Below are 57,671 nucleotides of genomic sequence, written 5' to 3'. Positions count from 1 at the left end.
GCTTATAACCCGGACGTAGTGCGCACGCTGCAACAGGCGGTGCAGAGCGGCGAGTACAGCGATTATCAGCAGTATGCTGAGCTGGTGAACAACCGTCCCGCGGCGACGCTGCGCGATCTCATTGCCCTCAATCCGGGTGAGGAAGCGGTCAGCATTGACGAGGTTGAACCCGCGTCTGAGCTGTTCAAACGCTTCGATACCGCGGCAATGTCCATCGGCGCGCTGAGCCCGGAAGCCCACGAAGCGCTGGCGGAAGCCATGAACAGCATCGGCGGCAACTCCAACTCCGGCGAAGGCGGTGAAGATCCGGCCCGCTACGGCACCAACAAAGTGTCCCGTATCAAGCAGGTGGCGTCCGGTCGCTTTGGCGTAACGCCTGCGTACCTGGTTAACGCCGACGTGATCCAGATTAAGGTCGCTCAGGGGGCAAAACCGGGTGAAGGCGGTCAACTGCCGGGTGATAAAGTCACCCCGTACATCGCTAAGCTTCGCTACTCGGTGCCAGGCGTGACGCTGATCTCCCCGCCGCCGCACCACGATATTTACTCTATCGAGGATCTGGCGCAGCTGATTTTCGACCTGAAACAGGTCAACCCGAAAGCGATGATCTCCGTGAAGCTGGTTTCCGAACCGGGCGTTGGCACCATTGCCACCGGCGTGGCGAAAGCCTATGCGGATCTGATCACCATCGCCGGTTACGACGGCGGCACCGGCGCAAGCCCGCTCTCCTCCGTGAAATATGCGGGCTGTCCGTGGGAGCTCGGCCTGGTGGAAACCCAGCAGGCGCTGGTCGCTAACGGCCTGCGTCACAAGATCCGTTTGCAGGTGGACGGTGGGCTGAAAACCGGACTCGACATCATCAAAGCGGCGATTCTGGGAGCGGAAAGCTTCGGCTTTGGTACCGGCCCAATGGTTGCGCTCGGCTGTAAATACCTGCGTATTTGCCACCTGAACAACTGTGCAACGGGCGTTGCTACCCAGGACGAAAAGCTGCGTAAGAACCACTATCACGGCCTGCCGTTCAAAGTGACTAACTACTTTGACTTCATCGCCCGTGAAACCCGCGAGCTGATGGCGCAGCTGGGCGTGAAGCGTCTGGTGGATCTGATTGGCCGTACCGACCTGCTGAAAGAGCTTGAGGGCTTCACGGCCAAGCAGCAGAAGCTGGAGCTGTCCAAGCTGCTGGAAACCGCTCAGCCGCATCCTGGCAAAGCGGTTTACTGTACCGAGAACAACCCGCCGTTCGACAACGGCGTGCTGAACGCGCAGCTGCTGCAACAGGCGAAGCCGTACGTGGACGAGAAGCAGAGCAAAACGTTCTGGTTTGATATCCGCAACACCGACCGTTCCGTGGGTGCGTCTCTCTCCGGTTACATCGCGCAAACGCACGGTGATCAGGGTCTGGCGTCGGATCCCATTACCGCGCACTTCAGCGGTACTGCGGGTCAGAGCTTCGGCGTGTGGAACGCGGGTGGCGTTGAGTTATACCTGACCGGTGATGCCAACGACTACGTCGGAAAGGGCATGGCGGGCGGTCTGCTGGCGGTGCGTCCTCCGGTTGGTTCAGCCTTCCGCAGCCATGAAGCAAGCATCATCGGCAATACCTGTCTGTACGGTGCAACCGGCGGTCGTCTGTTTGCCGCGGGCCGTGCGGGCGAGCGTTTTGCGGTGCGTAACTCCGGCGCCATCACCGTGGTGGAAGGCATCGGCGATAACGGCTGTGAATACATGACGGGCGGAATTGTGTGCGTCCTGGGTAAAACCGGCGTGAACTTTGGCGCGGGCATGACGGGCGGTTTTGCCTACGTCCTGGATGAAGACGGTGAGTTCCGCAAACGCGTGAACCCTGAGCTGGTGGAAGTGCTGGACGTTGATACTCTGGCCATCCACGAAGAACACCTGCGCGGCTTAATTACCGAACACGTGCAGCATACCGGTTCTTCGCGCGGCGAAGAGATCCTGGCCAACTGGCCGGCGTTCTCTGCGAAATTCGCGCTGGTTAAGCCGAAGTCCAGCGATGTTAAAGCCCTGTTGGGTCACCGTAGTCGTAGCGCAGCAGAGCTGCGCGTGCAGGCGCAGTAAGGAATTCAGATGAGCCAGAACGTTTACCAGTTTATCGACCTTCAGCGTGTTGATCCGCCAAAGAAACCGCTGAAGATCCGTAAAATTGAATTTGTTGAAATCTACGAGCCGTTTTCAGAAGGCCAGGCCAAAGCACAGGCAGACCGCTGCCTGTCCTGCGGTAACCCTTACTGCGAATGGAAGTGTCCGGTCCATAACTACATCCCGAACTGGCTGAAGCTGGCCAACGAAGGGCGTATTTTTGAAGCCGCCGAGCTGTCTCATCAGACCAACACCCTGCCGGAAGTGTGCGGCCGCGTGTGCCCTCAGGATCGTCTGTGTGAAGGCTCCTGTACGCTGAACGACGAGTTTGGCGCGGTGACCATCGGCAACATCGAACGCTATATCAACGATAAAGCGTTCGAGATGGGCTGGCGTCCGGATATGACCGGTGTGCGTCAAACCGACAAGCGCGTGGCGATTATCGGCGCGGGCCCGGCAGGCCTGGCCTGTGCGGACGTGCTGACCCGTAACGGCGTGAAGGCGGTGGTCTTCGATCGCCACCCAGAGATTGGCGGCCTGCTGACCTTCGGTATCCCGGCCTTCAAGCTGGAGAAAGAGGTCATGACCCGCCGCCGCGAAATCTTCACCGGCATGGGCATTGAATTCAAACTCAACACCGAAGTGGGCCGCGACGTACAGCTCGACGACCTGCTGAAGGATTACGACGCCGTGTTCCTGGGCGTGGGAACCTATCAGTCCATGCGCGGTGGTCTGGAAAACGAAGACGCGCCGGGCGTTTATGACGCGCTGCCGTTCCTGATTGCCAACACCAAGCAGATTATGGGTTACGGCGAAACCGCCGATGAGCCGTTCGTCAGCATGGAAGGCAAACGCGTGGTGGTGCTGGGCGGCGGTGATACCGCGATGGACTGCGTGCGTACCTCCATTCGTCAGAATGCGGCGCATGTCATCTGTGCCTACCGTCGTGACGAAGAGAACATGCCGGGTTCTAAACGCGAAGTGAAAAACGCGCGTGAAGAGGGCGTCGAGTTCCAGTTCAACATTCAGCCTCTGGGTATTGAAGTGAATGCCAACGGTAAAGTGAGCGGCGTGAAGATGGCGCGCACGGAGATGGGTACGCCAGATGCGAAAGGCCGTCGTCGCGCGGAGATCGTGGCCGGTTCTGAACACGTGATCCCGGCTGATGCCGTGGTGATGGCGTTTGGTTTCCGTCCTCACAGCATGGAGTGGCTGGCGAAGCACAGCGTAGAGCTGGACTCTCAGGGCCGCATCATTGCGCCAGAAGGCAGCGACAACGCGTTCCAGACCAGCAACCCGAAAATCTTCGCCGGTGGCGACATCGTTCGTGGCTCTGACCTGGTGGTCACGGCGATTGCCGAAGGCCGTAAAGCGGCTGAGGGGATCATGAACTTCCTCGAAGTGTAAATAATAATGCCCGGCAATGCCGGGCATTATTTTTATATTCTGCCAGTTTCTGAATATTACAGATACTTGATGGTAAACGTTGCCTGACCATCCATGTTGGTATCATCAGTAATAGCCAGCGTATTGGTATCCTGAATCGCAGCAGAAACCGCCATCGGAATGACCAGGTTTTTAAACGCAACTGGCGCGGTGCTGCCAACTGTAGCAACGGATACAATCTGGCTACCGTCATTAACCATCAGTGTGCCGTTATCAGACCAGCTGGTGCCGTTGTCTGCGCTGTAGATCGCCCCAACAGTGGCACCATCAGCAGTAATCGTGTCGTTTTTCACGAAAATGGTGTAGTTACCGATGTTAACGTTTCCTGCGGTCTTATTCAGACCAAACATATTGAGCGGCTGAATAATATCGTTACCGTTACCCGCACCATCTTTAACCATAATGTTTGGCGCAGTACCAGTACGGTCGTCAGAAACGCTAAAGCCCGCTTTGGTCAGCGCAGGGCAGGTAATAGAAAGAGAGAAATCTTTCTGGCCCAGCTGGTTAATAGCAGTGGTGTTCAGGGCTGACAGGTGGATCGTACCGTAATCTACCACGCCACCGCCGCTGATTTCAGGGATGCAACTGCTATTTGTCAGAACGCCTGTGACTTTCAGTACGGCGGTGTCTGCGGCAAAGGCAGAAGATACAAACATGACAAGCATAGAAGCCAATACAACTTTTTTCATTTGTTAATTCTTAACGTTAATGTAAATGTTCTTTCTGCTTTTAATAAAGTGGGCTACTCTCGCTATTAAAAACAGAATTTTCTAAACAAAGAGGGAAGTTACTCCCTCTACATATTCAAACCTAAATAATCCGATGTAAGCGTAAATGCTAATATAGCCTTACACAACGACAGAGCGGGATATTAATACCCAAATAACTTAAAGGTATTTCAGGGTAATTGTTGCCTGACCATCTAAAGATGTATCGTCAGTAATCGCCAGCGTATCGGTCCCCTGAATAGCCAGAGAGGTAACCAGTGGGAAAACCGCAGTGGTAAATGCAACAGGGGTCGTTGTGCCTGTGGTTGCGGCACTGATAATGGAGATACCGTCGCTGCGAACCGCACCGCCTGATTCCCATTTAGAGCCATTCCAGTCGACGTTTGAAAAAATTTCGTCGCCCTCTTGCCCATCAATGGTGACTTTCTTATTTTTGATGAAAAGCATATAGTTACCAATATTCACACCACCTGTGGTTTTACCTACGCCATACTGATAGTAAGAAATGTTTTGCATTGTGCCGTTGAAATCGACATTAATACCAGCCTTACTTGACTCGCGATCGTCATTCACAACCCAACCAACCTGAGTAGGCGCACCGCATGTAATCGTCAGGTTAATATCTTTGTCACCTAACTGGTTAACAGCTGTTGCAGAGAGCTCACCCAAATGGATAGTGCCATAATCTACGACACCGCCGTTACTTAACTGAGGAGTACAAGCGGCATTTGTCAGCTTACCTTTTACCTGCAATACTGCGGTATCAGCAGCAAATGCGGAAGCGACACAAAGAGACAACGCGGTAGCGAGAAGAACTTTTTTCATTTGTTAATCCTTAACATTATTGATTCACGGAAACCCAACCCAATCTTTTATTCATGTAAAGAATGGGTTGTATATTCCGCACTTACTAATTGAATGGCGTACCATTCGTGATAAAACAATCCTGCAACGCTTAAAGATAACGTTATTACGATATCATCACCACATTGCCTATGGATTATTTTGCAATATTTTCCAGCTTAAATCGCTTTCCAGCGTTGTTTGATCGGCATTATTACTGAATGCACTTTCATTAAGCACAGGGAATATCGTAGCTGTAAATGTCATCTGCTGGCCCGTAACGGCCTGGTTATTTTCAACCGCGACGACGGCTTCATTATTTCTTAAATAGAATGGCGAAGGCGACCCGCTTTCCGGCGTAAAGTTAAGCTGATCAACCGTTTTACCCACGGTATAGCTTTTGCCATCAACATTCATATCATCAATTTTAACTGCGACACCGCCATTCTGACCAAAACGGAAGCGACCTTTCTCTCCAGCATTACCCTGTAAAAGCACTGCCAGCTTCTGTTTGTCTGGACAAAACACATTCACGGTAACTTCCCGTTCCGGCAATTTATGCCAGCTTTGCTGAGACGTAACAATATCGTCACGCTTGAGCTGTTTATAATCTACAATGGGCTGAGAAAGCGTGATCTGACAATCTTCGGCAAGCGTCAAACCGGGTAAACAAAACGCCAGAAACGTCGCTACTTTGATTACGCGCTGAGTCTTCATTGGCATACTCCGTTTACTTCCTCATAGAACGCTTCGTCATCTTTTTTATCACTTAAGGTATAGTGAATCTGACAAAGCCGATTGTTATTGTCATCCATGGCATACAGCCCTTTCAGCTGATCGGCATCATTGATAAACACATGGCCGTCATCCACGCTGGTGACGATATAATTGCCCTTCTCATCAACAATGGATAACCCCTTCGCCAGTGGTGTACCATCCGCTCTCTTCACCCGCAGCATCACGCGACGGCTATTCAGAATTTTAAAGCTGACTTCACTGACGGAAGCATGCCCTGCCGCAACGTATTTAATGCCGTTCGCCAGCGTCATGCTTGGCGGAAGTTTATTGGCATCAATTTCAATACGGGAGTTACGCCACTCATTCAGCCCCGGTACCACAGCCTGTCCCCAATGGTCGGTCCAGATGGTGCCCTGCGGCGTTGAAATCTCTACGCCACTCTTCGGCTCGTTCAGCTTAGCGATGGCGAACGTATCTTTAATAGCGTACGGCGAGAAGGTCACGCCATCTTTATGCATTGCAATACCGCCCGTCAGCGTTGCGCTATAGTTGCGCTGGTTACTACCGCTGCTGCCCCCACCAACGCTCAACTGGGTATAGTGCAGGTTAGTGTTGATATTGCCGTTAAAGCTATTCTCATTGTCATCGTTATCACGATCCGCAGAGATATAATAATTGGTGTTATCGCCAATGGCGCCGCTGTTCGCGACACCATAGGTGGTTCTGTCACCCTGCTTGCGCATATAGCTGCTCAGGCTTTGCGAGCCGCCGAGTGGAATGCTCAGGTTGACGTAGAGCATATCGTCATCCTGCTCGTCATCAGTATTTCCGACGGCGCTCTGCCAGTTCACGGTGATGCTGGCATATTTAAAGGTTTTACCCCACGACAGCAGCAGGTAGCGGCTGTCCTCGTAGTTTGCGCTCTGGTTGTAGTTAAACCCTGCGCTAAACGTACCCGCAATTCCTGTCGCAAAACTTACGTTGCCGCTGTAAGTATTATCATTAGGCTGAAATTCATCATCCAGCGCATCGGCAAGCTCGCGGTAACCGCTGCTAAAATGCGTTGCGCTGGCGGAAAGGCTCACGTGTTCACCCAGCGTTAAATCGCTTTGCAGCTCGGTTTTGAGCCCGCTATTACTGTCGCCAAACTGCTCTTTACTTGCCGCAGCGGTAGTCGTGATGCCCCATATATCAGAGAGCATAAACTCCGCGCTGCCGCCCGCAGCCTGATACTTTTCTGCCACTGCGCCGGATGCCAGTACGTTCATCCATGGTGTGATACGCCAGCCGTCAGAGACGTTCGCGACCAGCGGATCGCTATAATCGCTGTCAATACTCCGTACCTGGCCCACAGACATGGTCAATCCCTGCGGACGCCCCAGCTTGCGGGTTCTGACTGCGGAAGCAGGCACAATGAAGTGGCTTGAAGAGCCATCTGATTCCACGACAGTCACGTCGAGATCGACGTTATTTCTGACAACTGGCACATCGTCCAGGGTAAACGGACCCGCCGGCACTAACGTACTGTAGACGAGACGACCACTCTGGCGCACCTCAACGCGCGCCTGCGAGGAACGGCCGATACCCGATACGCTTACGCCAGTCCCGTCCCTTTCCAGGCCGTTGGTGGGCATGAGCTGCACCCCCGTAATCGGCACGCCGCTTAATACACCGGACATGGCGTTAATTTCACCCACCTGCATGGTCAGGCGCTGGGGAACAAATACATGCTCCGCGTAGGTGTAAATGCTTTCCGCATTTTTATCGCCATCATCATCCGTCAGGATATAACGGCTGCGCACAGACCAGTCCATCGTATTAAAGCCAGCCTCCAGGCTAGCCTGCGAATAGCGGCTGTTATCGCTGTCGCCATATTCGTTACGGGTACTGAATAATGAGTAGTTCAGTAACCCCGCCGTGCCACCTTGCTGAAAGTGTTTAATATTGGAGGTTAAACTGTTAATTGCCTCCTGGGGTAAATAAAGCTCTACCGCGTCCTGGTTTGGTAATGCGTTGACAACCGCCTGCGCATAATCGCTGCGGATATCATGGCACGCTTCGCCAGCCTTGAGCGGGACAGGCATAATCCCGGCAAAATCCAGAAAATCTTTATCAATACAGAGCTCGCCGTCTTCATTAAAACGTGCAGCGGCCGTACCGCGATCTTTCCCATTCACTTTAACCTGTACAGAGTGTGTGCCGGGTAAGAATCGTGGCGCTTGTGCAAAGTAATGGTTTAAATCGGGGCTTAATCCACGTGACTGAATAATGCCCGTATCAAACGTCACTTCCCTCGCATACAAAGAGGGTGACGCGAGGACTACCAGAGGTAATGTGCCGCAAAGAATAGCGCGGACACAAAGTGCAAGGCGGCTTTTTTTACACACCGTCATATCCCTATTGAGTGTTATTTATTTAATTCTGAAACAAAGCTCGGTACTTCCACACCGTAGCGACTGGCCGGGAAAAATTTCACTTTATTATCGCCGCTCACCGTTTTCTTCAGCGTTGCGGTCATACTTTGGCCTGGTAAAATATACGTTTTAGGCAGCGTGCCTGCGGTGCCAGATGGCTGAGTCATAACGTTTTGTGCCAGACGCACAACGTATTTGCTGGGGTTTTTCACCGTAAGCGTTGTACCCGTTGCGTTCCATTCCAGGTACTTCCATGCATCGGTAACAACCGCCAGTTTCGCCGGACGGATAAGCACAGGCAAATCCTGACGAAGATTAAATCCGATCTTAATGTTCTTGTTATCGCTTTTCGGCGGAATACCCTCGAACGTCACACGTTTATAGTGCTCAGCCTCCAGCGGTTCTTTATTTTGTAAAATAAAACGAAGCTGCTGGGTCTGGCCAGGCTCCAGACGTACCACTGGTTGGGTGGAAATCAGTTTTAAACCCTGATCGTCCGGTAAATCAAGGACATTGGTATATAACAGAGCCGGAAAGCTGTCCGTATTTTTAACGTTGATCGTACCGCTGTGCGTTGCCTCATCAATTACCAGTAAACTGGTTTCAGGAACCATTCCTGCTGCATACGTCGAGAATTGAGCTGAAAACAGAGCGGCAGCAATAACGGACTTCAGTAAGGTTTTCTTTAAACAAGACATAATTATCACTCCTTTAATCCACAACACAACATTCCATGTTCACGTGTAGTTAGAAAGGAATAAACAAGATATGTTTATTCCCTTTTTAATTAATATACCGATTTTAAAATATTATAACTTTTAAAATATTATAAATATTTCAGGCTGATAGTCAGCTGACCATCAAGTGTGGTATCGTCGGTAATGGCCAGCGTGGTAGTATCCTGAATAGCCAGTGATGTCACCAGCGGGAATGTTGCACTCAGGAATGCCAATGGAACTTTTTCGCCAGATTTTGCAACAGTAAACTCACGGATGTTTTGAGCCTGACTAGAACCATTCGTGCTCGTGGTCCACTTGGAGGTATCCCCATTCTGAGTGTAAATAGGATCAACTGTCGCCCCGTCAGCGGTTACGCTATCAACCTTAACAAACATTGCATAGCTGCCGATGTTCACGCCGCCCGTTGTTTTACCTACACCGTAGGTCTGACTAGAATTGGATAGGCTTGCACCGGTAAACATTGCGTTATTAACGGTTAAACCCGCATTCGTCTCTGCACGATCGTCAACCATAGTCCATGAAACTTTCGTCGCAGCAGAACAAGTGATGGTTAGATCGATATTATTCTGACCTAACTGGTTTACTGCGCTGGCAGACAATGAACCAAGGTGAATAGTACCGTAATCTACTACGCCACCTTTACTTAATTCTGGAGTACAGGCAGCATTTGTCAGCTTACCTTTTACCTGCAATACTGCGGTATCAGCAGCAAATGCGGAAGCGACGCAAAGAGACAGTGCGGTGGCAATAAGAACTTTTTTCATTCGTTAATCCTTAACATATGATAATTAAAAATAGGTTTCCATCAGGTACAAAACTATTTTGCAATATGAGCTGTCACTGGGGAACTTTATAATATTATTTTTATAAATATATGCAATTTAGCAAATTTAATTTATACTTTTAGTTTCTCTGATATAATAATCATGAATTATTAAATCGGGTATTACGCAAGGCTACCCGCTTAAATTATTCATTGCGTTTATTATTGTAACCATTCTTCTCGAGATAAAAAAAAACGAAAAATGCAGTCCCATATTCTTATTTTTCGATCAATTTAAAAAATATATAATTTTCTCCAAAAAAAACGGCCAGGCATAAACCTGACCGTTAAGATTAAAATTAAGTTAGCGTTATTTTACAACGCGTAATGCCGGACGTCCTCCGCGCGGCGGCGGATCGTCATCAGGATCGTTATCATCTTCGCGATCGGGCTTATCACCATCAATCACAGACATCACCGTTTCGCTCTCGGTCCCAACGCCGCCCTCTTCATCGTTCAGGCTGGCAACCTCTTCATCATAAGCCGCTTCCGGCTCAAACATGGTGCCCGCACCGTTTTCACGGGCGTAGATAGCCAGCACAGCTGCCAGCGGCACGGAAACCTGACGCGGCACGCCGCCGAAGCGCGCATTAAAGCGCACTTCGTCGTTCGCCAGCTCCAGGTTACCCACTGCGCGTGGCGCAATATTCAGTACAATCTGTCCGTCGCGCGCGTATTCCATTGGAACCAGCACGCCCGGCAACGTCACATCCACAACCAGGTGCGGCGTGAGCTGGTTATCCAGCAGCCATTCATAGAAGGCGCGCAGCAGATACGGACGGCGTGGTGAAAGTTGTGACATTTCCACAGTCATTAGCCTCGGCCGAGACGCATTTCACGTTCCGGTTCAGTTAAGGATGCCAGGAAAGAGTCGCGTTCAAAGACGCGAGTCATGTAGCCTTTCAGCTCTTTCGCGCCAGGACCGCTGAACTCTACGCCCAGGGTTGGCAGACGCCACAGCAGCGGAGCCAGGTAGCAATCTACCAGGCTGAACTCGTCGCTCAGGAAGAAAGGCTTTTGACCAAATACCGGCGCAATCGCCAGCAGCTCTTCACGCAGCTGTTTACGTGCAGCATCCGCTTCAGAAGAGGAACCGTTGACAATAACGTTCATCAGCGAGTACCAGTCTTTCTCGATACGCTGCATGTACAGGCGGCTTTCACCACGCGCAACAGGATAAACAGGCATCAGCGGCGGATGCGGGAAACGCTCATCCAGGTATTCCATAATGATACGGGATTCCCACAGGGTCAGCTCGCGATCCACCAGCGTCGGTACGCTTTGGCTCGGGTTGAGATCGATCAGATCCTGAGGCGGGTTATCCTTTTCCACATGCTCGATCTCAAAACTGACACCCTTCTCGGCCAGCACGATACGAACCTGATGGCTATAAATGTCAGTAGGACCAGAAAACAGCGTCATTACCGAACGTTTGTTGGCAGCGACAGCCATGAAAACCTCCAGGTATATTCAGAATTTTTACTGCTACCAGCCCAACGGGGCCAGCCAGATGATGTATCGCCCATCCCAGAGAAGACACATTGTTCAAGAATCGAACAAAAATCGAGTATTCACCGATATTTGGGCAGAAAATTGGATGATAGTTTACCAGATTTTGATGGCTTTGTGGTGAGGGGATTCCGGAAATGTGGAAAAAGAGAAGATATATGAAATGTTACTGTGGATAACCTGCGTATTATCCATAAAAAAACCCGCCGAAGCGGGTTTTTCGCCAATCGTTCTGCGTAAGCAGAATGGATTAACGTTTGGAGAACTGTGGACGACGACGTGCTTTACGCAGACCCACTTTCTTACGTTCAACCTGACGCGCGTCACGAGTAACGAAGCCAGCTTTACGCAGTTCAGAACGCAGGGATTCGTCGTACTCCATCAGAGCGCGGGTGATACCGTGACGGATCGCACCTGCCTGACCGGAGATACCACCACCTTTAACGGTGATGTACAGATCCAGTTTTTCTACCATATCAACCAGTTCCAGCGGCTGGCGAACTACCATGCGGGCAGTTTCGCGACCGAAGTACTGTTCCAGAGAACGCTGGTTGATTACGATTTTACCACTGCCCGGTTTGATGAAAACGCGAGCTGCGGAACTTTTGCGGCGACCAGTGCCGTAGTATTGATTTTCAGCCATTGCCTATAATCCCGATTAGATGTCAAGAACTTGCGGTTGCTGTGCCGCGTGGTTGTGCTCGTTGCCTGCGTAAACTTTCAGTTTACGGAACATAGCACGACCCAGCGGGCCTTTTGGCAGCATGCCTTTAACCGCGATTTCAATCACACGCTCAGGACGGCGAGCAATCATCTCTTCAAAGGTCGCTTCTTTGATACCACCGATGTGGCCGGTGTGGTGGTAGTACATTTTGTCAGTACGCTTGTTGCCGGTAACAGCAACTTTGTCAGCGTTCAGAACGATGATGTAATCACCGGTATCAACGTGCGGAGTGTATTCCGCTTTATGCTTACCGCGCAGGCGACGAGCCAGTTCAGTAGCCAGACGGCCCAGAGTTTTACCGGTCGCGTCAACAACATACCAGTCGCGCTGTACGGTTTCTGGTTTAGCTGTAAAAGTTTTCATTAAAAGCTTACCCAAATAATAAGTTACACGTTGGTGAACACCCAAACGTTTAGTCAGTTGAGGTTCACACGACAAAGTCCGGCAAACCTACCCCTTCGAATAGCACATGCCGACACATAGAAAGTTTCGGGAAAAAAACCTTCTCGTAACGTGGGGTCGCAAGATTATAGAGAAGTTGAGGTCAAAGATCGACCCTTAAATGTGATTTGGAATGGGTTTTTCGGGGTTGCGTACTGTGCGGTCTGGTGCCCTCACCCCCAGCCCCTCTCCCACGGGGAGAGGGGAGCATTTGTTACGGCATATGCTCACGCTTGAGGTACTCTTCGCTCTGCATCTCTTGCAGGCGCGACAGGCAGCGCTGGAACTCAAACTTCAGGCGCTCGCCCTGATAGATCTCATATAAAGGCACCTCGGCGCTGACCACCAGCTTAACGTGGCGCTCGTAAAACTCATCTACCAGCGCGATGAAGCGGCGCGCTTCGCTCTCCATGAGTGGGGTCATAACGGGTACATCCCACAACATAACGGTATGGAACAGACGTGAAAGCGCAATGTAGTCATGCTGGCTGCGGGCGTCCACGCAGAGCGTTGCAAACGAGACGGCCAGCGTCTGGTTCTCTACGCCAAGCGTCGACAACGGGCGATGATTAATCTCCAGCGCTGGCGCCTTATCCCGCGGCGCCCCTGCCAGCGCCAGCCACAGTTTATCCATCTCGCTGGCTGTGTCGGCGTTCAGCGGTGAAAGCCACAGGTGCGCCTGCGTTAATGTGCGCAGACGATAATCGACGCCGGCATCGACATTCATGATGTCGCAGTGCTGTTTAATGGCATCTATGGCTGGCAGGAAACGCGCCCGCTGAAGACCATTGCGATAAAGCTCATCCGGCGGGATATTTGAGGTCGCCACCAGGGTGATCCCACGCGCAAACAGCGCTTTCATGAGGCCCCCCAGCAGCATGGCATCCGTAATATCGGAAACAAAGAACTCGTCGAAGCAGAGCACGTCCGTTTCCGCCTTGAAGCGATCGGCCACAATCTCCAGCGGGTCGGTTTCGCCCTGGAGCGCCGTCAGCTCTTCATGGACCCGCAGCATAAAACGGTGAAAGTGCAGACGCTGCTTACGCGTGCCGGGCAGGCTCTTGTAGAACATGTCCATCAGCCAGGTCTTACCCCGCCCAACGCCACCCCACATATATAATCCACGAACCGGTGCGTTTACCGTGGGCTCTTTTTTGCCCAGTAAACGGCCGAATGCCGCCTTCAGCCCACTGCTCTGCACCGCATCGGCGGGTTTCGCCAGAATTTCCTGATAAATCGTGTCCAGGCGGTTAACCGCTTCACGCTGGACATCATCCGGCTGGTGTGTGCCCTCGCTCAGGGCCAGTTGGTAACGCGATGAAGGGGACAGGTTTTGCATGATGTTGTTGTTATTCCTTTAGTTAAACCTCACCAGCGCGCGTGGCTGATGAAAAAAAGGCCGTTCTACACTACGCGATGATACGTCAGGATTCCACTTCTGCGGAAATAGCGGTTATAGTGGCATAATCAGGCACAGGCAGGAGCCGAGCCAACACCCTACGGAACAACAAGACAACGGGAGAAGTTCATGACCTGGGAATATGCGCTAATCGGTTTAGTCGTCGGCATCATCATTGGTGCTGTGGCCATGCGTTTCGGTAACCGCAAATTGCGTCAGCAGCAGTCACTGCAATACGAACTGGAAAAGAACAAAGCCGAACTGGAAGAATATCGCGAAGAGCTGGTCAGCCACTTTGCCCGTAGCGCTGAGCTGCTGGACAACATGGCGACAGATTATCGCCAGCTCTACCAGCACATGGCGAAAAGCTCCAGCAGCCTGCTGCCGGAAATGACCGCGGAGACCAACCCCTTCCGCAATCGTCTGGCGGACTCTGAAGCCGGTAACGATCAGGCACCGGTTCAGATGCCACGCGACTATTCAGACGGCGCGTCCGGCCTGCTGCGCGGTGGCGTAAAACGCGATTAATCGCACAACCTGAATAAATTTTACGGGCGCACCTTATGCGCCCGTCCTTTCTTCCCGTCCCCAGCTATTATTTAGTCAAACACCTCATTGTTCAGCGGTTGAAAATTCAATAACATCAAGATGTTTTTGGGGCCGTTCTTTTTCATTCCAGGATACGAGAGTCAGCATCGATGAAGAAAAAAAACCAGCTGTTGAGCGCCTTAGCGTTAAGTGTCGGGTTATCTCTCTCGGCGTCCTTCCCCGCCAGTGCGGCACTGCCTTCGCAGGTGCCTGGACAAGAAGCCATTCCCAGCCTTGCGCCGATGCTTGAAAAAGTCCTGCCTGCGGTAGTCAGCGTTCAGGTGGAAGGGACGGCACGCCAAAGCCAGCGTATTCCCGAAGAGCTGAAGAAATATTTTGGCGAAGACGCGCCGGATCAGCAGGCTCAGCCGTTTGAAGGTCTGGGCTCAGGGGTGATTATCGACGCGGCTAAGGGCTATATCCTGACCAATAACCACGTGATCAGCCAGGCCGATAAAATCAGCGTTCAGCTGAACGATGGCCGGGAGTTTGACGCCAAACTGATCGGCGGTGACGATCAGAGTGATATCGCCCTGCTACAGGTACAAAACCCCAGCAACCTGACCCAGATCGCCATTGCTGATTCCGATAAGCTGCGCGTCGGTGATTTTGCTGTCGCGGTCGGTAACCCGTTCGGCTTAGGCCAGACCGCCACCTCCGGAATTGTCTCCGCCCTGGGGCGCAGCGGCCTGAATCTCGAAGGGCTGGAAAATTTCATCCAGACCGATGCCTCCATCAACCGGGGCAACTCCGGCGGTGCGCTGCTTAATCTGAACGGTGAGCTGATCGGCATCAACACCGCTATCCTCGCGCCAGGCGGCGGCAGCATCGGGATTGGTTTTGCCATTCCGAGCAACATGGCGAAAACTCTGTCTCAACAGCTGATTCAGTTTGGCGAGGTTAAGCGCGGTCTGCTGGGCATCAAAGGCATGGAGATGAGCGCCGATATCGCCAAAGCCTTTAAGCTCAACGTCCAGCGCGGGGCGTTTGTCAGCGAAGTGCTGCCCAACTCAGGCTCTGCGAAAGCGGGCGTGAAATCCGGTGACGTTATTGTCAGCCTGAACGATAAACCGCTGAGCAGCTTCGCTGAATTACGTTCGCGTATTGCCACCACGGAGCCTGGCGCTAAAGTGAAGCTGGGCCTGATCCGCGAGGGCAAACCGCTGACCGTGGAAGTGACGCTGGACAAGAGCACCTCCTCTTCCGCCAGCGCAGAACAGATCTCCCCGGCTCTACAGGGCGCTACGCTGAGCGACGGTCAGCTTAAAAACGGCACGAAAGGCATTTCTGTCACTACCGTTGAGAAGAGCAGCCCGGCCGCGCAGGCAGGTTTGCATCAGGACGACGTGATCGTGGGCGTGAACCGTACTCGCGTGCAGTCTATTGCCGAAATGCGTAAGGTGCTGGAGAGTAAACCGGCGGTCATTGCCCTGCAAATTATCCGTGGCAACGATACCCTCTACATTTTACTGCGTTAACCATTTGCGACTCCGGGCATCGCCGCTGCGTGTGATGTCCGGATAACTCATGTTATGCTGCAAACCGTTCCTTTTTTAACGACACACGCATCATGCTTTTAAAGCTCTTTCGTTCAATTGTCATTGGTTTGATCGTTGCCGGTCTGCTGCTGGTGGCTATGCCATCTTTACGCCAGTTCAACAAACTGTCGGCTCCTCAGTTCGACAGCACGGATGAAACGCCTGCGACGTACAATCAGGCGGTACGCCGTGCCGCCCCCGCCGTGGTTAACGTCTATAACCGCGGGCTTAACAGTTCTGCTCATAACCAGCTGGAGATCCGCACGCTCGGTTCCGGTGTGATCATGGATGACCGGGGCTACATCATCACCAATAAACACGTCATTAACGATGCCGACCAGATTATCGTCGCCTTGCAGGATGGCCGCGTGTTTGAAGCCCTGCTGGTGGGGTCGGACAGCCTGACCGATCTGGCGGTGCTGAAGATCAACGCCACCGGCGGTCTGCCGACTATCCCGATTAATCGCAAACGAACGCCGCATATCGGCGATGTGGTACTGGCGATCGGTAACCCGTACAACCTGGGCCAGACCATCACTCAGGGGATCATCAGCGCGACCGGTCGAATCGGCCTGAACCCGTCAGGGCGGCAGAACTTCCTGCAAACCGATGCCTCTATCAACCACGGTAACTCCGGCGGTGCGCTGGTGAACTCTCTGGGCGAACTGATGGGCATTAACACCCTCTCCTTCGACAAGAGCAACGACGGCGAAACACCGGAAGGGATTGGCTTTGCCATTCCATTCCAGCTGGCGACCAAGATCATGGACAAGCTGATCCGCGATGGCCGCGTGATCCGTGGCTACATCGGTATTGGTGGGCGTGAAATCGCACCGATGCATACGCAGGGCGGTGGTATCGATCAGATCCAGGGGATTGTGGTCAACGAAGTGGCGCCTGGCGGCCCGGCGGCCAATGCAGGTATCCAGGTGAACGACGTTATCCTTTCCGTCAACGGTACGCCAGCGGTCTCTGCGCTGGAAACCATGGACCAGGTGGCTGAGATTCGCCCGGGCTCCATCATCCCTGTTGAAGTCATGCGTAATGACAAGAAGCTGACGATCCAGGTCACCATCCAGGAATACCCGGCCACTAACTAACTGACGGGCATAAAAAAACGGAGCTTAGCGCTCCGTTTTTTTTACCGGGACAAGATCACTTGTTAACGAACTCTTCGCCCAGCGTGATGTCTTTCTTCAGCGTATCCAGCATGCCTTCCATCGCGTTTTGCTCAAACGCGCTCAGCGTGCCGATAGACTTACGCTCTTCAACACCGTTTTTACCCAGCAGCAGCGGCTGAGAGAAGAAGCGCGCGTGTTCACCGTCGCCTTCAACATAGGCGCATTCAACAACGCCTTTTTCGCCCTGCAACGCGCGAACCAGAGACAGGCCGAAACGTGCCGCCGCCTGCCCCATAGACAGGGTTGCAGAACCGCCACCCGCCTTCGCTTCCACCACTTCGGTGCCTGCGTTCTGAATGCGTTTAGTCAGGTCAGCCACTTCCTGCTCGGTGAAGCTCACGCCCGGGATCTGCGACAGCAGAGGCAGGATGGTCACGCCAGAGTGACCGCCGATAACCGGCACTTCCACTTCCGTTGGCTGCTTGCCTTTCAGCTCAGCCACGAAGGTGTTGGAGCGGATGATATCCAGCGTAGTTACGCCGAACAGTTTGTTCTTGTCGTAAACGCCTGCTTTCTTCAGTACTTCTGCTGCGATGGCAACGGTGGTGTTCACCGGGTTGGTGATGATACCGATGCACGCTTTCGGGCAGGTTTCAGCGATCTGCTGAACCAGGTTTTTCACGATGCCCGCGTTGACGTTGAACAGGTCTGAACGATCCATACCCGGTTTACGTGCAACACCCGCGGAGATCAGCACCACGTCGGCACCCTGCAACGCAGGACGCGCATCTTCACCGGAGAAGCCTTTGATTTTCACAGCTGTCGGGATGTGGCTCAGGTCAACCGCCACACCTGGGGTTACCGGAGCAATATCGTACAGGGAGAGTTCTGAGCCTGAAGGCAGTTGGGTTTTCAGTAGTAGGGCAAGCGCCTGGCCGATACCACCAGCAGCGCCGAGGACTGCGACTTTCATCCTAAACTCCTTATTATGGTTAACTTAAGTATCTGTAACTCCGTTGCGGCGACCATAATTCAGCACGTCATTAATTACAATTTTCATCGCTAAAGAATTTGAGGTCGCACGTCTTTCACCTTCACCTGAATACTATCGGGCTGTAGGCAACAACGAATTAAGAGGGGGTTACAATACACCCTGCCACGCCACCAAAACAACATCATTTTGATAACATTTAATTTACTTTTAAGGTTATTTGCGCGGCGTGACCCAGGCATGTTTTCCGATAACGAAATCTGATAAAATCTCTCCCTTTCATAACATTATTTCAGCCTGGCGTCAGGTAGATAATTTGCATAAAAATTCATCCACATGCATAATAATGTTGTTTCTATCGTCATATTCCGGGTGACTTATGCGAAGCTCGTCTAAGCAAGAAGAATTAGTGAAGGCGTTTAAAGCGCTACTCAAAGAAGAGAAATTCAGTTCTCAGGGAGAAATTGTTCAGGCGTTGCAGGAACAAGGCTTCGACAACATCAACCAGTCGAAGGTCTCTCGCATGTTAACCAAGTTTGGAGCGGTGCGTACGCGCAACGCCAAAATGGAAATGGTTTATTGCCTGCCTGCTGAACTTGGCGTGCCAACGACCTCCAGCCCGCTGAAAAACCTGGTTCTGGACATCGACTATAACGATGCCGTGGTCGTGATCCACACCAGCCCGGGCGCAGCCCAGCTGATTGCCCGCCTGCTGGACTCGCTGGGTAAAGCAGAGGGGATCCTCGGAACCATCGCCGGTGATGACACCATTTTTACCACCCCGGCAAATGGTTTCTCGGTGAAAGACCTCTACGAAGCGATTCTGGTCCTGTTCGAACAGGAGCTGTAATTGTCTGCCCCGTAGCGCCTGACTGCGGGGATCATTCTGCTGCTTCCGCGTTTTACCCTGCTTTTCTCTGCCTGCTGTTTTTGCAAATAGTGCTTTTTACCGCCTGTTAACATTCATTCAGTGAATGATCTGCCGCAAAACCGCACAAAAAATCAAATTGATCTATCCCTTTGATTTAGACATGAAAAAACCATAAACCTCGCATTGTGGCGCTCCTTTTTATGCATTCGCGTTATAAAAAATGATTTTTTTAACACGTAATAACAGGCGAAACCATTAGTCTGGTATTAATTTTTTGCGTGATTAGTGTATACTTGATTTTGTGATGAGGGTCACAGAACAAAGACCCCAGTAAAATAATTGACGAGGTAAATAATCATGAAAATTAAAACCACTGTAGCTACCCTGAGCGTACTGTCAGTCCTGTCATTCGGTGCGTTTGCAGCCGACACCATTAATGCCGAACAGGCACAATCCCGTCAGGCTATCGGGACTGTTTCTGTTGGTGCCATCGGTACGTCTCCGATGGACATGCACGAAATGCTGAACAAAAAAGCGGAAGAACAGGGTGCGTCATCTTATCGCATCATCGAAGCGCGCAGTGGCGACCACTGGCACGCTACCGCAGAACTGTACAAATAAACCCTCGTCGTATCTCATCATACGACTTGCCCCTGACCTCCCGGTCAGGGGCTTTTTTATCACTGGCGCACGTTGAAACGCAGTTGCCCTTCCAGCTCCTCCTCCGCTTCATCAAACAATAAAATCAATGCGCCAAAGCGTCTGCGCAGTTTTTCAGGCAGATGGGTAAATTCGATTTCCAGCGGTAACGGCAGCCTGTCGCCGGTAACCACATCCCACAGCATATCAAGATTGCTTACGCTGCCCCGCTCCAGGTCGAACGCCCGAATAAACTCGCGATAGAAGTCTTCCTGACTCTCAATTTCGTCAAAATCAAAGGTATAAATTTTCATTGCCAGCCACCCGGTACAGGCGGGCGGCAAATGCCGCCCTGTCTATTATAATCCCCCGATATGCAGGGTTTTAACTTCCAGAAACTCTTCCAGCCCCAGCACGGACCCCTCGCGGCCCAGCCCGGACTCTTTTACGCCCCCAAACGGACCCAGTTCGGTCGAGACCGCACATTCATTAATTCCGATCATGCCGCTCTCAATGGCCTGTGAGACGCGGAACACGCGCGAAAGATTCTGGGTATAAAAGTAGGCCGCCAGCCCGTAAGGCGTATTGTTAGCGCGCATAACCACTTCGTCTTCCGACGTGAAGCGGAAGCAGGCGGCAACGGGACCAAAGGTCTCCTCTTCTGCCAGCTTCATGCCTTCATGGCAGTCACCGAGTACGGTTGGCATCCAGAAGTTGCCGCCAAGTTCGTGCGGTTTACCCCCAGTCAGCACCGTGGCGCCCTTCGCTACCGCATCTTCGACGTGCTCACGCACTTTCTCGACAGCCGAAGGCTCAATCAGCGGGCCGACAACGACGCCCTCGTCCAGACCGTTACCCACCTTCAGCGCCTTCACCGCATCGGCAAGTTGATTGACGAACTTGTCATAGACCGTCTCCTGAATATAGAAACGGTTTACGCTGACGCAGACCTGCCCGGCGTTACGGAACTTATTGGCGATCGCGCCTTTGACGGCGGCATCAATATCCGCGTCCTCGAAAACGATATACGGCGCATTACCGCCCAGCTCCATCGATACCTTTTTCATGGTCTCTGCGGAATTGCGAACCAGCGTTTTCCCGACGGCGGTTGAACCCGTAAACGAGATTTTGCGCACGTCATGGCTGGCCATAATGGCGTCGCTAATTTCTGAGGTGCTCCCCGCGACCGCATTCAGCACACCATCCGGCACACCGGCCTGCTTCGCCAGCGTCAGCAGCGCAAAGGCGCTCAGCGGCGTGTTGTTTGCAGGTTTGATCACGCCGGTACATCCTGCTGCCAGCGCCGGGCCGAGCTTACGGGTGAGCATAGCCATCGGGAAATTCCATGGCGTGATAGCAGCAACCACCCCGACAGGTTCACGAGTGGCCAGAATACGGGAGCCAGGTTTAACCGGAGGAATGATTTCACCGTTGGCGCGCTTGGCCTGCTCGGCAAACCACTGAATGAAGCTGGCAGCGTAGTCCACCTCACCTTCAGCCTCTTTCAGCGGCTTGCCCTGCTCGGTAGTCATCAGCCGCCCGAGCCAGCTTTTGTTCTCGATAATCAGTTCATACCAGCGATAGAGGATCGCGGAACGCTCTTTTGCCGTTTTTGCGCGCCATGCGGGAAAGGCCTTCGTCGCGGCCACAATGGCCTCTTCGGTTTCGGCTTTTCCTGCTTTCGCCACTTTCGCAATGACCTCGCCCGTGGCCGGGTTTAGCACATCAAACGTGGTGTCGAGTGTTTTCCAGATACCGTTGACCAGATACCCGGTCTGAAAAAGAATACTGTCCTGAAGAGCCTGGGTTGTCATGTGTCCTCCCTTCCTGAATGTTTGAACCTGCAAGAATAAGTATAGCCACAAAAAAACCGACGCTTTTGGCGTCGGTTTTCTCTTCGTTAGCTGTCTGTCAGCGCATTCTGGTAGCGGTGCAGCATAAACACCAGCCGCTCTACCGGCTCGGTAACCTGCGGCGGCGCTTCCCAGATCCGCAGTTTCTCCTGGTAGATATCCAGCTCCTCCAGCAGTTGCTTAAAGTAGCGGCGACGTTTGTCATCACTGGATGCCGATATCACATGGTCCGCCGTGCGCCGTAGCTGGCGGTGGAAGGCGGACAAATCGTCGTTGATCGGCACTGGCGCGTTCCGCAGACGCTGGTGCGCGATAATCATGGTTAACGCCAGGCGGAAGCGGGCGACATCGCCCGGGAATTTATTTAGCAACAGGAACAGCTGCTGATAGAGCGCCGGCAGGTGGTTCTCCTTGCGCCGCGCGGTGTTGGTGGTCAAGGACGATACGGCGGCCGATACAAACTGATTCAGCAGCACGCGCCCTGTCCGCGCCTGAGAGTTATCCCGCACCAGCAGGATCACCATCATTGCCAGGAAACAGCCCACCAGCTGACCTAGTGCGCTATCCAGGAACTGACTGAAATGGAAGGTCATCGGGTTATCCAGCACGATGATGTTAATCGTACTCGCCAGTGCGCCTAACGATCCCAGACGGCGTTTTTGTACCTCAATCCCGATAAAGAACGCCATCACCGCCAGGCTGATGCAGAGCAAAAGCATGCTTTGCTGCGTCGAGGGAATAATCACCAGGAAGTAGAGCGCGCCAATGGGTAACGCCGCAATGGTGCCGTACAGAAAATCGATCGCGACCATGCGCGGGTTGGGCAGACGCATCGCCAGCGCGGTGACGACGGCAATCATCACCATCGCGCCGCTGCCAGACGTCCAGCCGGTCCACAGCCAGAACAGCGTGCCGAGTATACAGGCCAGGGTGGTACGCCAGAAGTTAATCATCGCATGATGGCGCTCGGCGGATTCAGGTTTGATCACCACTTCGCCCTGTAACACCTCTTCTTCCGCCGCACTGATTTTGGTGTTGCTAATCACGCCGCGTTTCAGGAGCAGGTAGCGCGTTGCGGCGCCTACCCAGGTATAAATGGTGACTGGCGTATCCCGTTCTCCTGTCCACGCAACCACACGACGCATGCGTTTAAGCTGTCGATGCACGTCCTGCACCGTCTCCACAGGCTCATCAAACAGTTCGCGGAAAGTATCCGTTACCACTTCGGGGCGGGTGTTCTGAATCAGGTAGGTTTCACACGCCTGGGTGATCAGCGTTAACGAGACGGTATTGATCGCTTTCAGACGACGGTTGGCCCGCTCCCAGCGGGAAGACTCCATATTGAGGTTACTGCGCATCCCTTCCAGCGCCTGCGTGCGGCGCACCAGCGCACTCCAGGCCCTGTCGACCTCTTCGCTGTCGCCGTGCTTAATGCACAGCTGCATGAGCTGGTACTGAGCAACAATCAGCGCGTCCAGCTCACGATCGACTTCCTGCTTGATGGATCGCGGAGAGAAGAGCAGGTCTGCGACAATCGCGCAGACGATACCAATGACAATCTCGCTGCAACGTTCCACGGCGAACTGCGGAGCAAGCAGCGGTTCACTCTGAATGGTGATGATAATAATCAGCGCGGTATATCCCGCCAGACCCCAGGCGTACGAGTTCTCCACCTTCACCAGCGAAGAGACCCAGGTGCAAAAACCCGCCCAGATACAGCATACAATCAGCATCAGCAGCGGCGTGCGGATCATCAGGATGATAATGGTCAGGGCGGCGATACAGCCGATAAAGGTGCCGATAATACGCAGCATCCCGCGATAGCGAATTGCCCCGGAGTAAGGTTCGCCACCCGCCGCGAAGGCAGGACCGGCGGCGACGATCGCGGCGGTCAGAACGGCCCAGCGCGGCGTTTCAAGCTGGAAATGGAAGCCAACAAACAGCGCCAGCACAATGGCGCATGCCAGCTTCACGGCGAAGCGGATGTGCTGGCTGGCGATGGAAAAAATGCCCATAGCGATCAACCAAACTCGCGCAGGCGATGGGCGATTTGTCGGAAGATCGAATCCTGGCTGGCATCACGGTCTTTTTCACCCGTGATCACCACCGTCGCCGTGGTGCCTGCGGGCCAGAGGTTGCTCTGCTGCTCATCCAGACGAATGCGTACCGGTACGCGCTGCGCCAGACGAACCCACTCGAGGTTAGAATCGACGGTCGCCATCCCTTTTGAATCATTGGTACTGCTGGAGTTGGTCACCCCCGCGGCCACGCTGTCCACGGTTCCCTTCAGGACCCGGTTGCTGCCGAGCGGCGTGATTTCGGCGCGATAGCCCGGACGCACGCCTTCCAGCTTGGTCTCTTCCATATAGGCGAGGACGTAGAAAGAGTTCTGTTTCACCAGCGCCACGGCCGTAGAGCCGCGCGTGATAAACTCGCCCGCATAGACATTGAGGTTGGTCACCCAGCCATCGGACGGGGCGCGGATAACGGTACGTTCCAGATCGAGCTTCGCCAGATCGCGCGTCGCCTGCGCTTTTGCCAGCTGATGCAGCACGGTTTGCAGCACGTTATTGGACTGGTCAATCTCTTCCCGGGACATGGCCTGGATGCCCAGCTTGTTACGGCGTCCTGCTTCACGGCGTTTTTCAGAGGCCAGCGCGTTGTAATACGCCACGTCGGCTTCCGCTTCTTCCAGCGCTTTTTGATAGCGCGGCTGGTCGATGGTGAACAGCACCTGATCTTTTTTCACCAGTTGGTTATCGTGGACGTTGACTGCCGTAATGAGACCGGCGACATCGGGCGCTATCGCGACCACCTCCGCGCTGAAACGCGCATCGCGCGTCCACGGGGATTCGGTGTAATAAACCCAGGCGCGAAAAATAGCGATGAACGCCAGGATGACCAGCGCCATAGTGATGGCAGTGCGGGAGATTTTTCTTGTTAGCGTTTTCACATCAACCTCAGACAAACATGCGCGATATAAAATAGAACAGGCAGCAATACAGCGCGGTATTGAACAATGCAGGATGCCAGACGAAATCATAAATCCCGGTAGGGACCAGCACCTTGCGCACCAGCCAGAAGATCGCCAGTGATAAAAGAAGCTCGAAAAATATCGGTGGGAACGACAAACCGAACACCACGATAACGGGAAACAGACTCATGTTGACCTTGATTAAAGAGAGTGCAGGTTACTGGATTTTTAAGCTCGCGCCGCCGCAGGAGAGCAAGAATTGCCGGGCGAGAGTGGCGCAGCCGTTATGTAATTAATAATATATTAACGTAACTGTTATGCTGTTATCTATCATATGTGATCTAAATCACTTTTAAGCCAGAGTGAATAATGGAACGTCTAAAACGCATGTCCGTCTTTGCGAAAGTGGTTGAGCAAGGCTCTTTTACCGCCGCAGCACGTCAGCTACAAATGAGCGTCTCATCCATTAGCCAGACAGTGTCAAAACTGGAAGATGAGCTTCAGGTGAAGCTGCTCAACCGCAGCACCCGCAGCATCGGGCTGACGGAAGCGGGTAAAATTTACTATCAGGGCTGCCGTCGAATGCTGCATGAAGTGCAGGACGTTCACGAGCAGCTCTATGCCTTTAACAACACGCCTATCGGCACGCTGCGTATCGGGTGTTCTTCAACTATGGCACAAAATGTTCTCGCTGCCATGACGGCGGAAATGCTGAAAGAGTATCCCGGTTTAACCGTTAATCTGGTTACGGGCATTCCGGCACCGGACCTGATTGCCGATGGGTTAGACGTGGTGATCCGCGTTGGCGCGTTGCAGGACTCTAGCCTGTTCTCGCGTCGACTGGGCAGCATGCCGATGGTGGTCTGCGCTTCGAAAAGCTACCTGGCACAGTATGGCGTGCCGGAGAAACCTGCCGATCTGAGCAACCACTCGTGGCTTGAATACAGCGTTCGGCCAGATAACGAATTTGAACTGATCGCGCCGGAAGGGCTTTCCACTAAACTGCTGCCTGAAGGCCGCTTCGTCACCAACGATCCGATGACCATCTCACGCTGGCTGGTGGCCGGGGCCGGGATCGCCTACGTACCGCTGATGTGGGTGATCAACGAGATCAACAGCGGTGTGCTGGAGATCCTCTTCCCGCGCTACCAGTCCGATCCGCGTCCGGTGTACGCGCTCTATACGGAAAAGGACAAGCTGCCGCTGAAGGTGCAGGTCTGTATTAACTATCTGACGGACTATTTTGTGGAAGTGGCGGAGCTGTTTCAGGGCATGCGGGGCAGAAGGAAAGAGTAGGCTTTTCCCCTCTCCCCGTTGGGGAGAGGGTTAGGGTGCGGGGGAAAATTTACGCCGTGCCGCCCACCGTCAGATTATCTACTTTCAGCGTAGGCTGACCGACGCCCACAGGCAGGCTCTGGCCCTCTTTGCCGCAAACGCCCACGCCGTTATCCAGCTTCAGATCGTTACCCACCATGGAAATCTGCTGCATGGCCTCAATGCCGGAGCCAATCAGGGTTGCGCCTTTCACCGCTTTGGTCACTTTGCCCTTCTCAATCAGATACGCCTCTGAGGTAGAGAAGACAAATTTGCCGGAGGTGATATCCACCTGACCGCCACCAAAGTTTGGCGCGAAGATCCCGTAATCAACGGATTCGATAATCTCCTGCGGCGTGGATTTGCCCGGCAACATGTAGGTGTTGGTCATGCGCGGCATCGGCAGGTGCGCGTAGGATTCACGACGGCCGTTACCCGTTGGCGCTACGCCCATCAGGCGCGCGTTAAGCTTGTCCTGCATGTAGCCTTTCAGTACGCCGTTTTCGATCAGCACGTTGTACTGGCCCGGCGTGCCTTCATCGTCGATAGAAATCGAGCCGCGACGGTCGAGCATGGTGCCATCATCCACCACGGTACACAGTTCGGAGGAGACAAGCTGCCCCATCTGACCGCTGAATACGGACGTCCCGCGACGGTTGAAATCACCCTCAAGGCCGTGACCGACCGCTTCGTGCAGCAGCACGCCAGGCCAGCCTGCGCCCAGAACCACCGGCAGCGTACCGGCAGGAGCCGCCACGGCAGACAGGTTGACCAGCGCCATGCGCACGGCTTCTTTTGCCCACGCATCAGCGCGCGCTTCGCCGTCAACGTCGCCGAGGAACCAGTCGTAGCCAAAACGACCGCCGCCACCGCTTGAGCCGCGCTCGCGCTTGCCGTCGTCTTCAACCTGCACGCTGATAGAGAGACGCACCAGCGGGCGAACATCCGCCGCCAGGGTACCGTCCGTCGCCGCCACCAGGATCAGTTCATAAACACCGGTCAGGCTGGCAGAGACTTCCTGCACGCGTTTATCCGCCGCGCGAGCCACTTTGTCCACGCGACGCAGGATGTCGAGCTTCTCTTCGCGGCTCATGCTTTGCAGCGGGTCGATGCTGGTATAGAGCGCAGCGTGCTGCACTTCACCCAGCGTTTTCACGCGACCATCTCCGGTATCACGCACAATGGTGCGCGCGGCCTGCGCGCTCTGCTCAAGTGCGGCGAGGCTAATCTGATCGGCATAAGCAAAACCGGTTTTCTCCCCGCTGACGGCGCGCACGCCGACGCCCTGGTCGATGTTGTAAGAGCCATCTTTAATGATGCTGTCTTCTAAAACCCAGGATTCGTGATAGCTCGACTGGAAATAGAGATCGCCGTAGTCGAGGCGGCGTTCGGTCAGTTGACCAAGAATGGAGAACAGGTCCTGATGGCTCAGGCCGTTCGCTGCGAGCAAATGTTCACTTACCAGGTTCAGACTCATCTATTGCTACTCGTTCGTTGCCGCCCGTGGCGGTATAAAGATCGTATTTATTGAGAGTGAGGCAATTACCTGCCCACGTCAAATCATTGCGGTGCTTCTTTGCGCGGCTGGCGCAGCACCTCGTTAATCTGCGGTTTATCGACCGGACCGGTAATGCGATAGCGCAGAATAGAGACCTTGCTCCACAGCGGCCCCAGCACTTTACTGGCGGCAAACACCGCCGCACCGACAATCGGGTTCACCACAAAGGCCGCCGCAACGCCCACGCTTGCGGAAATTTCCGGCGCCACCACGGCTTCCATATCCAGTTCGCGACGCACGAGGTTGACCGAGCCTTTCATGGCGATATCCGCTTCCAGGCCATCCACCAGCGTATCGTCCGTATGCAGAACGCCGTCTTTGATCCACGCCGTACTGCGAATGGAATCGTAGTAGAAACCTTCGCTGAAGGTGTCGCTGAAATCGAAGCGCAGCTTGCGCAGCAGCGCATCAAAACTCAGCAGGCGCAGGATCTGCCCGGCGCGCCCCGTGCTCACGTCGGCAATCTCACCCTTACCGAAGTTGGTTTTCAGGATGCCGTTAAGCGAAGCTTCATCGGGTGTCCACGGCGCAGCGCGCCAGTGCAGATCGTAATTCACATCGAAGGACGATCCGCGAAGCGGCGTGCTAATGCCGAAGAAGTTAGCCGCGGCGTCCAGCTTATTGCCTTTAATATCGCCTTTCAGCGAGGTGCGTTGTTCACCCGGTTTGTTCACCCATTCGCCCGCGGCAGTCATGCGGCCAAAGCCGGTATCCACCAGCCCACCAGAGAGGCTCAGCGTATTTCCCTGAATGGCAAAATCACCGTCGATACGGCCATATTTCTGTCCCCACAGCCAGCACTCCGCGCAGCGCAGCTGGAGATCGGGCCAGCCGCTGAAATCCACGCGCGACGTCCCATTGCCACTGACAGGAGAAGTGCTTGTCGACTCTGCTTTAGACGCCGTAAAGGTCGGATTGTAATAGAGATAACGGATAGCCGCCTGCCATGGCGCGTGATCGCGCATGATCAACGAACCGTTGATCTCACGCCCCTGCGCCTCGACCTTTGAGCCGTTTACCGTCGGCCGGGAGACAATACTCAGGTTGTTCCACTGCTGCCCGCCCAGCGTCAGCGCAGGCGTGCGCAAGGTAATGGACTGCGGGAACTGCGCCGTTTGGTCGACGTTTTGCCCGACACCTTTCTGGAACAGTGCCAGCCACTCTGCGCCATCCATCGGCGGGAGATTCAGTTCAACGCCCGCCTGCTCCGGCAGCGGCGGCGTGGTACGGCTGTCCGTCGTCCAGATCGCCCTGTCCAGCGTCAGCTTGCGGTTAAGCAGCCAGCGGCTGTTGAAGTGGTTTGTTCCGCCCGCGTTTCCGGTTAAATCGAAGCTGTTAAGGTTGCCCGCAACCTTAACGTTGACGGGCAATGCTTCACCGCTTTTTTTATTCAGCGGCGCGGGAAGCTGGCTGCTGAGGTTTTTTAGATCGCCCGTAATGTCGACGTTATAGCGCGCACCGGCATGATAAGGCAGGTCGATGGCGACCTTGCCATTCCATGACACCGCACCGTCCACCGCATTCTCAATCGGCTTCGGCAGAACATCCATGCGTGACGGCTGCCAGTTCGCGTCCATATTGACCGCCACCTGGTAGGCTTTATCGCCCTCGGTGGTGGAGAAATCGATATTAACGGGTTGATTGAACCAGGTCGCTTTAAGCGGCTCACTTTTCAGCGTGCCGTTAACAAAGCTGAACTGACCGCTGAGGTTTTTCAGGGTGCTGTCCAGCGGCTTGATATAGAGGCTGTTGTTATTAAGGCGAACGTCGCCTTTGGCGGTGGTCAATTCACCGTCCAGCGGGATATCCAGATGTAAGCGAGCATTCACATCGCCATCTAACTGCAACTGCTGAAGGGTGGCCGCCAGGGAGTCATTCAGCGGCGTATCTTCAAAGTACGGGCCAACCGCTTTACCCGGCCCCTTAATATCCGCATCAATCAGCAGCTTCTCTTTGGAATAATCCGGGATGTTTGCCGTCAGGTTGCTTGCCGTTACGCCGCCCAGCGCGACGCTGTCCGTCTTCATCCACAAGCCGTCATTCAGGAAGTTGAGTTCAATATCCAGATTCTTCAGCGCCGGCCAGTCTGGCTGGAAGGCATAGGTGGCGTTGCGTAGCGGCACCAGAACCTGGAACTGGCCTTCGTTGTGCTTATACGGGAACAGGTGCGGGTTGCCGCCGTAGACCAGCGTGGCGTTATCCGCCTGGCCGCCCTGAATAGCGCCGCTGAGATAGTCCACCAGCGCTTTCCCCATCAGGTTTTCCGGGAAGTAGCGCCACGCCTGCGAACCGTCATCCGTGCTGATGCCCGCCAGAATACCCAGCCACGGCTCATCGCCTTCAGGCTGTAGATAACGGAAATTACCGCGGGCATGTACCGCTTTGGCTTTTACATCAATATCGCGGCCATCGAGCTGAAAACCTTTGTCATTCTTCAGCCAGTTGAGAGTGGCATTTCCCTTTTCGATCTCCAGTGGCGCACGGAAGACCGTTTCGTACGGCATTTTCGCGTCCTGCATTTCTGCCGTCAGCCTGCCGTTTTCCACGCTGCCTTCCAGTTTACCGCTGAAGTGCTCGGCACCCGGCAGCAATTTCCACTGTTTCCATGCGAGATTTTTCCATGCCGCCTGAAAACGCGTCTTTTCCGTAGCCTGGAGCGGAATATCCAGCGCCAGCCGGTTTATCTGCCCGCTCGGCTGCGTCGCCAGCCAGATTTCGCCCAGCTCCGGTGAAAGTTTTGCGGCCATTGAACGCAGCCCTTCGATCGCCGTCAGATCCAGGTTACTGGCGCGGATACGCAGCTCGTCGCTGCGTTTACCGTTTATCCCGCCGACGTCCTGTTCCGGCATCCACGCCAGCGTCAGCGCGCCGCGCGGCCAGGGTTTGTTATCCATGGAGATGCGCGTATCCGGAATGGCGAACTGCCAGCCGCCTTTATCCTGCGTCACGTGTGCGGTGAGGTTATCGACGGAAAGTTGATGCTGATGGTTTTCCCCTTTCCAGCTCGCGCCCCCCTGCTTAAGCCAGATATCGCCGCTGGCGAACGCCCCGTTCGTCAGCGTCATCCAGCCTTCCAGGCTGAAGCGCGCGGTCTCCAGCTGCATGTTCTGCTGTAGCCACTCACCGAGCCACGGCTTCACGTCCACGTCGTCCGCCTGTAGCCAGACCCTGCCGTTGTTCAGCAGGCCATTGTCGTCACGCAGATCCATCCGCACCTGCATAACCCCGTGCTGCCCGTTCAGGCTGGAGAGATTCACCTGCCCCTCGGCGCGGTGGCGATCTTTCCCGTTTAACCAGGTCAGCTGTGGGATCGCCAGCTCAGCGCGCTGACCGGAAAGAGTAATAAAGCTCACTTCGCTGTCGCGCAGATCGAAATGATCGAACTGCCGCAGGAACAGATCGCTGATACGGCTGGTTTCCAGCCCTCGATCGCTGTCGCCGCTTTGCAGCGACGTGTTAGTCATCAGCTGAAGTTGCCAGAAGGTGAGATCGCGAAACTGCCAGCGCAGATGCAGCAGGCTTTGCCAGACATCCAGCGCCAGGGTAACGCGTTTGATTTTGAGGTTGCCGCCATCTTTCAGGCTGGCGCGGATATCCCGCGCATCTAGCGTCGGGCCAAAGTTCTGCCAGCTTGCCTCGATATGACTCACGTCCACCGGCAGGCCGGTGGCGGATTCGATTTTTGCCAGGATCTGCGGACGCCAGCTGTCCAGATGCGGCAAGGCGAGACGCAGCCCGCTCACGAGCAACGCGACAATCACGACCAGCGTTGCCCCTGTAAGCAGTAAAATCCCCGGCAATCGCCTCACGCGTCTCTCCTTGTCAGCCTTAAATCTCGCAGCGAACTGCGTTTACATCATGACGACGTCAAACTGCTCCTGGTTATAGAGCGGCTCAATTTGCACTTTTACCTGTTTGCCGACAAAGATTTCCACTTCCGCCAGCGCGTGCGACTCTTCCCCTTTCAGGGCCTCCGCCACCGCAGGGGAAGCATAGACCAGAAAACGGTCTGAGTCGTAGGCATGATGGACACGGACAATTTCACGCATGATCTCGTAGCAGACCGTCTCCACCGTCTTTACCGTTCCGCGTCCATGGCAGGTTGGACACTCATTACACAGGACATGTTCCACGCTTTCGCGGGTCCGTTTCCGGGTCATTTCCACAAGACCGAGCTGCGAGAAGCCATTGATGCTGGTTTTCACGCGGTCCTTACTCAGCGCCTGCTCCAGAGAGTGCAGCACGCGACGGCGGTGATCTTCATTGTTCATATCGATAAAGTCGATGATGATAATGCCGCCCAGATTACGCAGGCGAAGCTGACGCGCGATGGCCTGCGTCGCTTCGATGTTGGTGTTGAAGATGGTGTCATCGAGGTTGCGATGGCCGACAAACGCGCCGGTGTTGATATCGACGGTGGTCATCGCTTCGGTTTGATCGATGATCAGATAGCCACCCGATTTCAGCTCAACCTTACGCTCCAGCGCACGCTGGATTTCGTTTTCAACGTCATAGAGGTCAAATATCGGCTGGCGTCCGGTGTAATGCTCCAGCAGACCCGGCATTTCCGGGATGTACTCGGCGGTGAACTCCAGTAAGGCTTCGTACGTCAGACGGGAGTCCACGCGGATGCGGTCAAGCTGGGCGTCGGCGAAATCACGTAATACGCGCTGAGCGAGCGCCAGCTCACCGTACAGCCGGTAGCGGGTCTGGTTGCGTTTTTTACGCTCCATCACTTTGGTCCAGACGCGCTTCAGGTAGGCCGCATCCGAGGCGAGATCTTCTTCGCTGATCCCTTCCGCCGCGGTACGGATAATAAACCCGCCCTGCTCGTCGCAGTAGGCGCTGACCACCTTTTTCAGGCGCTCACGCTCGCTTTCGCTCTCAATACGCTGTGACACGCCGACGTGCGACGCCCCCGGCATAAACACCAGGTAGCGTGAAGGCAGGGTGATGTCGGTGGTCAGACGCGCGCCTTTAGTGCCCAGCGGATCTTTTACCACCTGCACCATCAGATCCTGGCCCTGACGCACCAGCTCAGAGATGTCGCGCACGGCAAACTGCTTTTGCTCTTCGCCTGCCACACATTCGGTGTGCGGCATGATATCGGAGGCATGTAAAAACGCCGCCTTATCGAGCCCAATATCTACAAAAGCCGCCTGCATACCCGGCAGGACACGACTGACACGACCTTTGTAGATATTGCCTACGATTCCGCGTCGCGCTTCACGCTCAATATGAATTTCCTGAAGAATGCCACCATCAATGTAGGCCACACGGGTTTCCGATGGCGTTACGTTTACCAACAATTCAGCCGTCATAATTATCCCTTCCCTCACGCAGTGAGTTAAAATTGCTCAGCAACTCATACGTTTCCACCAGCGGTAAGCCGACTACGGCGTGATAGCTGCCATTTATCTTCCTGACAAAACAGCCACCCAACCCTTGAATACCGTATGCACCTGCTTTATCCATAGGTTCACCGCTGGCGATATAGCCGGCGATCTCCTCGTTGGTGAGGACTCTGAACGTCACTTCCGTTACCACAAGGCAATCCAGAACGTACTGGCTGTCTGCCAGCGCTACCGCCGTCATCACCTGATGGGTTTGTCCGGACATGTTACGCAGCATCCGCGCCGCATGGTCTGCGTCGCGGGGTTTCTCAAGCACCTCACCATTGAGAATGACAATGGTATCCGCACCCAACACCGGTAAGTCACGCGGCACGCATGCCACGCCCGCCTGCGCTTTTTCACGCGCCAGACGAGAGACATACTGCTGAGCGCTTTCACCCTCAGCGCGTTTTTCTTCAATACCGGTAACGATGCGTTCGAAGGAGACACCCAACTGCGCGAGCAGTTCCTGGCGACGCGGAGAACCGGAGGCAAGATACAAAGACGTCATAGAAACCTTTTATTGCACGGCAAACTGCTGGCGAATTTTACGCATCAGCAGGAACAGCCACGGCCAGAGCACACCGTTTACTACACTACTCCAGAACACTTCCGGTCGGAAAGAGACGTTGATCACTAAAAACTCTGCCCAGAAAACAACGATATCCGCAGCGAGCGACAACAACATCACCACCAGCGCCTGTTGCCAGAGCGCAAGGTTACGAAAGAGCTGGAATTTGAGTGCGACGAGATACGCAATAATGCTCATGGATAAGGCGCGGACGCCAAGCGTAGAGCCACTAATAAGATCCAGTATGGCACCCATCACAAAACCTGTGCCGACATTTACGCGGTGCGGCAGGGCAAGGATCCAGTAGAGCAAAATGAGCAATACCCAGTTTGGCCGGAAAACAAGAATGTCGTCCGGCCAGGGCATAATTTGCAGCAACAGTGCAACGAGGAATGAGAGCCAGATTACCCAGCGCCCCTGGCTACGATAACTGGCCACTACTGCCCTCCACCCGAGACTTGCGGCGGTGGCGGCGCATCCGGCAGCGGCTGCGTTAACCCCGTCGCCGGAGCCGGTACGGGTGCAGGTGGTCCCATCGCATCCGGCGCAGGCAGTACCTGCGGCATCATCTGCATCAGGCGTTCATTCGCCACGCGATGCACATCTTCCGGGGTCATCGGGTTAGCTCCGTTACGATCGGCGCCCCATAGCAGCAGCAGGTAGCGCAAACGCTGCAAGCCGGCCGTTGGACGCGCCTGAATCACGGTGTAGGCACGCTGAGTGTCGAGCTTCACGGAAGAGACAACCGCAACCGGGTAGCCCTCAGGGAAACGACCGCCCAGACCGGACGTCACTAGCACGTCGCCCACGCGGATATCCGTGTTGGCGGGCAGATGTTCCAGTTGCAGATCGTCCGTGCAGCCGTTACCGGCGGCAATCACGCGAATATCGTTACGCAGCACCTGAATCGGCAGTGCATGGGTGGCATCGCAAATCAGCAGCACGCGGCTGGTCAGTTTGGCAACCGCCACAACCTGGCCCACGACGCCTTTATCGCTGATGACAGGCTGACCTTCGTATACGCCGTTCACGCTGCCTTTATCAATCACCACCTGATCGCTGTACGGATCGTTTACGGTGGAGATCACCTGGGTGACCATTTTCTGTTCATCCTGGCGCAGCGGCGAGCCAAGCAGTTCACGCAGGCGTGCGTTTTCCTGCTTATATTGCCCCAGCATCAGCAGCTCGCTGTTTTTCAGCAGCAGTTCCTGGCGTAACGCACGGTTTTCGAGTTCGAGCTGGTCACGCGATGAGAGCGTTTGCGACACGGAGTCGAGCAGTTCACGGGGACCATTTGAAATAAAGTAGAAAGGACTGACGGCGGTATCCATGTACGTTCGGATCTGGCTGAACGTACCGAGGCGGCTATCGGCAATAATGACCCCGAGCGCAACCAGAACCGCCAGGATCAGGCGAAACTGTAGCGACGGGCCACGGCTAAAAATTGGCTTCATAGGCTATGCGTATTCTCGCGTCAGAGAGAAAGGGTAGCAAATTGCTACCCTCTCACACCCGACTACTCTTCGCTAAACAAGTCGCCGCCGTGCATGTCGATCATTTCCAACGCCTTGCCACCACCACGGGCGACGCAAGTCAGTGGATCTTCTGCAACTACGACAGGAATACCTGTCTCTTCCATTAACAGGCGGTCGAGGTTACGCAGCAGCGCACCACCACCGGTCAGAACCATACCGCGCTCGGAGATATCGGAGGCTAGCTCTGGCGGGCACTGTTCCAGCGCAACCATCACCGCGCTCACGATACCGGTCAGTGGCTCCTGCAACGCTTCCAGGATTTCGTTGGAGTTCAGGGTGAATCCACGTGGCACGCCTTCCGCCAGGTTACGACCGCGAACTTCGATCTCGCGCACTTCATCACCCGGGTAGGCAGAACCGATTTCGTGCTTGATGCGCTCTGCGGTCGCTTCACCGATCAGAGAGCCGTAGTTACGGCGAACGTAATTGATGATAGCTTCGTCGAAACGGTCGCCGCCGATACGCACGGAAGAGGAGTACACCACGCCGTTCAGGGAGATAACGGCCACTTCAGTGGTACCGCCACCGATATCCACCACCATAGAACCGGTAGCCTCAGAAACCGGCAGACCCGCACCAATTGCCGCAGCCATCGGTTCTTCAATCAGGAAGACTTCACGCGCACCGGCACCCTGAGCAGATTCACGGATTGCACGGCGTTCAACCTGGGTCGCGCCAACCGGCACACACACCAGCACGCGCGGGCTTGGGCGCATGAAGCTGTTGCTGTGAACCTGCTTGATGAAGTGCTGAAGCATTTTTTCGGTCACGAAGAAGTCAGCAATAACGCCGTCTTTCATTGGGCGGATCGCGGCGATGTTGCCCGGCGTACGGCCCAGCATCTGCTTCGCATCATGACCTACTGCGGCCACGCTTTTTGGCGAGCCGGCACGATCCTGACGAATGGCCACAACGGAAGGCTCATTCAATACGATGCCTTGTCCTTTTACATAAATAAGGGTATTCGCGGTACCCAGGTCAATGGACAGGTCATTGGAAAACATGCCACGAAATTTTTTCAACATACTAAGGGATAATCCTGAAAGCTGGGGCGGAAAACAAAATCCGCTTACTTTACCAACCACACGCAGCAGCGACAAGGCGCAAAAATCGTCTGCTACGGTGAAAATTAGTGCAGCACGTTTCCTTTGTTACAAATTCATCCCCTGAATCCCTCAGGGCTGAGTAAACAGCAGCGTCCCTCACTTTCACTTGTAACCCATTAAAGGTCGTTCACTGGCTTTTATGCTCGTCTTACTCAAAGCTACAGGCGCGATATTCTACGTGAAAACAAAGTAAACGGCAGGTCAAACAGAGTATCTTTGCAAATATTTTTTCACATTGGTGTCAAGCGGCTGAGAGGCGGCAAAAAAATCCCCCTGACCGCCCGTCACGCCGCGCTCTGTCAACATCTGCCATTCACTTCGTGAACGTACGCCTGTGGCAAATACTTGCGTTTGCGTTCCTTTGCACGCTTCCACCAGGCTTTGTACCAGCAGCTGGTTTTCCGTGCGTTTTTCAATATTCCTTACCAGACCCGGATGCAGCTTCAATAATTCAACATCCAGCTCTTTGATCCAGCTGGTGCTCACCAGCGTCAGACCCGCCTGGGTTACCGCCACGCGAGCCCCAAGCGCATTGATTAAACGCACCACCGGGCGCAACCGGCTGATGTGTTGACCTACATCTGCCTCTGCAAGTTCAAAAATAATGCGTTTGCGTTGCGATTTTTCGCATTGCATTAACGTGTCACGTAACCAGCGCTGGAAGCGCGGACGGATCAGCGATTCGACTGTCACCTGTAAAGCCAGATTTTCTTCAGGCCAGTACGATAAAAACGGAATGAGGCGGGTGATTTGCTGACGGTCATACTCTTCGGACAATCCGAATTGCAACACCATGGGCAGATATTCCGCGGAGATAACCTCTTCGGTGCCATCAAAAATACGGCACATCAGCTCACGATGATGGACATGACCACTCTTCATGACCGCCGGTTTTTGATAGATGCGCGGTCCGCCCCGGCTCAGCATCTGTTCAATCAGGGTTCGCCAGCGCACGTTGCCGCGCCCTTTCTCAGGCAGCGTATCATCATAGACCGCCCAGCCGTTCGCCCCCTGCAATACGGCGTTACGCGTTGCCGCTTCCGCATGTTCCATCACCTGCTCCGTCGACTGACCGCCGCGCCAGGCACAGATGCCTATATGCACCATGTCGTCTCTGTCGAGCATTTTGCTCTGGGGCAGCGCATCGACGGCTTTCAGCAGCTGGCTGGCGATACTCTCGGACTCCTTTAAGGTGCGATGCGGCAGCAAGACGGCAAAATCGCTGCGGTGGTAGCGTGCCAGTAACGCGCCGGGGTAGCGCATAATAAAGGTGGACAGCAGGTTAATCAGCGTAAAGAGGTTCTCTTCCGCCACGCGCTGACCCCAGGTATCACGGAGCAGATCAAAGTCGGGCAGGCGAATCATCATTACCACGCCATGCGTACCCACCTTTTCGGGGTCATCAAGAAGGGTAGCCAGCTGATTATCAAAGAAGAGACGGTTGTTGAGGCCCGTTTTGTTATCCTGCGCGGCATAAGAGCGAATCAACGTGTCCATACGGCTACGCTGATCGCTGGCAAACTGGATTTCGGAGAGCAGCACGTCCAGGGCGCTACTGGTGCGTGATGGCCATTCATAAACCGATCCCCGCACCTGCGGACCCCGCTCGCCATTCAGTATCCGCACGGAGCGTGTTTCCAGCAGTTCCTGGCCGGAAAGTTGACGACGCTGCCAGCGAACGGCGAGGAAAATCAGCAGTACGATAAAGGCAACGGCGATGGTTAAGGGCGCGGTGGTCATAAGCGAGCGTAAATAGTTGCTCATCGGATCCTGGTACATCAGATGAATTGTCATACCCGGATGTTTAAGTGAATTAACCGTGACGTCCCGATACTGATCTACCGTGCCGGCAGGACGATAGCTGCCCTGGCGGGTATGGCTGAAAACGGTCTGCTTCCCCTGTTTAATGTCGATCTGCACTATATCCACAGGCACCATTAACTCATCCAGCTCACGCGAAAGCGCCGGGAAGGAGGACGTTATCAGGCGAGTGTCGATAACCGATGCAACCGATTCAACCCGGTTAACCAGCTTATCCTGGATGGCATTGTAAAAGCTCAGCGAGCAGCCGATTAGCGTGACAAATATGGTCAGCCCCGTCAGCAAGGTAATAAAAGCTGAGAACTTCGTCGTTAATCGCATCCTTGAGATTACTCCGTGGGTTGAAGGGGGGGCAAGTGAGCACTAACTTGCATTTTAAATGCGACATACTATCAAACCTGGTGTATCTGGCAATTTATTGCGTTAAATCGGCACTGCGTTTCATTGAGCGAGTATAGTCATCAGGACATATTTTCCCATCATCAAACCTAGTGAGGACCCTGTATGCAGGCTTTGATCTTAGAACAGCAGGACGGCAAAACCGTTGCCTCGGTGCAAGCCATTGAGGAGAACCGCCTGCCGGAGGGCGACGTGACCGTAGATATCGACTGGTCCAGCCTGAACTATAAGGATGCACTGGCGATTACGGGAAAAGGTAAAATCATCCGAAATTTCCCGATGGTGCCAGGAATCGACTTTGCAGGCCGCGTGCATACCAGTGAAGATCCGCGTTTTCACGCCGGACAGCAGGTGCTGCTCACCGGCTGGGGCGTAGGTGAAAACCACTGGGGCGGACTGGCAGCACAGGCGCGCGTCAAAGGTGACTGGCTGGTCCCGATGCCGAAAGGCCTGGACGGTCGTAAGGCGATGATCATCGGCACGGCAGGCTTCACCGCCATGCTGTGCGTGATGGCGCTGGAAGAGGCCGGGATTCGTCCTGACTCGGGCGAAATTGTCGTCACCGGCGCCAGCGGCGGCGTGGGCAGCACGGCCGTCACGCTGCTGCACAAGCTGGGGTATCAGGTCGCCGCCGTCTCTGGCCGCGAAAGTACGCATGATTATCTACGTCAGCTGGGCGCACGCCGTATTCTGAGCCGCGACGAATTCGCCGAGACCCGCCCGCTGGAAAAACAGGTCTGGGCTGGCGCAGTAGATACCGTCGGCGACAAAGTGCTGGCGAAGGTGCTGGCGCAAATGAATTACGGCGGCTGCGTGGCGGCCTGTGGTCTGGCGGGTGGTTTTGCCCTGCCGACGACGGTGATGCCATTTATTCTGCGTAACGTGCGTCTTCAGGGTGTCGATTCGGTCATGAGCCCAGCCGAGCGGCGGGCTGAGGCCTGGGAACGTCTGGTGCAGGATCTGCCAGCCTCATTCTATGAGCAGAGCGCCACTGAGATCACCCTGAGCCAGGCGCCAGAGTTCGCCAATAAAATCATGGACAACCAGTTCCACGGTCGTGCGCTGGTTAAAATCGCCTAATCTTCAAATTTTCGTGACATATTCGCGCTAACCCTCCTCCTCCGTCATGCTTAGAAAAACGCCTGACGGAGGATGCCATGAAAACCCGAAAACTGACGGAAGCCGACGTAACGTCTGAATCTGTCTTTATGCTACAGCGCCGCCAGATCCTGAAAATGCTTGGCATCAGCGCCACTGCCCTGACGCTCACCCCTGCGGCCCATGCCGATCTGCTCGACTGGTTTAAGGGCAACGATCGCCCGAAAGCCCCCTCCGGCGCACCGCTTGACTTCACCAAACCGGCACAGTGGCAGAATAAACTGACGCTGACGCCGGAAGATAAAGTCACCGGCTATAACAACTTCTATGAGTTTGGTCTTGATAAGGCCGATCCTGCCGCCAACGCCGGGAGCATGAAAACCGATCCCTGGACGCTGAAGATAGATGGCGAGGTGGCAAAACCGCTGACGCTGGATCATCATGACCTCACCACCCGCTTCCCCCTTGAAGAACGCATTTACCGTATGCGCTGTGTGGAAGCCTGGTCGATGGTGGTGCCGTGGGTAGGTTTCCCTTTGCATAAACTGCTGGCGCTGGTTGAGCCCACCAGCAACGCGAAGTATGTTTCTTTCCAGACGCGCTATGCCCCGGACGAGATGCCAGGCCAGAAGGATCGGTTTATCGGCGGCGGGCTGGAGTATCCCTACGTTGAAGGTTTACGTCTCGACGAGGCCATGCATCCGCTTACGCTGCTCACCGTCGGGGTTTATGGCAAAGCGCTGCCGCCGCAAAACGGGGCGCCCATTCGCCTGACCGTACCGTGGAAATACGGTTTCAAGGGCATCAAATCGATCGTCAGCATTAAGCTCACCCGTGAACGCCCCCCCACCACCTGGAACCTGGCAGCGCCTGACGAGTATGGTTTTTTTGCCAACGTTAACCCGCACGTTGACCATCCGCGCTGGTCGCAGGCAACAGAACGTTTTATCGGTTCCGGCGGCGCGCTGGATGTTAAACGCCAGCCAACGCTGCTGTTTAACGGCTATGCGGATGAGGTGGCATCCCTCTACCGTGGTCTGAACTTACGGGAGAACTTCTAAGTGCGTTTAACGGCAAAGCAGATAACCTGGCTGAAGGTACTCCTGCATTTAGCCGGATTGCTCCCCTTTATCTGGCTCTTCTGGGCAGCCAGCCAGGGACAGTTCAGTGCCGATCCGGCGAAAGATATTCAGCATTTTACGGGTCGGATGGCTCTGAAATTTTTGCTGGCGACCTTGCTCGTCTCACCGCTGGCGCGCTACGCTAAACAGCCATTATTGATACGCACCCGTCGGCTTTTAGGGCTATGGTGTTTCGCCTGGGCAACGCTGCATCTCACCAGCTACGCCCTGCTGGAACTGGGCATTAACAACCTGGCACTCCTTGGCAGCGAACTGGTGACGCGTCCCTATCTGACGCTGGGTATCGTAAGCTGGCTGGTTTTACTGGCGCTAACGCTGACATCCACGCAGTATGCGCAGCGAAAACTGGGTCGACGCTGGCAACTACTGCATAACTTCGTCTATCTTGTCGCGATCCTCGCCCCTATTCATTACCTGTGGTCGGTGAAGATATTATCCCCTCAGCCGGTCATCTACGCCCTGCTGGCCCTGGCCCTTTTAGCGTGGCGTTACAAGAAGTTCCGCCAGTGGTTGCGATAGTTCACGAAACTGTGCGTTTTCCCGCAGATTATTTATCAACCGCGAATCTTTTTCGGATAGCGGTTGATAATCTTCCCTGATAAGACCAGTATTTAGCTGCCAAATGCTACGAAATCGTTATAATGTGCGACTTCGGTTTTCCGGACAGGGGTTTTAGGCCTCTGAAAGGGTGACAATTGCGCTTTGAGGGTATATGTTGTTTTTTACCCGAAAATCGCAGGAGATAGCGGCATAATGGCTGATAAATTCCAAATTTTAGTTTTAAACGGACCGAACCTGAACATGCTCGGCACCCGTGAGCCAGAGAAGTACGGCACGCTAACATTGAGCGAAATTGTTAACCGTCTGAGTACGGAAGCAGCGTCGCTGAATGTGGATTTGGACCATTTTCAGTCTAACGCGGAGTACGCAATCATCGACCGTATTCATCAGGCTAAAGACACTGTGGACTATATCCTGATCAATCCGGCCGCGTTTACGCACACCAGTGTTGCTATACGCGACGCACTGCTCGCGGTGAGTATCCCGTTTATCGAGATCCACCTGAGTAACGTGCACGCCCGAGAGCCGTTCCGCCACCACTCCTACCTGTCAGATATCGCCGCTGGCGTGATTTGTGGGCTGGGTGCAGACGGCTATTCATACGCTTTACAGACAGCGGTAAAACGCTTGTCACAATCACACTAAACAAGAGTACGGAACCCACTCATGGATATTCGTAAGATTAAAAAACTGATCGAGCTGGTTGAAGAATCAGGCATCTCCGAACTGGAAATTTCTGAAGGCGAAGAGTCTGTACGCATCAGCCGTGCAGCCCCAGCCGCTAGCTTCCCGGTAATGCAGCAAGCTTATGCTGCGCCAGTGCAGCAGCCTGCGCTCTCAGCAGCCGTTGCGCCAGCGGCAGCAGAAGCGGCACCTGCGGCTGCAACAGAAATCAGTGGTCACATCGTACGTTCCCCAATGGTTGGTACTTTCTACCGCACACCGAGCCCGGACGCGAAGGCGTTCATCGAAGTGGGTCAGAAAGTCAACGTAGGCGATACCCTGTGCATCGTTGAAGCCATGAAAATGATGAACCAGATCGAAGCAGACAAATCAGGTACTGTGAAAGCGATCCTGGTCGAAAGTGGTCAGCCGGTAGAATTTGACGAGCCGCTGGTCGTCATCGAGTAACGAGGCGAACATGCTGGATAAAATTGTTATCGCCAACCGTGGCGAGATTGCACTGCGTATTCTTCGTGCCTGTAAAGAACTGGGCATCAAGACCGTGGCCGTGCACTCAAGCGCGGATCGCGATTTAAAACACGTATTGCTGGCGGATGAGACGGTCTGTATCGGTCCGGCTCCGTCCGTAAAAAGCTATCTGAACATCCCGGCGATCATCAGCGCCGCCGAAATCACTGGCGCGGTCGCGATTCACCCGGGTTATGGTTTCCTCTCTGAGAACGCCAACTTTGCTGAGCAGGTTGAACGCTCTGGCTTTATCTTCATTGGCCCGAAAGCCGATACCATTCGCCTGATGGGTGACAAAGTGTCTGCCATCACCGCGATGAAAAAAGCCGGCGTGCCAACCGTACCGGGCTCTGACGGCCCGCTGACCGACGATATGGATGCTAACCGCGCCCATGCTAAACGCATTGGCTATCCGGTGATCATCAAAGCGTCCGGCGGCGGCGGCGGTCGCGGTATGCGCGTTGTACGCAGCGATGCTGAACTGGCGCAGTCCATCTCCATGACCAAAGCGGAAGCGAAAGCGGCTTTCAGCAATGACATGGTGTACATGGAAAAATACCTGGAAAACCCACGCCACATCGAAATTCAGGTGCTGGCTGACGGTCAGGGTAACGCGATCTATCTGGCAGAACGTGACTGCTCCATGCAGCGTCGTCACCAGAAAGTCGTCGAAGAAGCGCCAGCGCCGGGCATTACGCCGGAACTGCGTCGCTACATCGGTGAGCGTTGCGCCAAAGCGTGTGTCGATATCGGCTATCGCGGGGCGGGTACCTTTGAGTTCCTGTTCGAAAACGGCGAGTTCTACTTCATTGAGATGAACACCCGTATTCAGGTTGAACACCCGGTTACCGAAATGATCACCGGCGTTGACCTGATCAAAGAACAGCTGCGTATCGCAGCCGGTCAGCCGCTGTCCATCAAACAGGAAGAAGTTGTGGTTAAAGGCCATGCGGTAGAGTGCCGTATCAACGCCGAAGACCCGAACACCTTCCTGCCAAGCCCGGGTAAAATCACGCGTTTCCACGCGCCGGGTGGCTTTGGTGTGCGCTGGGAGTCCCATATCTACGCCGGTTACACCGTACCGCCGTACTATGACTCAATGATCGGTAAGCTGATCTGCTACGGCGAAAACCGTGACGTGGCCATTGCCCGCATGAAGAACGCCCTTCAGGAGCTGATCATCGACGGGATCAAAACTAACGTTGATCTCCAGATGCGCATTATGAGCGACGAGCACTTCCAGAATGGTGGGACTAACATCCACTACCTGGAGAAAAAACTCGGTCTGAACGAGAAGTAAGAGATCAGTGTTGCTAAAAGGCCGGATTATCCGGCCTTTTTTATTTCTGGGGATCGCTAAGCCCCATCATGTACAATCCCCGCTTTCTTCATCCACAAGGGACAAAAAATGGACAAACGTTTTGTTCAGGCCCATAAAGAAGCGCGCTGGGCGCTGTGGCTGACCCTTCTCTATCTCGCCGCATGGTTAGTAACTGCTTACTTACCTGATTCGGCGATTGGCATTACCGGCCTCCCGCACTGGTTTGAAATGGCCTGCCTGCTGCTGCCGCTGGTGTTTATCCTGCTGTGCTGGGCGATGGTGAAATTCATCTATCGCGATATTTCACTGGAGGACGATGATGCAGCTTGAAGTCATTCTGCCCCTTATCGCTTACCTGTTCCTGGTGTTTGGCCTGTCGGTTTATGCGATGCGTAAACGTTCGACCGGCACCTTTCTGAACGAGTATTTCCTCGGGAGCCGCTCAATGGGTGGCGTCGTGCTGGCCATGACGCTGACCGCTACTTACATCAGCGCCAGCTCGTTTATCGGTGGCCCGGGCGCCGCTTATAAGTACGGGCTGGGCTGGGTACTGCTGGCCATGATCCAGCTGCCTGCCATTTGGCTCTCTCTGGGCATACTGGGTAAAAAGTTTGCCATTCTGGCCCGTCGCTACAATGCCGTAACGCTGAACGATATGCTGTTTGCTCGCTATCAGAGTCGCTTGCTGGTATGGCTGGCAAGCCTGAGTCTGCTGGTGGCGTTTATTGGCGCAATGACGGTGCAGTTTATCGGCGGCGCACGTCTGCTGGAGACGGCAGCCGGTATCCCCTATGAGACGGGCCTGGTCATTTTCGGTGTGAGTATCGCGCTGTATACCGCGTTTGGCGGGTTCCGCGCCAGCGTACTCAACGACACGATGCAGGGGATGGTGATGCTCATTGGCACCCTCGTTCTGCTGGTGGGTATCGTGCATGCCGCAGGGGGCCTGAGCCATGCGGTTGAAACCCTGGAAGCGATCGATCCGAAACTGGTCTCGCCGCAGGGGGCGGATGATATCCTCTCTCCAACCTTTATGACCTCGTTCTGGGTGCTGGTGTGCTTTGGCGTGATTGGCCTGCCGCATACTGCCGTGCGCTGCATCTCATATAAAGACAGCAAAGCGGTGCACCGCGGGATCATTATCGGGACAATTGTGGTGGCGATCCTGATGTTTGGTATGCACCTGGCGGGCGCGCTGGGCCGCGCGGTGATCCCTGACCTTACCGTACCGGATCTGGTCATTCCGACCCTGATGGTGAAAGTGCTTCCGCCGTTTGCCGCCGGGATTTTCCTCGCCGCACCCATGGCGGCCATTATGTCGACCATCAACGCTCAGTTGCTGCAAAGTTCCGCTACGATCATTAAAGATCTCTATCTGAATTTGCGCCCTGAACAGGTCGAAAATGAGCGACGCCTCAAGCGTATGTCGGCGGTGATTACCCTGGTGCTGGGGGCGTTACTGTTGCTGGCCGCGTGGCGTCCACCGGAGATGATCATCTGGCTAAACCTGCTCGCCTTTGGCGGGCTGGAGGCCGTTTTCCTGTGGCCGCTGGTGCTGGGGCTGTACTGGGAACGCGCGAATGCCGCGGGTGCATTAAGCGGCATGATTGTCGGGGGCGTCCTGTATGCCGTTCTCGCCACGTTTAAAATTCAGTATCTGGGCTTCCATCCGATCGTGCCTTCGTTACTGTTAAGTTTACTGGCGTTTGTGGTGGGAAACCGTTTTGGTCGACCGGTGCCACAAACTGCCCTGATTTCTACTGACAAATAAAGAGTTTTGCCATGCCGTGGATCCAATTAAAACTGAACACAACCGGCGCGAACGCCGAAGAACTGAGTGATGCGCTGATGGAGGCCGGTTCGGTCTCTATCACCTTCCAGGACACGCATGACACGCCGGTCTTTGAGCCGCTGCCAGGCGAAACGCGCCTGTGGGGTGATACGGACGTTATCGGCCTGTTCGATGCAGAAACCGATATGAAAGAGGTCGTGGCGATTCTGGAAAACCATCCGCTGCTGGGCGCGGGTTTCACGCATAAAATTGAACAGCTGGAAGACAAAGACTGGGAACGCGAGTGGATGGACAACTTCCATCCGATGCAGTTTGGTCAGCGTCTGTGGATCTGCCCAAGCTGGCGTGAAGTGCCCGATGAAAACGCCGTCAACGTGATGCTGGATCCGGGTCTGGCGTTCGGCACCGGTACCCACCCGACAACCTCCCTGTGCCTGCAATGGCTGGATGGCCTGGATCTGGAAGGCAAAACCGTGATCGACTTCGGTTGCGGATCCGGGATCCTTGCTATCGCAGCACTAAAACTGGGCGCGGCAAAAGCCATCGGGATCGACATCGATCCGCAGGCGATTCAGGCCAGCCGTGATAACGCCGAGCGTAATGGCGTTTCCGATCGCCTTGAACTGTATCTGCCCGATGCACAGCCAGAGGCGATGAAAGCCGATGTGGTGGTCGCGAATATCCTGGCTGGCCCATTACGCGAGCTGGCGCCGTTAATCAGCGTGCTGCCGGTTGAAGGCGGTCTGCTGGGCCTGTCCGGTATCCTTGCCAGCCAGGCAGACAGCGTCTGTGAAGCCTACGCCGATCTCTTTGCGCTCGACCCGGTGGTCGAGAAAGAAGAGTGGTGTCGCATCACCGGTCGTAAAAAATAAGCGTTTGGCGTGGTCGTCTGACCACGCCTTTTCCCTTCGGTTTTTTCTCCCGCCTTCTTCCTTTCTTCGATAAAATAACCCCACAAATCACAATGTTAATTATTGATTTGGATAATAAAATTCACAGGAAGAATATGATGAAACACATTTCAGGCAAGGCAGCGCTGCTGGCGCTGAGCATGATTTCGGCTACGGCTTACGCATCACACTGGAGCTATCAAGGAGAAGGCGCACCGGAACACTGGGGCGAACTGGACGAGGCGTACAAGACGTGTAAAAGCGGAATGTATCAGTCGCCGGTCAACATAGATAACACGGTCAAAGCCCACATCTCTCCGCTGGAAACGCACTATATCGACGGCCCGGTCATTCTGACAAATAACGGCCATACTATCCAGGCGAGTGAAAATGCCGATACACGCGACAGCATCACGCTTGATAAACAGCGCTGGACGTTACAGCAGTTACATTTCCATGCACCATCCGAAAACACGGTGCACGGTAAAAAATACGCAATGGAAATGCATCTGGTCCATAAAAACGCTGACGGCGAACTGACGGTCGTTGCCGTTATGTTCGATCAGGGCGCTGCAAACACTGAACTGGATAAACTCTGGGGCGTGATGCCGGGACAGGTTGACCAGAACGTCACGATTAAGCCAACCCTTGATATGAATAAATTACTGCCCGCGGATAAAACTTACTGGCGTTTTAGCGGCTCTCTGACCACCCCACCGTGTTCAGAAGGGGTAACGTGGCTGGTCCTCAAGCATCCGCTGACCGTCTCTGCTGAACAGCTGCAAAAATTTACTCACACTCTGCACCACGAAAACAGCCGCCCGGTTCAGCCGCTTCATGGCCGTCTGGTTGTTGAATAAGTCGATTTTTTACGTTGATATCCTGTGCTGAAATGCGACGCAGATCGCAAAGAAGCGCCATAATCTGCTGCTTATAGCAGCAGATTATCCCGAACAATTGATCCATTTATTCAGAAATGATGAGAAGTTACGGGAAATTGTAAGCGCCCACAAAATGTTCATTTATTCATAACACAATGATTTAAATAGCGAATAATCTTATCCCAAAAGAATGACTGGCGATTCCTTGATCTACAACAGAGGATTGTTCAAAGTTTGGCCTTTCATCTCGTGCAAAAAATGCGTAATATACGCCGCCTTGCAGTCACAGTATGGTCATTTCTTAACTCATGCGCATCGGACACCACCAGCTCAGAAATCGCCTGATCGCAGCCCCAATGGCAGGTATTACCGACCGGCCGTTCAGGACGCTGTGCTACGAGATGGGAGCAGGATTAACCGTTTCCGAGATGATGTCGTCTAACCCGCAGGTTTGGGAAAGCGACAAGTCCCGCCTTCGGATGGTGCACGTGGATGAACCAGGTATCCGCACCGTGCAAATTGCCGGAAGCGTGCCTGAAGAAATGGCAGATGCCGCGCGTATTAACGTGGAAAGTGGCGCCCAGATTATTGATATCAATATGGGTTGCCCGGCCAAAAAGGTGAATCGCAAGCTTGCAGGTTCAGCCCTTCTGCAATACCCCGACCAGGTGAAGTCAATCCTGACGGCGGTTGTCAGCGCAGTGGACGTTCCTGTTACGTTGAAGATTCGCACGGGTTGGTCGCCGGAACACCGTAACTGCGTAGAGATTGCCCAACTGGCCGAAGACTGTGGCATTCAGGCCCTGACCATTCATGGACGCACTCGCGCCTGTTTGTTCAACGGTGAAGCTGAATACGACAGCATTCGGGCAGTTAAGCAGAAAGTTTCCATTCCGGTTATCGCGAATGGCGACATTACTGACCCGCTTAAAGCCAGAGCTGTGCTCGACTATACGGGAGCTGATGCTCTGATGATAGGACGTGCCGCTCAGGGAAGACCCTGGATCTTTCGGGAAATCCAGCATTATCTGGACACTGGGGAGCTGCTTGCCCCGCTGCCTCTGGCAGAGGTCAAGCGCTTGCTTTGTTCGCATGTTCGGGAATTGCATGACCACTATGGCCAGGCAAAAGGGTACCGAATTGCGCGTAAACACGTCTCCTGGTATCTCCAGGAGCACGCTCCAAATGACCAGTTTCGGCGCACATTCAACGCCATTGAGGATGCCAGCGAACAGCTGGAGGCGTTGGAGGCATACTTCGAAAATCTTGCGTAATGAAATAAAGAGCTGACAGAACTATGTTCGAACAACGCGTAAATTCTGACGTACTGACCGTTTCTACCGTTAACTCTCAGGATCAGGTGACTCAAAAGCCCCTGCGTGACTCGGTTAAACAGGCACTGAAGAACTATTTTGCTCAACTGAACGGTCAGGATGTTAATGACCTGTATGAGCTGGTACTGGCTGAAGTTGAACAGCCACTGTTGGACATGGTGATGCAATACACCCGTGGTAATCAAACCCGCGCTGCCCTGATGATGGGCATCAACCGTGGTACCCTGCGTAAGAAACTGAAAAAATACGGCATGAACTGATACTAATCAGTTAAGTGCTTGTTTAAAAAGGCGCTCTTCGGCATGGGGAAGCGCCTTTTTTATCGTTCGGGCGAGCAACCGTCAACGCTTTGTAAACCTTCCCTTTCCCCACTTTTCAACGCCCGCTTTTCGTGTATATTTCCACCAACTTACAGGCTCTCTTTTCGCGGAATGACACATGATTCGTAAATACTGGTGGCTGGTCGTTTTTGCTGTCTCTGTTTTCATTTTCGATGCGCTGCTGATGCAGTGGATTGAACTGATGAGCACTGAAACCGATAAATGTCGCAATATGAATTCCGTGAACCCGCTTAAACTGGTCAACTGCTCAGAGCTGGACTAACCGCTTCCATCCTGTATAAAACCCTGTTAACACCCAATAAAAACAGGGACTTAAATCACTTTTCGTCATTTCCTGACGATGATAATGTCTGTCCCCTTTCCAACCGCTCTTGCTTAACGTCTCACACGAGTGAACAGACCATGCTGGTTAGCCAATACAACCAAATCCTCGTAGTCATCTCCTTTGTTGTTGCCATTCTTGCCGCCTATACCGCACTGAATATGGCTGCGCGCGTTGCCGGAAGCCAGGGCGTCGCTGCACGCGTCTGGCTGGCAGGTGGCGGTGTTTCGATGGGGATTGGCGTGTGGGCGATGCATTTCATCGGTATGCTGGCGATGGATCTTTCCATGAGCATGAGTTACAACGCGGCCCTGACCGTGCTTTCGATGGTTATCGCCATTAGCTCGTCAATGTTTGCCCTGTGGCTCGTTAGCGGCGAGCAGCTACGTTTGCGCCGGCTGCTGCCTGGCGCCGTCGTGATGGGAACGGGCATTGTTGCCATGCACTACACCGGTATGGCTGCCCTGGAGGTCACACCGGGTATTGTCTGGGATAAAACGTGGGTGGCTATCTCTGTGGTCATAGCCCTTGCCGCTTCACTGGCCGCTCTTTGGCTGACGTTCCGTTTACGTCAGGAAGCCGCACGAATGGCGTTGATGCGGCTGGGGGCGGCGATCACCATGGGCATCGCTATCGCTGGCATGCATTACGCTGGCATGGAAGCAGCACAATTTCCGATGTCGACGATGGTCCACCATCATGGCATTAACGGGAGCTGGCTGGCGATATTGGTTAGCGTGGTCGCGCTCGCTATTCTGGGGATTACGCTGCTGGTGTCGATGTTTGATGCCCGCCTTCAGGCTCGTACCTCGCTGCTGGCCTCATCACTGGCAGAAGCTAATCGTGACTGGCGTTGCATGATACGCTGACGCGATTACCCAATCGTATTCTGCTTGAGGATCGCCTCGATCAGGCCATCAGCAAGGCCGATCGCGAAGGAAGCCCTTTCGCGCTGATGTTTATGGATCTCGACGGCTTTAAAACCGTCAACGATGCCTATGGTCATGATGTCGGTGACAAGCTTCTGGTAGCGGTGACTCAGCGTTTGCTGTTGCAGTTGAAAGGTCAGTACACGCTGGCGCGTATCGGTGGGGATGAATTCGTGCTGCTGGCCGAAACCGCCACCCCGGATGATGCTGCCTCACTGGCAAATTCACTGGTGCGCGTCATTGATAGCCCGTTCCATCTCGATCCTTACGAACTGATGGTCACCCTGAGCATTGGCATTGCGCTCTATCCACACGATGGCAAAACCGATCGTGAACTAATGTTTAACGCTGATGCTGCGATGTACCACACGAAACATATGGGTCGCAACGGCTATCACTTCTTCCAGCCGTCAATGAATACGCTGGCGCAGACGCATCTACAGCTGATGAATAATCTGTGGCAGGCCATCGACCGTGATGAGTTACGCCTGCTTTATCAACCTAAATTCCACGCCCCTGCCGGGCCGGTCATCGGGTTCGAAGCGCTGTTACGCTGGCAGCATCCCAAACAGGGATTACTCTCCCCCGACCTGTTTCTACCGCTGGCAGAGAAAACAGGGCTGATTATTCCGATTGGAAACTGGGTAATCGACGAGGCCTGCCGCCAGCTGCGTGAATGGCATCTTCAGGGCCATACGGACTGGTCAATGGCGGTGAATCTTTCTACGTTGCAGTTCGAACAGCCGTCGCTGGTTAAAACGGTTCTCGATTGTCTGACGCGCCATAGCGTGCCGCCCGGCATGTTGATTCTGGAGGTGACTGAAACCACGGCAATGAGCAATCCGGACGAAAGCGTACGCGTCCTGACAGCGCTGACGGATGCGGGAGTAAAAGCCTCAATAGACGATTTTGGTACAGGTTACTCAAGCCTTCTCTATCTTAAGAGGCTTCCCGCCTGCGAGTTGAAAATCGATCGCGCTTTTGTGAAAGAGTTAAGTGGAGAGAGCGAAGATGCGACAATTGTCTCGGCGATTGTCGCCCTGGCAAAAACGCTGAATCTGAAGGTCGTGGCGGAAGGGGTCGAAACCGCAGCGCAGCAGACCTTCCTGACAGAACTGGGATGCAATACGCTACAGGGTTATCTGCTGGGCAAACCAATTACCGCGCAAGCTATTATGGAACAGTGCCAGCACGGGGAGATGTCGCCACCCCGGGCGCAGTCATAAGGCTGTATCGTAAACCACTGGCGCCACTCGGGTGATATTTAGTGTCGCCAGAATATTATCCACCAGCGCCGGCGCTTGTTTGTACAGATTAAAACTGGTGTTATCCATTAACCAGTTTTTAATGACTCCGCTAAAAAACGCATGGAAAACAATCAGCGCCAGTTCAATATTAGTTTGCGAAGAGATAATGTTATGAGCAATGCATCGCTTAAGCGTCTTGCGAAGATAATCATCGTTTAAACCGATCCGCTTGCGTATTTCACATTCTGAAATCACATCGTCATGAAATTCACACTTATGATACAGAATTTGTAAAAGCGCATACTGTCGGGGTTCGCTCGCAATATATTGCAGCGCAACAATAAATTGTTCACGAAGCATTAACAAAGGGTCGTCATTTTCGGAAAGCATTAGCCTGTCACGAATGATTTCACGCAGCGGCAATTGCTGTTCCCATATTGCGTTAAATATTTCCGCTTTACTCGAGAAATGCCAGTAAACCGCCCCGCGAGTGAGTTGAGCTGCATCGGCAATGTCGGTAAGCGTGGTGCTGGCCACGCCACGCGTCGCGAATAGCCTGATAGCGGCTTCAATCAGCTGCTGGCGGGTCTTTTGAGCCTCTTCTTTCTTTTTGCGCGCCATTACCTGCTACTCGTTACTTACAAGATTGATTCGTTATCAAAGGATATTGCCGTGGTCGTGTCAGACAAAGTATTAACCAAAATCCGTGTTAGTTTTGCACAAAAAAAGTCAATTCGTTTAATTTATAAACCTCGTGAATAAATTGAATATATTAAATACATAAAACATATGTATAGCTTTCACCAAAAAGCATTTCGTTGATTATCCTGACAGAAATAGAGTGTCGAATGCACTGGGTCAGATTCCGATTTTTACTTTTTAAAAGCTCCATCAGCACTTATAAATTAAAAAACATTAAATACCCTCATTATTATACGCAGCTACATTTCTTTTTTTGCCTCACACCCTTTCACCGATTCATGACAAATATCGGTTCAGGGGTAGTTTAAGGAACAGTAATGACGAATCACTTCAGATGCTTACCCTTATCCGGTTTCATTGTCTGTGCCGCGCTGCTTACCGGGTGCGATGGGCAAGAAAACCCACAGCAGCATGCGCAAGCTCCTCAGGTCAGTGTTCATATTGTTAAAAGCGCGCCACTGGCCGTAAAGACAGAATTGCCTGGCAGAACTGACGCGTATCGTGTTGCGGAGGTTCGTCCCCAGGTAAGTGGTATCATTCTGCACCGTAATTTTACCGAAGGCAGCGACGTCAAAGCGGGTGAATCCCTTTATCAGATCGATCCGGCCACGTATCAGGCAGCCTACGACAATGCGAAAGGTGAACTGGTAAAAGCACAGGCGGCGGCCAATATCGCTCATCTGACGGTGAAACGTTACGTTCCGCTGGTCGGTACGCAATATGTGAGCAAGCAGGAGTACGATCAGGCGGTGGCAACCGCCCAGCAGGCGGATGCGAGCGTCGTTGCCGCGAAGGCTGGCGTTGAAAGCGCGCGGATCAACCTGGCTTATACCAAAGTCACATCCCCAATCAACGGGCGTATAGGTAAATCCAGCGTCACCGAAGGGGCGTTAGTCACTAATGGTCAGGCAACTGCACTGGCGACGGTTCAGCAACTCGATCCCATTTATGTCGATGTGACGCAATCCAGCAGCGATTTTATGCGCCTGAAGCAGCAGACGAGCCTGCAAAAAGGAGACACCAGCAGCGTCGAGTTGCTGATGGAAAATGGCCAGCCTTATCCGCTGAAAGGGACTCTCCAGTTCTCTGATGTCACGGTAGATGAAAGTACCGGCTCAATCACCCTTCGCGCCCTCTTCCCTAACCCTCAGCACATGCTGTTACCGGGTATGTTTGTCCGTGCACGCATTGACGAAGGTACACAACCTGATGCCATTCTTGTTCCCCAGCAGGGGGTAACCCGTACACCGCGCGGGGATGCCACTGTGCTTGTGGTAAACGATAAAAACCAGGTGGAATCGCGCACTGTCGTTGCACCGCAGGCGATTGGCGATCGCTGGCTGATCACGGAAGGCCTGAAAAACGGCGACCGCGTCATTATCAGCGGCCTGCAAAAAGTTCGCCCTGGCGTTACCGTCGTGGCTATTCCTGATACCGCCGCGACTCCAGCCAGTTAAGGAATAACGACATGGCTAATTTCTTTATTCAACGGCCTGTTTTCGCCTGGGTACTCGCCATCATTCTGATGATTGCAGGCGGGCTGGCCATTTTAAAACTGCCGGTGGCGCAATATCCGACCATTGCGCCGCCAGCGGTGGCGGTGACAGCAACCTACCCTGGCGCTGATGCCCAGACGGTACAGGACACCGTAACTCAGGTTATCGAACAGAACATGAACGGTATCGATAATTTGATGTACATGTCGTCCACCAGTGATTCCGCCGGTAACGTCACCATTACGCTGACGTTCGAGTCGGGTACGGATCCTGATATCGCGCAGGTGCAGGTTCAGAACAAACTCCAGCTCGCCATGCCGCTGCTGCCGCAAGAAGTGCAGCAGCAGGGGATTGGCGTGGAGAAATCCAGCAGCAGCTTCCTGCTGGTTGCAGGCTTTGTGTCGGACAATAAAAATCTCACGCAGGATGATATCTCCGACTATGTCGCTTCTAACGTAAAAGATGCGATCAGCCGTACTTCCGGCGTCGGTGACGTGCAACTGTTCGGTGCCCAGTATGCAATGCGCATCTGGCTGGACAGCAACGCGATGAACAAATATCAGCTCACGCCGCTGGATATCATTAACCAGCTGAAAACACAGAACGACCAGATTGCTGCGGGCCAGTTGGGAGGAACGCCGTCCGTACCAGGGCAGCAACTGAACGCCTCAATTATTGCTCAAACACGCTTGAAATCGCCGGAGGAGTTTGGTCGTGTGACGCTGAAGGTGAACCAGGGCGGTTCAATGGTCCACCTGAAAGATGTGGCACGCATTGAGCTGGGTGGCGAAAACTACAACATGGTCACCAAAATCAATGGCCAAGCAGCAACGGGGCTGGGGATCAAGCTGGCGACTGGCGCAAACGCGCTGGATACCGCTGCCGCCATCAAGAGTAAACTGGCGCAGTTGCAGCCCTTCTTCCCTCAGGGTCTGAAAGTCGTGTATCCGTACGACACCACACCTTTCGTGAAGATCTCCATCCATGAAGTGGTGAAGACGCTGTTTGAAGCGATTGTTCTCGTGTTCCTGGTGATGTACCTGTTCCTGCAAAACCTGCGGGCAACGCTTATTCCCACTATCGCCGTTCCCGTGGTGTTACTGGGCACCTTTGCGGTACTGGCTGCGTTCGGGTTCTCCATTAACACCCTGACGATGTTCGGGATGGTATTGGCGATAGGTCTTCTCGTCGATGACGCCATCGTGGTAGTCGAGAACGTAGAACGCGTCATGGTTGAGGACAAGCTGCCGCCAAAAGAGGCGACGCAGAAGTCAATGGAGCAAATCCAGGGCGCTCTGGTGGGCATTGCCATGGTGCTTTCGGCGGTATTTATTCCGATGGCATTCTTTGGTGGTTCAACCGGGGCTATCTATCGCCAGTTCTCGCTGACCATTGTCTCCGCGATGGCCTTGTCGGTACTGGTGGCGTTGATATTAACGCCTGCTCTTTGTGCAACGCTGCTCAAACCGGTTTCCAGCGAACATCATGAAAAGAAAGGTGGTTTCTTCGGCTGGTTTAACGCGCTCTTTGATAAGAGTGTGGAGCACTACAGCAACAGCGTGAGCGGCATTTTACGTAAGACCGGCCGCTATCTGCTGGTTTACGTCATCATCGTCGGCGGCATGGCAGTTATGTTCCTGCGCCTGCCTTCCTCCTTCCTGCCGGAAGAGGATCAGGGTGTGTTTATGACGATGGTTCAGTTGCCGGCAGGGGCGACGCAGATGCGTACCCAGCAGGTACTCGATCAGGTTCAGGATTATTACCTGACGAAAGAGAAAGCGAACGTTGAATCGGTCTTTACCGTAAACGGGTTTAGTTTTAGCGGACAGGGTCAGAACTCCGGTATCGCTTTCGTCAGCCTGAAGCCATGGGAAGAGCGTCCGGGCAAGGAAAACGGCGTTGAGGCGATTGTCAGCCGCGCGACGAAAGCGTTCAGCCAGATCAAAGACGGCCTTGTATTTCCGTTTAACCTGCCTGCCATTATTGAACTGGGTACCGCAACAGGCTTTGACTTTGAACTGATAGACCAGGCAAACCTGGGACATACGCAGTTAACGCAGGCGCGTAACCAGCTGCTGGGCATGGTGAGAGAACATCCTGACTTACTGGTCCGCGTGCGTCCTAACGGACTGGAAGATACGCCACAGTTCAAGCTGGACGTCGATCAGGAGAAGGCACAGGCGCTGGGTGTGAGCGTGTCTGACGTCAATCAGACTATTTCAACAGCCCTGGGTGGCACCTATGTGAACGACTTTATCGATCACGGACGGGTGAAAAAAGTTTATGTCCAGGCTGATGCTCGCTTCCGTATGCTACCCGGAGACATTAACGGCCTGTATGTGCGTAGCGCTAACGGCGAAATGGTGCCTTTCTCTGCCTTTAGCAGCTCTCACTGGGTGTACGGTTCACCGCGTCTGGAACGTTACAATGGGATGCCATCAATGGAGATCCTCGGTGAGTCTGCACCAGGCAAAAGTACCGGTGAGGCAATGGCGCTGATGGAAAACCTTGCGTCAAAACTGCCGTCCGGCATCGGCTACGACTGGACGGGGATGTCTTATCAGGAACGACTTTCCGGGAATCAGGCTCCGGCGCTGTACGCCATTTCACTTATTGTGGTGTTCCTGTGTCTGGCGGCTCTCTATGAAAGCTGGTCAATTCCATTCTCGGTCATGCTGGTTGTGCCTCTGGGGGTGATCGGTGCGCTTCTGGCTGCATCAATGCGAGGGCTGAACAATGACGTTTACTTCCAGGTTGGTCTGCTTACAACAATTGGTTTATCAGCCAAGAACGCCATACTGATCGTTGAGTTCGCCAAAGATCTCATGGATAAAGAAGGCAAAGGGATTATCGAAGCCACGCTTGAAGCCTCGCGTATGCGTCTGCGTCCTATCCTGATGACTTCCCTGGCATTCATCCTTGGTGTTATGCCTCTGGTCATCAGCAGCGGTGCAGGTAGTGGTGCACAAAATGCGGTCGGGACGGGCGTGATGGGCGGGATGCTCTCAGCCACCCTGTTGGCCATATTCTTTGTTCCTGTTTTCTTTGTGGTTGTCCGGAGACGATTTACAAAGCACAAGGATTAATGAAAATCATAAAGGCACCTCAGGTGCCTTTTTTATTTCCTGAAAACAATGTAAAAACACATCCCCTCTTCACATTTCCTCCATTAATAATTACTGCCCGCGCTTTTTTCTTCATAATTTTTACAATCCACACAAATTGAGATTATTCCACGTGCTGCATGGTATTAGTGCGGTGGTAAAATAATCATCGATTCGTTAATTGCCGCATCGGCTCTTTAGCGAATAGGCGATCATATTGAGGTAACATCATGAAAAGATTCCTTTCCGTTGCACTTCTCGCTGCGCTGCTTGCTGGTTGCGCGCACGATTCCCCATGTGTACCGGTATACGACGATCAGGGGCGACTGGTTCACACCAATACCTGTATGAAGGGCACTACCCAGGATAACTGGGAAACAGCAGGTGCGATTGCTGGTGGCGCCGCGGCAATCGCTGGCCTGACACTCGGTATTGTCGCCCTCACTAAATAAGGCTTCTAAAAGCGCGGCGATGGCCGCGCTTTTATTTTTGCCTGATATAAGAAACGTATATTCCCCATCGCAAATAACATCAGATATTAATTAAATTCAATACGCTACCTTACTCCTCGCTATATCCCTTACCTGTACAGCATTTGGCATAACATTTAATTCATTTAACACTACTGCGAGCCAGCAGAATGCATTTCACAACTACAGTTTCAGTACGGTAAAGCGCTACGTCCGTAGGGTATTAACGGCACCAGTGAGAACATCGAATGAGGGAATTGGTTTAGCTAGAGATATAACGCAAAAAGGCTATCCTTTCGGATGGCCTTTCTACTTGTTTGATGTCTGGCAGTTCCCTACTCTCACATGGGGAGACCCCACACTACCATCGGCGCTACGGCGTTTCACTTCTGAGTTCGGCATGGGGTCAGGTGGGACCACCGCGCTAAAGCCGCCAGACAAATTCTTTTACTTCTTGCCGAACTTTAACCTAAGTATAAAGTGGTGCTGATACCCAGAGTCGAACTGGGGACCTCACCCTTACCAAGGGTGCGCTCTACCAACTGAGCCATATCAGCACGCTAAATTTGATGCCTGGCAGTTCCCTACTCTCACATGGGGAGACCCCACACTACCATCGGCGCTACGGCGTTTCACTTCTGAGTTCGGCATGGGGTCAGGTGGGACCACC

Annotated in this window: 50 protein-coding genes, 1 tRNA gene, 2 rRNA genes and 1 pseudogene (1 of these 54 running past the window's edge); 25 read left to right on the top strand and 29 right to left on the bottom strand. The window is 53.8% G+C overall.

Features of this window, described 5'->3' with window-relative positions; genetic code table 11:
• Both gltB and gltD read left to right on the top strand, forming a co-directional pair.
• On the top strand, positions 1–2,082 hold the final stretch of the coding sequence (gltB, locus tag ACOTXD_RS00270) for a glutamate synthase large subunit (RefSeq protein WP_003860454.1). It extends 2,379 nt beyond the left edge of the window; only the last 2,082 of its 4,461 coding nucleotides appear in the window; its start codon lies off the left edge, out of view; it ends in the stop codon at positions 2,080–2,082.
• A gap of 9 nt (positions 2,083–2,091) precedes the next feature.
• Positions 2,092–3,510 (top strand): glutamate synthase subunit GltD, encoded by a 1,419-nt coding sequence (gene gltD, locus ACOTXD_RS00265; protein WP_061856724.1) that lies wholly within the window; start codon positions 2,092–2,094, stop codon positions 3,508–3,510.
• A gap of 56 nt (positions 3,511–3,566) precedes the next feature.
• Here gltD and ACOTXD_RS00260 read toward each other — a convergent pair whose 3' ends face one another.
• The 11 genes from ACOTXD_RS00260 to zapE form a co-directional block, all read right to left on the bottom strand.
• Complete coding sequence (locus ACOTXD_RS00260) at positions 3,567–4,238, bottom strand: DUF1120 domain-containing protein (protein ID WP_032627961.1); 672 nt, start codon at positions 4,236–4,238, stop codon at positions 3,567–3,569.
• A 198-nt stretch (positions 4,239–4,436) separates the two neighbouring features.
• Complete coding sequence (locus tag ACOTXD_RS00255) at positions 4,437–5,102, bottom strand: DUF1120 domain-containing protein (RefSeq protein ID WP_023323796.1); 666 nt, start codon at positions 5,100–5,102, stop codon at positions 4,437–4,439.
• 168 nt (positions 5,103–5,270) lie between these two features.
• A complete protein-coding gene (locus ACOTXD_RS00250) occupies positions 5,271–5,837 on the bottom strand; it encodes an outer membrane protein (protein ID WP_023323797.1) in 567 nt (188 codons plus the stop codon).
• Positions 5,834–8,251, bottom strand: a complete 2,418-nt coding sequence (locus tag ACOTXD_RS00245; RefSeq protein ID WP_061856723.1) for a fimbrial biogenesis outer membrane usher protein — start codon at positions 8,249–8,251, stop codon at positions 5,834–5,836. Before ACOTXD_RS00245 ends, ACOTXD_RS00250 begins: the two co-directional genes overlap by 4 nt.
• 14 nt (positions 8,252–8,265) lie before the next feature.
• Positions 8,266–8,970: a fimbria/pilus chaperone family protein gene (locus ACOTXD_RS00240; RefSeq protein WP_023323799.1), complete on the bottom strand. Its 705-nt coding sequence runs from the start codon at positions 8,968–8,970 to the stop codon at positions 8,266–8,268.
• A gap of 128 nt (positions 8,971–9,098) precedes the next feature.
• Entirely contained in the window at positions 9,099–9,776 is a 678-nt protein-coding gene (locus ACOTXD_RS00235; RefSeq protein ID WP_023323800.1) for a DUF1120 domain-containing protein, read from the bottom strand.
• A gap of 369 nt (positions 9,777–10,145) precedes the next feature.
• Positions 10,146–10,643, bottom strand: coding sequence for a ClpXP protease specificity-enhancing factor (gene sspB / locus ACOTXD_RS00230; RefSeq protein WP_003860440.1), 498 nt, complete (start codon positions 10,641–10,643; stop codon positions 10,146–10,148).
• Positions 10,644–10,648: 5 nt separating this feature from the next.
• The gene (gene sspA, locus ACOTXD_RS00225; protein WP_003860438.1) at positions 10,649–11,287 is read right to left on the bottom strand and encodes a stringent starvation protein SspA; all 639 of its coding nucleotides are present in this window, start codon (positions 11,285–11,287) and stop codon (positions 10,649–10,651) included.
• Positions 11,288–11,594: 307 nt separating this feature from the next.
• The gene (gene rpsI, locus ACOTXD_RS00220) at positions 11,595–11,987 is read right to left on the bottom strand and encodes a 30S ribosomal protein S9 (RefSeq protein WP_003860436.1); all 393 of its coding nucleotides are present in this window, start codon (positions 11,985–11,987) and stop codon (positions 11,595–11,597) included.
• A gap of 15 nt (positions 11,988–12,002) precedes the next feature.
• The gene (gene rplM / locus ACOTXD_RS00215) at positions 12,003–12,431 is read right to left on the bottom strand and encodes a 50S ribosomal protein L13 (RefSeq protein ID WP_003860434.1); all 429 of its coding nucleotides are present in this window, start codon (positions 12,429–12,431) and stop codon (positions 12,003–12,005) included.
• A gap of 292 nt (positions 12,432–12,723) precedes the next feature.
• Complete coding sequence (gene zapE, locus ACOTXD_RS00210; RefSeq protein WP_421766353.1) at positions 12,724–13,848, bottom strand: cell division protein ZapE; 1,125 nt, start codon at positions 13,846–13,848, stop codon at positions 12,724–12,726.
• 189 nt (positions 13,849–14,037) lie between these two features.
• On the opposite strand from zapE, the gene zapG reads away from it, so the two are divergent.
• The 3 genes from zapG (at position 14,038) to degS (ending at position 17,134) form a co-directional block, all read left to right on the top strand.
• On the top strand, positions 14,038–14,436 hold the full coding sequence (gene zapG, locus ACOTXD_RS00205) for a Z-ring associated protein ZapG (RefSeq protein ID WP_003860432.1): 399 nt from the start codon (positions 14,038–14,040) through the stop codon (positions 14,434–14,436).
• A gap of 170 nt (positions 14,437–14,606) precedes the next feature.
• The gene (gene degQ / locus ACOTXD_RS00200) at positions 14,607–15,974 is read left to right on the top strand and encodes a serine endoprotease DegQ (protein ID WP_006812158.1); all 1,368 of its coding nucleotides are present in this window, start codon (positions 14,607–14,609) and stop codon (positions 15,972–15,974) included.
• A gap of 92 nt (positions 15,975–16,066) precedes the next feature.
• On the top strand, positions 16,067–17,134 hold the full coding sequence (degS, locus tag ACOTXD_RS00195; protein ID WP_003860430.1) for an outer membrane-stress sensor serine endopeptidase DegS: 1,068 nt from the start codon (positions 16,067–16,069) through the stop codon (positions 17,132–17,134).
• Between the two features lie 55 nt (positions 17,135–17,189).
• Here degS and mdh read toward each other — a convergent pair whose 3' ends face one another.
• On the bottom strand, positions 17,190–18,128 hold the full coding sequence (gene mdh / locus ACOTXD_RS00190) for a malate dehydrogenase (protein WP_003860429.1): 939 nt from the start codon (positions 18,126–18,128) through the stop codon (positions 17,190–17,192).
• Between the two features lie 397 nt (positions 18,129–18,525).
• On the opposite strand from mdh, the gene argR reads away from it, so the two are divergent.
• Together argR and yhcN are read left to right on the top strand one after the other, a co-directional pair.
• The gene (gene argR, locus ACOTXD_RS00185) at positions 18,526–18,996 is read left to right on the top strand and encodes a transcriptional regulator ArgR (RefSeq protein WP_003860428.1); all 471 of its coding nucleotides are present in this window, start codon (positions 18,526–18,528) and stop codon (positions 18,994–18,996) included.
• Positions 18,997–19,374: 378 nt separating this feature from the next.
• Positions 19,375–19,638 (top strand): peroxide/acid stress response protein YhcN, encoded by a 264-nt coding sequence (gene yhcN, locus ACOTXD_RS00180; protein WP_003860426.1) that lies wholly within the window; start codon positions 19,375–19,377, stop codon positions 19,636–19,638.
• Between the two features lie 59 nt (positions 19,639–19,697).
• Here yhcN and ACOTXD_RS00175 read toward each other — a convergent pair whose 3' ends face one another.
• From ACOTXD_RS00175 to aaeX, 5 genes are all read right to left on the bottom strand, one after another.
• Positions 19,698–19,970 carry a barstar family protein gene (locus tag ACOTXD_RS00175; RefSeq protein WP_003860424.1) on the bottom strand — a complete coding sequence of 91 codons (273 nt, stop codon included), beginning with the start codon at positions 19,968–19,970 and terminating at the stop codon, positions 19,698–19,700.
• A gap of 45 nt (positions 19,971–20,015) precedes the next feature.
• The gene (locus ACOTXD_RS00170) at positions 20,016–21,470 is read right to left on the bottom strand and encodes an NAD-dependent succinate-semialdehyde dehydrogenase (protein WP_061856722.1); all 1,455 of its coding nucleotides are present in this window, start codon (positions 21,468–21,470) and stop codon (positions 20,016–20,018) included.
• Between the two features lie 86 nt (positions 21,471–21,556).
• Positions 21,557–23,524 carry a p-hydroxybenzoic acid efflux pump subunit AaeB gene (gene aaeB / locus ACOTXD_RS00165; RefSeq protein WP_061856721.1) on the bottom strand — a complete coding sequence of 656 codons (1,968 nt, stop codon included), beginning with the start codon at positions 23,522–23,524 and terminating at the stop codon, positions 21,557–21,559.
• Positions 23,525–23,529: 5 nt separating this feature from the next.
• On the bottom strand, positions 23,530–24,462 hold the full coding sequence (gene aaeA / locus ACOTXD_RS00160; RefSeq protein ID WP_003860417.1) for a p-hydroxybenzoic acid efflux pump subunit AaeA: 933 nt from the start codon (positions 24,460–24,462) through the stop codon (positions 23,530–23,532).
• 7 nt (positions 24,463–24,469) lie between these two features.
• Complete coding sequence (gene aaeX / locus ACOTXD_RS00155) at positions 24,470–24,673, bottom strand: p-hydroxybenzoic acid efflux pump operon protein AaeX (RefSeq protein ID WP_061856720.1); 204 nt, start codon at positions 24,671–24,673, stop codon at positions 24,470–24,472.
• 179 nt (positions 24,674–24,852) lie between these two features.
• Here aaeX and aaeR point away from each other — a divergent pair, with 179 nt between their 5' ends.
• Positions 24,853–25,779 carry an HTH-type transcriptional activator AaeR gene (aaeR, locus tag ACOTXD_RS00150; protein ID WP_003860415.1) on the top strand — a complete coding sequence of 309 codons (927 nt, stop codon included), beginning with the start codon at positions 24,853–24,855 and terminating at the stop codon, positions 25,777–25,779.
• 49 nt (positions 25,780–25,828) lie between these two features.
• Here the strand turns inward: aaeR and tldD are convergent, their stop codons facing one another.
• The 8 genes from tldD to csrD all read right to left on the bottom strand — a co-directional run bounded on the left by tldD (position 25,829) and on the right by csrD (position 38,102).
• Positions 25,829–27,274, bottom strand: coding sequence for a metalloprotease TldD (gene tldD / locus ACOTXD_RS00145; RefSeq protein WP_003860414.1), 1,446 nt, complete (start codon positions 27,272–27,274; stop codon positions 25,829–25,831).
• 83 nt (positions 27,275–27,357) lie between these two features.
• Positions 27,358–31,164: an AsmA2 domain-containing protein YhdP gene (yhdP, locus tag ACOTXD_RS00140; RefSeq protein WP_045343301.1), complete on the bottom strand. Its 3,807-nt coding sequence runs from the start codon at positions 31,162–31,164 to the stop codon at positions 27,358–27,360.
• A 42-nt stretch (positions 31,165–31,206) separates the two neighbouring features.
• Positions 31,207–32,676, bottom strand: a complete 1,470-nt coding sequence (gene rng / locus ACOTXD_RS00135; protein WP_003860405.1) for a ribonuclease G — start codon at positions 32,674–32,676, stop codon at positions 31,207–31,209.
• On the bottom strand, positions 32,666–33,259 hold the full coding sequence (locus ACOTXD_RS00130; protein ID WP_023314918.1) for a Maf family protein: 594 nt from the start codon (positions 33,257–33,259) through the stop codon (positions 32,666–32,668). Before ACOTXD_RS00130 ends, rng begins: the two co-directional genes overlap by 11 nt.
• Before the next feature lie 9 nt (positions 33,260–33,268).
• Positions 33,269–33,757: a rod shape-determining protein MreD gene (gene mreD / locus ACOTXD_RS00125; protein ID WP_003860402.1), complete on the bottom strand. Its 489-nt coding sequence runs from the start codon at positions 33,755–33,757 to the stop codon at positions 33,269–33,271.
• Positions 33,757–34,773, bottom strand: coding sequence for a rod shape-determining protein MreC (gene mreC / locus ACOTXD_RS00120; protein WP_003860400.1), 1,017 nt, complete (start codon positions 34,771–34,773; stop codon positions 33,757–33,759). Before mreC ends, mreD begins: the two co-directional genes overlap by 1 nt.
• Before the next feature lie 62 nt (positions 34,774–34,835).
• Positions 34,836–35,879 carry a rod shape-determining protein MreB gene (gene mreB, locus ACOTXD_RS00115; RefSeq protein WP_000913396.1) on the bottom strand — a complete coding sequence of 348 codons (1,044 nt, stop codon included), beginning with the start codon at positions 35,877–35,879 and terminating at the stop codon, positions 34,836–34,838.
• A gap of 282 nt (positions 35,880–36,161) precedes the next feature.
• Complete coding sequence (gene csrD, locus ACOTXD_RS00110) at positions 36,162–38,102, bottom strand: RNase E specificity factor CsrD (protein WP_003860399.1); 1,941 nt, start codon at positions 38,100–38,102, stop codon at positions 36,162–36,164.
• A gap of 183 nt (positions 38,103–38,285) precedes the next feature.
• Here csrD and ACOTXD_RS00105 point away from each other — a divergent pair, with 183 nt between their 5' ends.
• The 14 genes and pseudogenes from ACOTXD_RS00105 to ACOTXD_RS00040 all read left to right on the top strand — a co-directional run bounded on the left by ACOTXD_RS00105 (position 38,286) and on the right by ACOTXD_RS00040 (position 51,208).
• Positions 38,286–39,260 carry an MDR family oxidoreductase gene (locus ACOTXD_RS00105; protein ID WP_061856719.1) on the top strand — a complete coding sequence of 325 codons (975 nt, stop codon included), beginning with the start codon at positions 38,286–38,288 and terminating at the stop codon, positions 39,258–39,260.
• A 77-nt stretch (positions 39,261–39,337) separates the two neighbouring features.
• A complete protein-coding gene (gene msrP / locus ACOTXD_RS00100; protein ID WP_003860395.1) occupies positions 39,338–40,339 on the top strand; it encodes a protein-methionine-sulfoxide reductase catalytic subunit MsrP in 1,002 nt (333 codons plus the stop codon).
• On the top strand, positions 40,340–40,939 hold the full coding sequence (gene msrQ / locus ACOTXD_RS00095) for a protein-methionine-sulfoxide reductase heme-binding subunit MsrQ (RefSeq protein ID WP_003860393.1): 600 nt from the start codon (positions 40,340–40,342) through the stop codon (positions 40,937–40,939).
• A 234-nt stretch (positions 40,940–41,173) separates the two neighbouring features.
• Positions 41,174–41,626: a type II 3-dehydroquinate dehydratase gene (aroQ, locus tag ACOTXD_RS00090; RefSeq protein WP_003860391.1), complete on the top strand. Its 453-nt coding sequence runs from the start codon at positions 41,174–41,176 to the stop codon at positions 41,624–41,626.
• A gap of 21 nt (positions 41,627–41,647) precedes the next feature.
• Complete coding sequence (gene accB / locus ACOTXD_RS00085; protein ID WP_003860389.1) at positions 41,648–42,112, top strand: acetyl-CoA carboxylase biotin carboxyl carrier protein; 465 nt, start codon at positions 41,648–41,650, stop codon at positions 42,110–42,112.
• Positions 42,113–42,122: 10 nt separating this feature from the next.
• Positions 42,123–43,472: an acetyl-CoA carboxylase biotin carboxylase subunit gene (gene accC / locus ACOTXD_RS00080; RefSeq protein WP_003860388.1), complete on the top strand. Its 1,350-nt coding sequence runs from the start codon at positions 42,123–42,125 to the stop codon at positions 43,470–43,472.
• A gap of 108 nt (positions 43,473–43,580) precedes the next feature.
• Positions 43,581–43,823 carry a YhdT family protein gene (locus ACOTXD_RS00075; RefSeq protein ID WP_003860385.1) on the top strand — a complete coding sequence of 81 codons (243 nt, stop codon included), beginning with the start codon at positions 43,581–43,583 and terminating at the stop codon, positions 43,821–43,823.
• Positions 43,813–45,264 carry a sodium/pantothenate symporter gene (panF, locus tag ACOTXD_RS00070; RefSeq protein ID WP_023323805.1) on the top strand — a complete coding sequence of 484 codons (1,452 nt, stop codon included), beginning with the start codon at positions 43,813–43,815 and terminating at the stop codon, positions 45,262–45,264. Before ACOTXD_RS00075 ends, panF begins: the two co-directional genes overlap by 11 nt.
• 11 nt (positions 45,265–45,275) lie before the next feature.
• Complete coding sequence (gene prmA / locus ACOTXD_RS00065) at positions 45,276–46,157, top strand: 50S ribosomal protein L11 methyltransferase (protein ID WP_047054297.1); 882 nt, start codon at positions 45,276–45,278, stop codon at positions 46,155–46,157.
• Between the two features lie 137 nt (positions 46,158–46,294).
• On the top strand, positions 46,295–47,035 hold the full coding sequence (locus tag ACOTXD_RS00060) for a carbonic anhydrase (RefSeq protein WP_061856718.1): 741 nt from the start codon (positions 46,295–46,297) through the stop codon (positions 47,033–47,035).
• A 329-nt stretch (positions 47,036–47,364) separates the two neighbouring features.
• Positions 47,365–48,330 carry a tRNA dihydrouridine synthase DusB gene (gene dusB / locus ACOTXD_RS00055; protein WP_022651936.1) on the top strand — a complete coding sequence of 322 codons (966 nt, stop codon included), beginning with the start codon at positions 47,365–47,367 and terminating at the stop codon, positions 48,328–48,330.
• Between the two features lie 23 nt (positions 48,331–48,353).
• On the top strand, positions 48,354–48,650 hold the full coding sequence (gene fis / locus ACOTXD_RS00050) for a DNA-binding transcriptional regulator Fis (protein ID WP_000462905.1): 297 nt from the start codon (positions 48,354–48,356) through the stop codon (positions 48,648–48,650).
• A 178-nt stretch (positions 48,651–48,828) separates the two neighbouring features.
• A complete protein-coding gene (locus tag ACOTXD_RS00045) occupies positions 48,829–48,993 on the top strand; it encodes a DUF2556 family protein (RefSeq protein WP_003860373.1) in 165 nt (54 codons plus the stop codon).
• Between the two features lie 140 nt (positions 48,994–49,133).
• Positions 49,134–51,208: pseudogene (locus ACOTXD_RS00040) on the top strand (putative bifunctional diguanylate cyclase/phosphodiesterase).
• Here ACOTXD_RS00040 and envR read toward each other — a convergent pair.
• Positions 51,203–51,850, bottom strand: a complete 648-nt coding sequence (gene envR, locus ACOTXD_RS00035) for an acrEF/envCD operon transcriptional regulator (protein WP_023314924.1) — start codon at positions 51,848–51,850, stop codon at positions 51,203–51,205. The pseudogene ACOTXD_RS00040 and the gene envR sit on opposite strands and share 6 nt — an antisense overlap.
• A gap of 398 nt (positions 51,851–52,248) precedes the next feature.
• Here envR and ACOTXD_RS00030 point away from each other — a divergent pair, with 398 nt between their 5' ends.
• The 3 genes from ACOTXD_RS00030 (at position 52,249) to ACOTXD_RS00020 (ending at position 56,983) form a co-directional block, all read left to right on the top strand.
• Positions 52,249–53,388: an efflux RND transporter periplasmic adaptor subunit gene (locus tag ACOTXD_RS00030; RefSeq protein WP_061856717.1), complete on the top strand. Its 1,140-nt coding sequence runs from the start codon at positions 52,249–52,251 to the stop codon at positions 53,386–53,388.
• An 11-nt stretch (positions 53,389–53,399) separates the two neighbouring features.
• Positions 53,400–56,513 carry an efflux RND transporter permease subunit gene (locus tag ACOTXD_RS00025; RefSeq protein WP_421766352.1) on the top strand — a complete coding sequence of 1,038 codons (3,114 nt, stop codon included), beginning with the start codon at positions 53,400–53,402 and terminating at the stop codon, positions 56,511–56,513.
• A 248-nt stretch (positions 56,514–56,761) separates the two neighbouring features.
• Positions 56,762–56,983, top strand: coding sequence for a lipoprotein (locus tag ACOTXD_RS00020; protein ID WP_003860364.1), 222 nt, complete (start codon positions 56,762–56,764; stop codon positions 56,981–56,983).
• Positions 56,984–57,323: 340 nt separating this feature from the next.
• Here the strand turns inward: ACOTXD_RS00020 and rrf (ACOTXD_RS00015) are convergent.
• From rrf (ACOTXD_RS00015) to rrf (ACOTXD_RS00005), 3 genes are all read right to left on the bottom strand, one after another.
• A 5S ribosomal RNA gene (rrf, locus tag ACOTXD_RS00015) occupies positions 57,324–57,439 on the bottom strand.
• A 43-nt stretch (positions 57,440–57,482) separates the two neighbouring features.
• A tRNA-Thr gene (locus tag ACOTXD_RS00010) sits at positions 57,483–57,558 on the bottom strand.
• Between the two features lie 14 nt (positions 57,559–57,572).
• A 5S ribosomal RNA gene (gene rrf, locus ACOTXD_RS00005) occupies positions 57,573–57,671 on the bottom strand; the annotation flags it as partial.

This window comes from Enterobacter cloacae complex sp. CDL013, from assembly GCF_049238805.1.
Taxonomy (GTDB): Bacteria; Pseudomonadota; Gammaproteobacteria; order Enterobacterales; family Enterobacteriaceae; genus Enterobacter; species Enterobacter hormaechei_C.
The sequence above is the reverse complement of the archived record's forward strand: the minus strand, read 5'-3'. Positions and strand labels throughout refer to the sequence as shown.

Coding starts and splice junctions, on each gene's coding strand:
- gltD (WP_061856724.1), top strand. CDS start 2,092: ATGAGCCAGAACGTTTACCAGTTTATCGACCTTCAGCGTGTTGATCCG.
- ACOTXD_RS00260 (WP_032627961.1), bottom strand. CDS start 4,238: ATGAAAAAAGTTGTATTGGCTTCTATGCTTGTCATGTTTGTATCTTCT.
- ACOTXD_RS00255 (WP_023323796.1), bottom strand. CDS start 5,102: ATGAAAAAAGTTCTTCTCGCTACCGCGTTGTCTCTTTGTGTCGCTTCC.
- ACOTXD_RS00250 (WP_023323797.1), bottom strand. CDS start 5,837: ATGAAGACTCAGCGCGTAATCAAAGTAGCGACGTTTCTGGCGTTTTGT.
- ACOTXD_RS00245 (WP_061856723.1), bottom strand. CDS start 8,251: ATGACGGTGTGTAAAAAAAGCCGCCTTGCACTTTGTGTCCGCGCTATT.
- ACOTXD_RS00240 (WP_023323799.1), bottom strand. CDS start 8,970: ATGTCTTGTTTAAAGAAAACCTTACTGAAGTCCGTTATTGCTGCCGCT.
- ACOTXD_RS00235 (WP_023323800.1), bottom strand. CDS start 9,776: ATGAAAAAAGTTCTTATTGCCACCGCACTGTCTCTTTGCGTCGCTTCC.
- sspA (WP_003860438.1), bottom strand. CDS start 11,287: ATGGCTGTCGCTGCCAACAAACGTTCGGTAATGACGCTGTTTTCTGGT.
- rpsI (WP_003860436.1), bottom strand. CDS start 11,987: ATGGCTGAAAATCAATACTACGGCACTGGTCGCCGCAAAAGTTCCGCA.
- rplM (WP_003860434.1), bottom strand. CDS start 12,431: ATGAAAACTTTTACAGCTAAACCAGAAACCGTACAGCGCGACTGGTAT.
- zapE (WP_421766353.1), bottom strand. CDS start 13,848: ATGCAAAACCTGTCCCCTTCATCGCGTTACCAACTGGCCCTGAGCGAG.
- zapG (WP_003860432.1), top strand. CDS start 14,038: ATGACCTGGGAATATGCGCTAATCGGTTTAGTCGTCGGCATCATCATT.
- degQ (WP_006812158.1), top strand. CDS start 14,607: ATGAAGAAAAAAAACCAGCTGTTGAGCGCCTTAGCGTTAAGTGTCGGG.
- degS (WP_003860430.1), top strand. CDS start 16,067: ATGCTTTTAAAGCTCTTTCGTTCAATTGTCATTGGTTTGATCGTTGCC.
- mdh (WP_003860429.1), bottom strand. CDS start 18,128: ATGAAAGTCGCAGTCCTCGGCGCTGCTGGTGGTATCGGCCAGGCGCTT.
- argR (WP_003860428.1), top strand. CDS start 18,526: ATGCGAAGCTCGTCTAAGCAAGAAGAATTAGTGAAGGCGTTTAAAGCG.
- yhcN (WP_003860426.1), top strand. CDS start 19,375: ATGAAAATTAAAACCACTGTAGCTACCCTGAGCGTACTGTCAGTCCTG.
- ACOTXD_RS00175 (WP_003860424.1), bottom strand. CDS start 19,970: ATGAAAATTTATACCTTTGATTTTGACGAAATTGAGAGTCAGGAAGAC.
- ACOTXD_RS00170 (WP_061856722.1), bottom strand. CDS start 21,470: ATGACAACCCAGGCTCTTCAGGACAGTATTCTTTTTCAGACCGGGTAT.
- aaeB (WP_061856721.1), bottom strand. CDS start 23,524: ATGGGCATTTTTTCCATCGCCAGCCAGCACATCCGCTTCGCCGTGAAG.
- aaeX (WP_061856720.1), bottom strand. CDS start 24,673: ATGAGTCTGTTTCCCGTTATCGTGGTGTTCGGTTTGTCGTTCCCACCG.
- aaeR (WP_003860415.1), top strand. CDS start 24,853: ATGGAACGTCTAAAACGCATGTCCGTCTTTGCGAAAGTGGTTGAGCAA.
- tldD (WP_003860414.1), bottom strand. CDS start 27,274: ATGAGTCTGAACCTGGTAAGTGAACATTTGCTCGCAGCGAACGGCCTG.
- rng (WP_003860405.1), bottom strand. CDS start 32,676: ATGACGGCTGAATTGTTGGTAAACGTAACGCCATCGGAAACCCGTGTG.
- ACOTXD_RS00130 (WP_023314918.1), bottom strand. CDS start 33,259: ATGACGTCTTTGTATCTTGCCTCCGGTTCTCCGCGTCGCCAGGAACTG.
- mreC (WP_003860400.1), bottom strand. CDS start 34,773: ATGAAGCCAATTTTTAGCCGTGGCCCGTCGCTACAGTTTCGCCTGATC.
- mreB (WP_000913396.1), bottom strand. CDS start 35,879: ATGTTGAAAAAATTTCGTGGCATGTTTTCCAATGACCTGTCCATTGAC.
- csrD (WP_003860399.1), bottom strand. CDS start 38,102: ATGCGATTAACGACGAAGTTCTCAGCTTTTATTACCTTGCTGACGGGG.
- ACOTXD_RS00105 (WP_061856719.1), top strand. CDS start 38,286: ATGCAGGCTTTGATCTTAGAACAGCAGGACGGCAAAACCGTTGCCTCG.
- msrP (WP_003860395.1), top strand. CDS start 39,338: ATGAAAACCCGAAAACTGACGGAAGCCGACGTAACGTCTGAATCTGTC.
- aroQ (WP_003860391.1), top strand. CDS start 41,174: ATGGCTGATAAATTCCAAATTTTAGTTTTAAACGGACCGAACCTGAAC.
- accB (WP_003860389.1), top strand. CDS start 41,648: ATGGATATTCGTAAGATTAAAAAACTGATCGAGCTGGTTGAAGAATCA.
- accC (WP_003860388.1), top strand. CDS start 42,123: ATGCTGGATAAAATTGTTATCGCCAACCGTGGCGAGATTGCACTGCGT.
- ACOTXD_RS00075 (WP_003860385.1), top strand. CDS start 43,581: ATGGACAAACGTTTTGTTCAGGCCCATAAAGAAGCGCGCTGGGCGCTG.
- panF (WP_023323805.1), top strand. CDS start 43,813: ATGCAGCTTGAAGTCATTCTGCCCCTTATCGCTTACCTGTTCCTGGTG.
- prmA (WP_047054297.1), top strand. CDS start 45,276: ATGCCGTGGATCCAATTAAAACTGAACACAACCGGCGCGAACGCCGAA.
- ACOTXD_RS00060 (WP_061856718.1), top strand. CDS start 46,295: ATGAAACACATTTCAGGCAAGGCAGCGCTGCTGGCGCTGAGCATGATT.
- dusB (WP_022651936.1), top strand. CDS start 47,365: ATGCGCATCGGACACCACCAGCTCAGAAATCGCCTGATCGCAGCCCCA.
- fis (WP_000462905.1), top strand. CDS start 48,354: ATGTTCGAACAACGCGTAAATTCTGACGTACTGACCGTTTCTACCGTT.
- ACOTXD_RS00045 (WP_003860373.1), top strand. CDS start 48,829: ATGATTCGTAAATACTGGTGGCTGGTCGTTTTTGCTGTCTCTGTTTTC.
- envR (WP_023314924.1), bottom strand. CDS start 51,850: ATGGCGCGCAAAAAGAAAGAAGAGGCTCAAAAGACCCGCCAGCAGCTG.
- ACOTXD_RS00030 (WP_061856717.1), top strand. CDS start 52,249: ATGACGAATCACTTCAGATGCTTACCCTTATCCGGTTTCATTGTCTGT.
- ACOTXD_RS00025 (WP_421766352.1), top strand. CDS start 53,400: ATGGCTAATTTCTTTATTCAACGGCCTGTTTTCGCCTGGGTACTCGCC.
- ACOTXD_RS00020 (WP_003860364.1), top strand. CDS start 56,762: ATGAAAAGATTCCTTTCCGTTGCACTTCTCGCTGCGCTGCTTGCTGGT.